Source organism: Corynebacterium sp. MSK019 (assembly GCF_030232425.1).
Lineage (GTDB): Bacteria > Actinomycetota > Actinomycetes > Mycobacteriales > Mycobacteriaceae > Corynebacterium > Corynebacterium jeikeium_D.
The window spans coordinates 1-57671 of the sequence record NZ_JASPJT010000001.1 but is presented as its reverse complement, the minus strand read 5'-3'; the positions used below and the strand labels follow the sequence as shown (position 1 = coordinate 57671).

General features: G+C 59.5%; 48 protein-coding genes, 1 tRNA gene and 1 pseudogene (1 of these 50 running past the window's edge). 33 read left to right on the top strand and 17 right to left on the bottom strand.

From position 1 onward, the window contains the following. The 4 genes from QP982_RS00250 to QP982_RS00235 all read right to left on the bottom strand — a co-directional run. On the bottom strand, nt 1-3460 hold the 5' portion of the coding sequence (locus QP982_RS00250) for a Pls/PosA family non-ribosomal peptide synthetase (RefSeq protein WP_284870040.1). The gene continues 587 nt to the left of window position 1, outside the view; the window shows 3460 of its 4047 coding nt (coding positions 1-3460); its start codon is at nt 3458-3460; its stop codon lies beyond the left edge, outside the window. Next, nucleotides 3457-4275 carry a MarR family winged helix-turn-helix transcriptional regulator gene (locus QP982_RS00245; protein ID WP_284870038.1) on the bottom strand — a complete coding sequence of 273 codons (819 nt, stop codon included), beginning with the start codon at nt 4273-4275 and terminating at the stop codon, nt 3457-3459. Before QP982_RS00245 ends, QP982_RS00250 begins: the two co-directional genes overlap by 4 nt. A gap of 157 nt (nt 4276-4432) precedes the next feature. Continuing rightward, nucleotides 4433-4729 carry a rhodanese-like domain-containing protein gene (locus QP982_RS00240; RefSeq protein ID WP_016421494.1) on the bottom strand — a complete coding sequence of 99 codons (297 nt, stop codon included), beginning with the start codon at nt 4727-4729 and terminating at the stop codon, nt 4433-4435. A 153-nt stretch (nt 4730-4882) separates the two neighbouring features. Next, the gene (locus tag QP982_RS00235; protein ID WP_005510088.1) at nt 4883-5356 is read right to left on the bottom strand and encodes an inorganic diphosphatase; all 474 of its coding nucleotides are present in this window, start codon (nt 5354-5356) and stop codon (nt 4883-4885) included. 124 nt (nt 5357-5480) lie between these two features. On the opposite strand from QP982_RS00235, the gene dacB reads away from it, so the two are divergent. The 21 genes and pseudogenes from dacB to QP982_RS00130 all read left to right on the top strand — a co-directional run bounded on the left by dacB (nt 5481) and on the right by QP982_RS00130 (nt 31094). Then, nucleotides 5481-6965 (top strand): D-alanyl-D-alanine carboxypeptidase/D-alanyl-D-alanine endopeptidase, encoded by a 1485-nt coding sequence (gene dacB / locus QP982_RS00230; protein WP_284870037.1) that lies wholly within the window; start codon nt 5481-5483, stop codon nt 6963-6965. 48 nt (nt 6966-7013) lie between these two features. Further along, on the top strand, nt 7014-8294 hold the full coding sequence (locus QP982_RS00225) for an amidase family protein (RefSeq protein ID WP_284870036.1): 1281 nt from the start codon (nt 7014-7016) through the stop codon (nt 8292-8294). Beyond that, nucleotides 8287-9360: a tRNA lysidine(34) synthetase TilS gene (gene tilS, locus QP982_RS00220; RefSeq protein ID WP_284870035.1), complete on the top strand. Its 1074-nt coding sequence runs from the start codon at nt 8287-8289 to the stop codon at nt 9358-9360. Before QP982_RS00225 ends, tilS begins: the two co-directional genes overlap by 8 nt. Before the next feature lie 121 nt (nt 9361-9481). Next, on the top strand, nt 9482-10066 hold the full coding sequence (gene hpt, locus QP982_RS00215; protein ID WP_005510094.1) for a hypoxanthine phosphoribosyltransferase: 585 nt from the start codon (nt 9482-9484) through the stop codon (nt 10064-10066). A 269-nt stretch (nt 10067-10335) separates the two neighbouring features. Next, nucleotides 10336-13014: an ATP-dependent zinc metalloprotease FtsH gene (gene ftsH / locus QP982_RS00210; protein ID WP_284870033.1), complete on the top strand. Its 2679-nt coding sequence runs from the start codon at nt 10336-10338 to the stop codon at nt 13012-13014. A gap of 9 nt (nt 13015-13023) precedes the next feature. Further along, nucleotides 13024-13599 (top strand): GTP cyclohydrolase I FolE, encoded by a 576-nt coding sequence (gene folE / locus QP982_RS00205; RefSeq protein WP_016421488.1) that lies wholly within the window; start codon nt 13024-13026, stop codon nt 13597-13599. 86 nt (nt 13600-13685) lie between these two features. Continuing rightward, the gene (gene folP, locus QP982_RS00200) at nt 13686-14627 is read left to right on the top strand and encodes a dihydropteroate synthase (protein ID WP_284870099.1); all 942 of its coding nucleotides are present in this window, start codon (nt 13686-13688) and stop codon (nt 14625-14627) included. A gap of 5 nt (nt 14628-14632) precedes the next feature. Further along, nucleotides 14633-15037, top strand: coding sequence for a dihydroneopterin aldolase (gene folB, locus QP982_RS00195; protein ID WP_005510214.1), 405 nt, complete (start codon nt 14633-14635; stop codon nt 15035-15037). Continuing rightward, nucleotides 15034-15546 carry a 2-amino-4-hydroxy-6-hydroxymethyldihydropteridine diphosphokinase gene (gene folK / locus QP982_RS00190; RefSeq protein WP_088611747.1) on the top strand — a complete coding sequence of 171 codons (513 nt, stop codon included), beginning with the start codon at nt 15034-15036 and terminating at the stop codon, nt 15544-15546. Before folB ends, folK begins: the two co-directional genes overlap by 4 nt. A 2-nt stretch (nt 15547-15548) precedes the next feature. Beyond that, nucleotides 15549-16055 (top strand): DUF3180 domain-containing protein, encoded by a 507-nt coding sequence (locus tag QP982_RS00185; protein ID WP_049190665.1) that lies wholly within the window; start codon nt 15549-15551, stop codon nt 16053-16055. Further along, entirely contained in the window at nt 16052-17323 is a 1272-nt protein-coding gene (locus tag QP982_RS00180; protein ID WP_016421483.1) for a DUF6779 domain-containing protein, read from the top strand. Before QP982_RS00185 ends, QP982_RS00180 begins: the two co-directional genes overlap by 4 nt. A 64-nt stretch (nt 17324-17387) precedes the next feature. Continuing rightward, on the top strand, nt 17388-18308 hold the full coding sequence (locus QP982_RS00175) for a Rossmann-like and DUF2520 domain-containing protein (protein WP_284870032.1): 921 nt from the start codon (nt 17388-17390) through the stop codon (nt 18306-18308). Between the two features lie 97 nt (nt 18309-18405). Next, nucleotides 18406-19347: pseudogene (gene panC / locus QP982_RS00170) on the top strand (pantoate--beta-alanine ligase); the annotation flags it as partial. A 314-nt stretch (nt 19348-19661) separates the two neighbouring features. Further along, the gene (panD, locus tag QP982_RS00165) at nt 19662-20084 is read left to right on the top strand and encodes an aspartate 1-decarboxylase (RefSeq protein WP_016421480.1); all 423 of its coding nucleotides are present in this window, start codon (nt 19662-19664) and stop codon (nt 20082-20084) included. Between the two features lie 247 nt (nt 20085-20331). Continuing rightward, a complete protein-coding gene (locus tag QP982_RS00160; RefSeq protein WP_049171890.1) occupies nt 20332-22509 on the top strand; it encodes a PhoX family protein in 2178 nt (725 codons plus the stop codon). Nucleotides 22510-22559: 50 nt separating this feature from the next. Beyond that, a complete protein-coding gene (gene lysS / locus QP982_RS00155) occupies nt 22560-24092 on the top strand; it encodes a lysine--tRNA ligase (RefSeq protein WP_016421478.1) in 1533 nt (510 codons plus the stop codon). A 71-nt stretch (nt 24093-24163) separates the two neighbouring features. Beyond that, nucleotides 24164-25657 (top strand): metallophosphoesterase family protein, encoded by a 1494-nt coding sequence (locus tag QP982_RS00150; RefSeq protein ID WP_284870029.1) that lies wholly within the window; start codon nt 24164-24166, stop codon nt 25655-25657. A gap of 122 nt (nt 25658-25779) precedes the next feature. Continuing rightward, nucleotides 25780-27186: an acyl-CoA dehydrogenase family protein gene (locus QP982_RS00145; protein WP_048731769.1), complete on the top strand. Its 1407-nt coding sequence runs from the start codon at nt 25780-25782 to the stop codon at nt 27184-27186. Between the two features lie 42 nt (nt 27187-27228). Next, nucleotides 27229-28440 (top strand): acyl-CoA dehydrogenase family protein, encoded by a 1212-nt coding sequence (locus QP982_RS00140; protein WP_016421475.1) that lies wholly within the window; start codon nt 27229-27231, stop codon nt 28438-28440. Between the two features lie 219 nt (nt 28441-28659). Beyond that, nucleotides 28660-30117 carry a purple acid phosphatase family protein gene (locus tag QP982_RS00135; RefSeq protein WP_048731772.1) on the top strand — a complete coding sequence of 486 codons (1458 nt, stop codon included), beginning with the start codon at nt 28660-28662 and terminating at the stop codon, nt 30115-30117. 149 nt (nt 30118-30266) lie between these two features. Further along, entirely contained in the window at nt 30267-31094 is an 828-nt protein-coding gene (locus QP982_RS00130; protein ID WP_038626626.1) for a hypothetical protein, read from the top strand. 111 nt (nt 31095-31205) lie between these two features. Here QP982_RS00130 and QP982_RS00125 read toward each other — a convergent pair whose 3' ends face one another. After that, nucleotides 31206-32924, bottom strand: coding sequence for an AMP-binding protein (locus QP982_RS00125; RefSeq protein ID WP_284870028.1), 1719 nt, complete (start codon nt 32922-32924; stop codon nt 31206-31208). 294 nt (nt 32925-33218) lie between these two features. Here QP982_RS00125 and QP982_RS00120 point away from each other — a divergent pair, with 294 nt between their 5' ends. Both QP982_RS00120 and QP982_RS00115 read left to right on the top strand, forming a co-directional pair. Continuing rightward, entirely contained in the window at nt 33219-33629 is a 411-nt protein-coding gene (locus QP982_RS00120) for a hypothetical protein (protein WP_284870027.1), read from the top strand. Nucleotides 33630-33788: 159 nt separating this feature from the next. Continuing rightward, the gene (locus QP982_RS00115; protein ID WP_284870026.1) at nt 33789-36506 is read left to right on the top strand and encodes an ATP-dependent Clp protease ATP-binding subunit; all 2718 of its coding nucleotides are present in this window, start codon (nt 33789-33791) and stop codon (nt 36504-36506) included. A 123-nt stretch (nt 36507-36629) separates the two neighbouring features. On the opposite strand, the gene QP982_RS00110 is transcribed toward QP982_RS00115, so the two are convergent. Both QP982_RS00110 and QP982_RS00105 read right to left on the bottom strand, forming a co-directional pair. Further along, the gene (locus tag QP982_RS00110; RefSeq protein ID WP_284870025.1) at nt 36630-37475 is read right to left on the bottom strand and encodes a hypothetical protein; all 846 of its coding nucleotides are present in this window, start codon (nt 37473-37475) and stop codon (nt 36630-36632) included. Further along, the gene (locus QP982_RS00105; RefSeq protein ID WP_187400234.1) at nt 37475-38035 is read right to left on the bottom strand and encodes a hypothetical protein; all 561 of its coding nucleotides are present in this window, start codon (nt 38033-38035) and stop codon (nt 37475-37477) included. Before QP982_RS00105 ends, QP982_RS00110 begins: the two co-directional genes overlap by 1 nt. A 133-nt stretch (nt 38036-38168) precedes the next feature. Here QP982_RS00105 and QP982_RS00100 point away from each other — a divergent pair, with 133 nt between their 5' ends. Together QP982_RS00100 and QP982_RS00095 are read left to right on the top strand one after the other, a co-directional pair. Continuing rightward, the gene (locus QP982_RS00100) at nt 38169-39002 is read left to right on the top strand and encodes a DUF1266 domain-containing protein (protein ID WP_187400235.1); all 834 of its coding nucleotides are present in this window, start codon (nt 38169-38171) and stop codon (nt 39000-39002) included. 333 nt (nt 39003-39335) lie between these two features. Then, complete coding sequence (locus QP982_RS00095) at nt 39336-39512, top strand: hypothetical protein (protein ID WP_005510144.1); 177 nt, start codon at nt 39336-39338, stop codon at nt 39510-39512. A 39-nt stretch (nt 39513-39551) separates the two neighbouring features. Here the strand turns inward: QP982_RS00095 and QP982_RS00090 are convergent, their stop codons facing one another. Together QP982_RS00090 and QP982_RS00085 are read right to left on the bottom strand one after the other, a co-directional pair. Then, nucleotides 39552-40739 (bottom strand): lipase family protein, encoded by a 1188-nt coding sequence (locus tag QP982_RS00090; protein WP_284870024.1) that lies wholly within the window; start codon nt 40737-40739, stop codon nt 39552-39554. A 137-nt stretch (nt 40740-40876) separates the two neighbouring features. Further along, nucleotides 40877-41809, bottom strand: a complete 933-nt coding sequence (locus QP982_RS00085; RefSeq protein ID WP_070601108.1) for an HhH-GPD family protein — start codon at nt 41807-41809, stop codon at nt 40877-40879. Between the two features lie 29 nt (nt 41810-41838). On the opposite strand from QP982_RS00085, the gene QP982_RS00080 reads away from it, so the two are divergent. Further along, entirely contained in the window at nt 41839-42471 is a 633-nt protein-coding gene (locus QP982_RS00080; RefSeq protein WP_042388218.1) for a carbonic anhydrase, read from the top strand. Between the two features lie 4 nt (nt 42472-42475). Continuing rightward, a complete protein-coding gene (locus QP982_RS00075) occupies nt 42476-43186 on the top strand; it encodes a hypothetical protein (protein ID WP_016421452.1) in 711 nt (236 codons plus the stop codon). Here the strand turns inward: QP982_RS00075 and radA are convergent. Both radA and QP982_RS00065 read right to left on the bottom strand, forming a co-directional pair. Further along, the gene (radA, locus tag QP982_RS00070; protein WP_284870023.1) at nt 43183-44742 is read right to left on the bottom strand and encodes a DNA repair protein RadA; all 1560 of its coding nucleotides are present in this window, start codon (nt 44740-44742) and stop codon (nt 43183-43185) included. The two genes, QP982_RS00075 and radA, sit on opposite strands and share 4 nt — an antisense overlap. 289 nt (nt 44743-45031) lie before the next feature. Then, nucleotides 45032-45718 (bottom strand): hypothetical protein, encoded by a 687-nt coding sequence (locus QP982_RS00065; RefSeq protein ID WP_049171870.1) that lies wholly within the window; start codon nt 45716-45718, stop codon nt 45032-45034. A 154-nt stretch (nt 45719-45872) separates the two neighbouring features. Between QP982_RS00065 and QP982_RS00060 the strand changes: the two genes are divergently transcribed. The 3 genes from QP982_RS00060 to rlmB all read left to right on the top strand — a co-directional run bounded on the left by QP982_RS00060 (nt 45873) and on the right by rlmB (nt 48995). Next, nucleotides 45873-46448, top strand: coding sequence for a CarD family transcriptional regulator (locus QP982_RS00060; protein WP_005510159.1), 576 nt, complete (start codon nt 45873-45875; stop codon nt 46446-46448). A gap of 141 nt (nt 46449-46589) precedes the next feature. Next, entirely contained in the window at nt 46590-47993 is a 1404-nt protein-coding gene (gene cysS, locus QP982_RS00055) for a cysteine--tRNA ligase (RefSeq protein WP_049171927.1), read from the top strand. Between the two features lie 57 nt (nt 47994-48050). After that, on the top strand, nt 48051-48995 hold the full coding sequence (gene rlmB, locus QP982_RS00050; protein WP_016421447.1) for a 23S rRNA (guanosine(2251)-2'-O)-methyltransferase RlmB: 945 nt from the start codon (nt 48051-48053) through the stop codon (nt 48993-48995). Nucleotides 48996-49551: 556 nt separating this feature from the next. On the opposite strand, the gene QP982_RS00045 is transcribed toward rlmB, so the two are convergent. The 3 genes from QP982_RS00045 to QP982_RS00035 are packed head-to-tail and all read right to left on the bottom strand — an operon-like array spanning nt 49552 to nt 52141. Then, nucleotides 49552-50424 (bottom strand): metal ABC transporter permease, encoded by an 873-nt coding sequence (locus QP982_RS00045; protein ID WP_049171868.1) that lies wholly within the window; start codon nt 50422-50424, stop codon nt 49552-49554. Continuing rightward, the gene (locus QP982_RS00040) at nt 50424-51104 is read right to left on the bottom strand and encodes a metal ABC transporter ATP-binding protein (RefSeq protein ID WP_049171866.1); all 681 of its coding nucleotides are present in this window, start codon (nt 51102-51104) and stop codon (nt 50424-50426) included. The genes QP982_RS00045 and QP982_RS00040 overlap by 1 nt, the downstream gene beginning before the upstream one ends. A 2-nt stretch (nt 51105-51106) precedes the next feature. Next, entirely contained in the window at nt 51107-52141 is a 1035-nt protein-coding gene (locus tag QP982_RS00035; protein ID WP_101687894.1) for a metal ABC transporter solute-binding protein, Zn/Mn family, read from the bottom strand. 317 nt (nt 52142-52458) lie between these two features. On the opposite strand from QP982_RS00035, the gene QP982_RS00030 reads away from it, so the two are divergent. Continuing rightward, nucleotides 52459-53565, top strand: coding sequence for a LacI family DNA-binding transcriptional regulator (locus tag QP982_RS00030; RefSeq protein WP_016421443.1), 1107 nt, complete (start codon nt 52459-52461; stop codon nt 53563-53565). A 103-nt stretch (nt 53566-53668) separates the two neighbouring features. Then, the gene (locus tag QP982_RS00025) at nt 53669-54292 is read left to right on the top strand and encodes a flavin reductase family protein (RefSeq protein WP_016421442.1); all 624 of its coding nucleotides are present in this window, start codon (nt 53669-53671) and stop codon (nt 54290-54292) included. On the opposite strand, the gene QP982_RS00020 is transcribed toward QP982_RS00025, so the two are convergent. The 3 genes from QP982_RS00020 to thrE all read right to left on the bottom strand — a co-directional run bounded on the left by QP982_RS00020 (nt 54274) and on the right by thrE (nt 57048). After that, nucleotides 54274-54750 carry an META domain-containing protein gene (locus tag QP982_RS00020; RefSeq protein WP_016421441.1) on the bottom strand — a complete coding sequence of 159 codons (477 nt, stop codon included), beginning with the start codon at nt 54748-54750 and terminating at the stop codon, nt 54274-54276. The genes QP982_RS00025 and QP982_RS00020 overlap by 19 nt on opposite strands. Nucleotides 54751-54764: 14 nt before the next feature. Next, nucleotides 54765-55142 carry a hypothetical protein gene (locus tag QP982_RS00015; protein ID WP_016421440.1) on the bottom strand — a complete coding sequence of 126 codons (378 nt, stop codon included), beginning with the start codon at nt 55140-55142 and terminating at the stop codon, nt 54765-54767. Between the two features lie 277 nt (nt 55143-55419). After that, on the bottom strand, nt 55420-57048 hold the full coding sequence (gene thrE / locus QP982_RS00010; RefSeq protein WP_016421439.1) for a threonine/serine exporter ThrE: 1629 nt from the start codon (nt 57046-57048) through the stop codon (nt 55420-55422). Nucleotides 57049-57407: 359 nt separating this feature from the next. Between thrE and QP982_RS00005 the strand changes: the two genes are divergently transcribed. Continuing rightward, nucleotides 57408-57483 (top strand) — tRNA-Thr (locus tag QP982_RS00005). Nucleotides 57484-57671 lie beyond the last annotated feature (188 nt).

The following is a 57671-nucleotide window of genomic DNA, read 5'->3' as shown; positions in this document are numbered from 1 at the left end:
CACCTGCAGTGACCAACTCCGCGGTGAACATGCCAATTCCCTGCAGACTCAACAACGTGATTGTTGCCAGCATGAGAGAGACCATCGGCGCCAGGATGCGCAGCGTTTCGACAATGCCGCGGGCGACCTTCAATCCCGTAGTCGGACGGTAGGTCTGCGCTGACTCATCGCTGGAGACGGTGCCCACGCGGCGCATGCGCTCTGGCGGCGAACCCCACCAGTTGGAGCCGGACTTGGTCTTCTTCGGGGTAGAGGACAGCACGGCCACCAGCGAGTTCTTCGCCAGCTTGCGTTCCGGAAGCGTGATGCCGGAGTTGCCCAGGAAGGCGCGCTTGCCGATGCGGGAGTCGCCCACCAGCAGCCAACCACCGCCGAGCTCGTAGCTGCCGACCATGGTGTCGTCAGCCAAGAAGGACTCGTCCTTGACGTGCAAGAACTTCGGAATACCGATCGCGGTGGAGACTTCGCTGTCGTGACCAATTTGGGCGCCCAGTGCACGCAGCCACAGCGGCGTCAGCATGGAGGCGTAGATGAAAAATAGGTCGTGACGGGCAGCGTCCATCAGGCGAATTGTCGCCCAGGACTGCCAACCCACGCGCGAACGCACCGGGAACACTCCCGGCTTCAGACCGATGCTGAACAGGCGCACGAGAATCAGCGTCAGCAGGGCATACACCGCAACACCGACGAAGGTGGCGGGAATAGTCCACAGCACGGCACTGCCCAGCGTTGACCAGAGATTCGAGGTGGCTAGCTCGGTGGTGCCGTCGATAAGCCCCGTGCCCCAACCGATGACAGCAGCCATCGCGACCGCAGCGGACAGCGGCACCAATGTCAGCAAGACAGCGGTGAGACCGTAGATAGCCACCCAGTGGCGGCGAGCCGGCGGAACTTCCTCCGGGAAGCGGTGCTTGGACCGACCGACCTTGCGAGCCGGGGAACCCGACCAGCGCGCGCCAGCCTTGACCTTCTTCTCGCCGGTGACGGTGGAACCCGCCTCGATGTGAGCGTCATTGCCAATACGCGCGCCGGGCAGCAGCGTTGAACGGGCACCGATGCGGGCGTGCTTGCCAATAGTAACCTCGCCGACGTGGACGACATCGCCATCGACCCAGTATCCGGACAGGTCTACCTCCGGCTCGATCGAGCAGTAATCATCCAGTTTGACCAGACCCGTCACCGGCGGCAGCGCGTGCAGATTCACACCCTTACCAATGCGGGCACCCAGCATGCGGGCGTACCACAGCACGAACGGAGCGCCCGCCACAGAGTGGGCGCCAGAGCTCTCCGCCAGGCGTTCGGCCGCCCATAGCCGCAGGTGTACCGAACCGCCACGCGGGTAATCACCCGCGGTGATGTTGCGCGTGAGCAGGCGTGTCGTCGCCGCGTTGATGGGCATGACCCCCAGCGGGGTCAGGAACAGCACGGCCAGTACGGCCACCAACCAGCCTGGTAGCGCCAGCGGTCCGCCGATAACCCAGTTGATAATCGCAAGCCACGTTACCCAGCGCATGCCACGTGCCCACTGCAATGGCACCATGAGGCCCACCTGGGCCCAACGGGTCTTACGGGAGACAGGCGTCGGCTCGGGCACCTTTTCCAGGTGAGCGGTGGGGTCGCTGGTGTCGTCGGCAAGCATGTCGTCGCTGATGAAACCGCGCGCGACCAGCTCTTCAGCGAGATTTCCCAGGCGCGGGTGGTCGTAGAGATCGCGCACGGCGACCTGTGGGGCGCGCTGGCGAATGCGCGCAATGACGCTCGCCGCCGCCAAGGACGTGCCGCCCAGGGCGAAGAAGTCCGAGGCCGCGCCGGGCGCAGGTACGGACAGCACGTCCGCCCAGATGTCGGACAGCCACTTCTCCACAGGGCTCAGCTTGTCGACGTCGCCCTCACCCGCACGCGCAGGCAGGGGCCACGGCAACGCCGCCTTGTCGACCTTGCCGGAGGTACGAACCGGCAGCTCATCCATGATGTGCAGGCGTGGCACCATCGCGGCTGGCATGGCATCGCGGAGAGTATCCATGCACTTGTCGTAGTCCATGGCTGCGGCGTCGCCACCGGCGCCGACGTAGCCGACCAGGATGGAATCGCCAGCACCGGTCTTCTGCACCACGACAGTCGCCTGAGTAGCGCCGGGGAGGGCAGCCAGGTGCGCCTCGACCTCGCCGAGCTCAATTCGCCGACCGCCGATTTTCACCTGATCGTCGACGCGGCCGGTGAAGTACAGTCCGTCTTCGTCCATGATGACGTGGTCGCCGGTGCGGTACGCACGCTCCCAACCGAGGGCTGGCAGCGGTGCGTACTTCTCGGCGTCCTTCTCCGGATCCAGGTAGCGTGCGAGTCCCACGCCGCCGATGACCAGCTCGCCCTTGGTGCCCGGTGGGACGGGGTTGCCCTCCTCGTCGATGACGGTGAGGTCCCAGCCGTCCAGAGGAAAACCAATGGTCACGGGCTTGCCGGGCTTCAGCTCGATGCCGGAGGCCACGACGGTGGCCTCGGTGGGGCCGTAGGTGTTCCACATCTCGCGCTCTGGGGTGGACAGGCGCTCGACCAGCTCTTGCGGGCAGGCCTCGCCGCCGACGATGAGCAGGCGCACGCTGTCGAGCGCCTCGGCGGGCCACAGGCCGGCCAGTGTCGGAACTGTGGAAACAGCGGTGATGTGGCGGGAAATCAGCCATGGGCCCAGGTCCACGCCGGAGCGCACCAGCGAACGCGGGGCCGGCACCAGGCAGGCACCATTTCGCCAGGCCAGCCACATTTCCTCACAGGAGGCGTCGAAGGCGACGGATAAGCCGGCGAGAACGCGGTCATCCGGGCCGAGCGGTCCTTCCGGGTGGTTGGCCAAGAACCAGCGGGCCTCCGCATCGACAAAAGCGGCGGCGCTGCGGTGGGTGACCGCCACGCCCTTGGGCTTGCCGGTGGAGCCAGAGGTGAAAATAATCCAGCAGTCGTCGTCAGGAGTGGGCTCCTGCGAGATGATCTCGCGTGCGCTCGGCGGTGTCGGTTCCGTCTCTTCCTCGTCGGAGTCGGCATCGGAGTCCAGCGGACGGGGGCGATTACGTGCCGTGGAGCCAGCCAAATGCAGGCCTTCAGCATCGAAGTAACCGGCGATACCGGCCTCGCCGAAGACCATTTCTGCACGCTCGTCGGGGTCGTCCGCATCCACCGGAACGTAGGCGGCACCGGCTGCCATGATGGACAAAATTGCCAGGTAGAGCTCGCGGCTTCCCGACGGCATCCGCACACCAATGCGGTCGCCGCGACGGATGCCCTGTTCGTAGAGCCACGTAGCTGTGGAATCAATCTCGTTAATCAACTCCGCATACGTGACGACAACCTCGCCGTCATCGATGGCCTCAGCCTCGGGGAACCTTCGCGCGGTCGCCCGGACAATGTCAATGAGTGTGCGCTCAAGCGGCTGTTCCGTAGCGCGTAGGAACTTCGCTTCAGTGGTTGTCACTTAGAAGACCCCTTCTTATTCTTCTTCTTGCGCTTTTTCTTCTTCGATTTCTTACGTTTAGGACGCGGGGCATCGCTTGACGACGTCGCCTGCGTCTTATTCTCCGCCATGTCCTTGGTGTCTGTCTCAGTGGCCGTGACCTCTGGGGTAGCGGTCTCGGGGTTCTTCGCGCCGGCATCGGTTTCGGGGCTTGCAGCGGAGTCGTCGGCAAGCGATGCGAGCAACGCGCGTACCTCGGGTGCGCATTCGGCGACGGCGGCGCGCTCGGCTCTGCGGAGTGAGCGTCGCAGAGATGCGCGGGTGGTGTTGCCCGTTTCCGTCAGCGCGATGAGCTGGCGGCGACGATCCTTGGAGTCTCGGGTGCGCTCGACTAGATTTGCCGACTCCAGAGAGTCAATCAGGCGAACCATGTCAGAGCGGTCCATGCCGAGCAGCGCGCTCAGCTCGGTTTGAGCCATGTCGCCGCCATCGGCGATGACCTCCAGAACCCAATAACCGCGGATGGAAATCGACTCAATCTGAGTGCGGCCAAGAGCCGCGTTGACGCTGGCGCGGACAGCCGCATCGAGCTGTGCCAGGCACCAGGACGCGGATTTGCGCAGGGCGGCCGGTGCGACGGCGGGTTCGCTTGCGGAGCCGGGCTTGCACTTGGACTTAGCGCTGGCCTTGGTTTTGGCTTTCGCTCCCTTGCGGGCCTTCTTCGCCTTGGTGCTGCTCTGTGCGTCGACAGCAGGCACCTTCGCGTCTACGTCGGGTGCCACACCACCGCTGGTGTCGGCTGAGTCCGCCGAGGAAAGTACGGATGAATCAGACATACTTCCCATACTAGACAATCTGGGGAACCATCAATAATGGGACATGGCCAACTAATAATGCCCATGTTTGCCTGCGGATTGTTAGAAGGTCGGTGCTTTGGGGTGGGTAAATAAATGAAAAACTGCCCTGCAGGTAGGCAGGGCAGTTGTAGTTGATTTAGTTGGCCTTCTCCATTGGGCGGCCGAAGTGCTCCCAGTCGATCATGCCGCCGGTGATGACGATGGTGTCGATACCGTTCTTCTCCAACCAGGAAGAAACCTGAGCGGCGCGTCCACCGGAGCGGCACATCAGGTAAATGTCGGAATCCAAATCCAGCTCGCCGTAGCGGGACGGAATCTCTTCCATAGGGATGTGAACGGCGCCGGTGGCGTGGCCGTCATCCCACTCCATCTGTGAGCGGACGTCAATGATCTGTGCGTCTTCGGGTACTTCGGATACGTTTACGGTTTCCATAGTGCGCACTATACGCAATCTGGCCTTATCGCCGGAAGCACAAAGGCCGCCGGAGGAAAATTCCGACGGCCGTAGCGCTGAATCACAGGAATTGCGTCAAAGGTGTGAGCCCCAGGAAGGGGGATTGGCTAGCGCAATTCTTACTTGTGGCTCTTACTTGTGGCGCTCGATAGCCTCAGCCAGGATGCGCTCAGCCTCAGCCTTGTCGCCCCAGCCCGAACCGGAAACTTCCTTGCCCGGCTCCAGGTCCTTGTAGTGGACGAAGAAGTGCTCAATCTCGTCCTTGGTGAACTGGGAAACATCGTCGATGTCCTGGTAGTGGTCGAAGCGGACATCATCCAGGACGCACAGCAGCTTGTCGTCGCCGCCGGCCTCGTCGGTCATCTTGAAAACGCCGAGCGGACGAGCCTTGACAATAACGCCCGGGAAAACCGGCTCCGGCAGGATCACGAGAGCGTCCAACGGGTCGCCATCCTCGCCGAGGGTCTCATCGATGAAGCCGTAGTCGGCCGGGTAGGCCATTGGGGTGAACAGGTAGCGGTCGAGGTAGACCTTGCCGGTCTCGTGGTCGACTTCGTACTTGTTGCGCTGACCCTTCGGGATCTCAATAGTGACCTCAACGCTCACGGCGATGACTCCTTATAATCGGTGTACACTTCTCTGACGGCTATCTTATGCGAAACCCGCTCAAAACCGTTTATTTGTGCACCTTAAGTGAGGTTTTGTTTCCAGGAAGAAGGTGTTTGTGACCGTGGGCAGTACCGACTCTGACAGCTCCAAAACCGCCGCTAAGGGCACGGAAAAATCGCCCAGTTCCGTAAAATCCGGCAAATCCAAGAAGTCGCGCGGACTGAAAATCGGCGGTGCCATCGCCGGTGTTGTCGTTATCGCAGCGGGCAGCGGCGCAGCGGTTGTCGTCAATAACAATCGTCAGATTGTTGTCGATGCACCGCCCGCGGTCAGTCATGTCTCTGCTCCTGTGACGGCGGCGCAGTCTTCGCTTGACGACGGCGCTCTGGCCCAAAAAGTCAGCGCCATCATGGACGCTGCTGCGGCCGATCCAGCCTTCGGTGAGCTGCATGGAATTGTCAGCGATGCTTCGACCGGCCAGAAGCTGTGGGGGGTCAATGACACCGCGGTGGCCATGCCGGCGTCCAGCATGAAGATTCTCACTGCGGCTGCCGCACTGTTGGACTTAGGTGAAGATCATCGGGTTTCCACCCGCGTCTCCCGGGTTACGGGGACTAACGACATCGTTTTGCACGGCGGGGGTGACCCCACCTTAAGCAAGGACGGGGAAGGGTTCTTCCAGGACTCGGCTTCAATCGCTGAGTTGGCGAAAAAGATTTCCGTGGTCATTCCGGAGGGGGTCGGCAAGGTTTATCTCGACAACTCTCTATTCACCGAGAGTTTCCACGAGACCTGGGAGCGTGCGGGGCTGGAGGACGGCTACATCGCACCGGTGGAGTCGGTGATGATGGACGCCGGTCGTATCGATTCGACGAATGAAGAATCGCAGCGCAGCGCCACGCCCGCCGCGGATGCCGCTGATGCACTGGCCAAGGCGCTTGGTGCGGAAAACGGAGGCAGCCTGAGGGATGCGGCCAAGGATGGTCAGTCACTGCCTCTGGATCCAGACCCCGTCGCGCTCGTGCAGTCGGCACCGCTGGTTACCCGTGTGCACGAGATGATGAACTATAGCGACAACGTGCTTGCCGAGTCCATTGCCCGTGAGGTGGCTATCTCTCGCGGTCTGCCGCCGACCTTTGAGGGGGCCGCACGTGCCGTGCGTGACACTCTCTCGGAGCACGGTTTTCCTCTCGATCGCGCGGTGCTGTCGGACTCCAGCGGCCTGAGCACGGATAACCGTATTTCTCCGCAGCATCTCTCCGAGGTGCTTAATTCGGCCGCGGGTCCGGTGGAATCGGCCGAGCAGGGGGGACTGGCGGAGTCGCAGGAGTCGTCGGAAAGCACTGCGTTGCGGTTGCGCCCACTGTTGGACAGCCTGCCGGTGGCGGCAGTGTCCGGCACTCTGGCGACGCGCTTTGCTGGTCAGTCCGGGGCGGGCATCGTCCGTGCGAAGACAGGCACGCTGAATAAAGCCTCGGCGTTGGCGGGATATGTGGTGACGAAGTCGGGGCAGGTGCTGACGTTCGCACTGATTTCCAACGAGGCGAGCCTGTTGCCGGCAAGAGCTGCGTCCGATAAGGCAGCGAGCGCCCTTGCGGATATCTAAACTGAGATTCATTTGCCACTGAAAATAATTTGAGGAGATGAATCCGCAATGGCCTCTCACACTTCCGCGATTAGGAATTTGCCAACCGTTCGCGAGATTGCCGCACAGGTCCGCGAGGGAAAGCTAAGCCCCGTGGACAGCGTGCAGCGCAGTCTCGACGCTATCGCCAGACTGGATGGAGGGATTCATGCCTTCCGCGAAGTGTGGGCGGATAGGGCTCTGCAGGCTGCGCGGGAACTCGAGCAAAGCGAGAAACTCTCGGAGTTGCCGCTTGCAGGTGTGCCATTTGCGCTGAAGGAAAACACCGCTCTAGAGAACCCGTTTGTCCAGCAGTTGACTAGCGCCGGTGCAATCGCGGTGGGAACTACGGTGAATCCGCAGTTCTGTACGTGGGGGACGACGACGCTGCCGGGGCTGGCAGTCGATAATCCGATTCTGCCGGGGCACACTCCGGGTGGGTCCTCCGGTGGATCCGCAGCGGCTGTCGCCGCTGGGATGGTTCCGTTTGCGCAGGGCAACGACGGCATGGGGTCACTTCGTATCCCTGCAGCGTGCTGCGGGCTTTCGACTCTGAAGGCGACCCCGGGAACAATGCCGGGGCGCGTGGGCGGCAATGACTGGTACGGAATGTCTGTCCAAGGGGTGCTCACAGTCAATAACGATGACTTGCGCCTGATCACCAAGATCCTCACAAATGGCATGGTGGATGCGGAGGACCCGGCGAAGACCCTGCCTGAAAACTTCGCAGTCAGCGTGGACACCACTGCGCCCGTATTCGGTTTGAAGGCTGCACCGGAGTACGTCGATGCGGCACAACAGGCGGCGAGAGTATTCGCGGACAAGGGCTTTGCCGTCTCGGAAAAGAACATGCCGTACCCGCTGAACCCACTGCCGATGCTCGCGCGCTGGACTGCGGGGGTGGCGGATCAGCTTCGCGACGAGCCGCGCCCTGATCACCTGGAGTGGCGCAATCGAGTCCACGCCGGCATTGGTCGCTTGCTGCGTTTCACAATCAATGGCCGCCAAGTGGCACGCGATGGCGCTCGCATCGAGCGTGAGCTACCGGGTGACACCATCTTGATTACCCCGGCTCTGGCCAAGAACCCACCGCGAATCCGCGCGTGGCATCGCATGCCCTGGATTGTGAACCTGCTGTCCAATCTGCGTTTCACTCCCTACGTCTCGACGTGGAATTACCTGGGATTCCCGGCTGGCATCGTTGTGGAACCGACCTCTGGGTTGCCGGTGCAACTGATTGCGCGCCCGTCCCAGGAGCGAATTCTGCTTACCGCGATGGAAACCATCGCAAGTGGTGGGCGCGTTGGCTAGACCTTTTTGGCCGGACCGCAGCCCTCATTTCCTCATCATTCGGCACGCTGTCCGCGCGATAGTGCAGCAGGTGGGGCAGGAATTGGGCAGCGGTGTCGTCATTGGGCTTTCCGGTGGTGCGGATTCGCTGGCCCTGACCGCCGGGGCCTGTGCGGAAGCTCTCGGGCCCAAGGGTGCGCTGGCCGGCCGCAAAGTCCACGCCGTCGTAGTTAATCATCAGCTTCAGCAGGGCTCTGCAAAAGTTGCCGAGCGCGCCGCCCACATTGCTCGGGGGATGGGGGCTACGGCCGAGGTTATCGCGGTCGATATCAACAACAATTCCGACCGTGGTCCCGAATATGAGGCGCGTTTGGCACGACACGCAGTGCTACGGGAGGTCGCCCAATCTCGAGGTGCGGCGCTGATGCTCGCCCACACCTTGGACGACCAGGCGGAAACAGTTTTGCTGCGGCTGGCCAGGGGAGGCGGTCCGCAAGCGCTGTCCGCCATCCGCGACAACCTCACGTGGTCTGACGGGACTCGGATTCTGCGCCCGCTGCTCGGTGTGCGACGCTCAGATACTCAGCTCTGCTGCGAAGAGCTGGGCTTGAAGGTGTGGCACGACCCGCACAACCATGACGACCATTACGCCCGCGTCCGGGTTCGAAAGACGATTTTGCCGCTGCTGGAGCAGGAGCTGGGTCCGGGAGTTGCGGAAAATCTCGCTAAGACTGCGGCGATTGCAGCAGTCGACAATGACTTTTTGGACGCTCACGCCGATTCGGCTCTGCATGCGCTGCTGGGGGAGGAAGAGGCGTCGGCAAGCGGGAGCCTGTCTGTGCGAGGGGTGGCTGAGCTTGACGACGCCATCGCGGTGCGTGTCCTCGCACGTTGGTTGCGGCAGGCGGGTGCGGAGCCCAGCAGTAAACAGATCGACATGGTGATGGCGCTCGTGCACCGCTATCACGGCCAGGGCGAAGTGCCGGTGACCCGCGGTCGCGATGGTGCTGACAGAAATGCCAGGTTGGTCGTTGAGCGAAAAGATGGCACTCTACAATTGGTAATGAATCGTCCCGCGGTGCCTTAAGAAGGGTGCCGCAATCCAACTTCCGGCGGCTGAGAACAATCGGTTGCCATAACCCTGAACTTGCACTGGGGCAGTTACGCTCCATCGACACGCCGCCATAGAAGTGCGGAAAGGAAATGCGATGCATGATGTGAAGGATTTCAACGTCCCCGCAAACCCCTACGGCGATGAGGTAGAGGCAGTTCTCATTGGCGAAGAGGAGCTGCATGCTCGCATTGCCGAGATGGCGCATCGTGTGAATGAGAAGTACAAGGATGCCGACAGCGATCTGATTCTGGTCGCAGTGCTCAAGGGTGCGGTGTTCTTCCTGACTGACTTCGCTCGTCAGCTCAGCATTCCCAGCCAGATGGAGTTCATGGCGGTTTCCAGTTACGGAAACTCCACCTCGTCGTCAGGCGTGGTGCGTATTTTGAAGGACCTGGATCGCGATATTGAGGGACGCGATGTCGTGATTGTCGAGGACATCATTGACTCCGGCCTGACCCTGTCCTGGTTGATGAAGAACCTGCGCAACCGTAATCCGCGCTCCCTGGAGGTCATTACGCTGTTGCGTAAGCCAGAGGCTGTGCGCACCAGCCTGGATGTTGCGGATGTTGGCTTCGACATTCCGAACGAGTTCGTCATCGGTTACGGCCTGGATTACGCCGAGCGCTACCGCGATTTGCCGTACGTCGGCACGCTTCACCCGCGCGTTTACCAGGGCTAGGTCTGTCTTCGGCGCTTATTGCACAGTGCCGATGCTTGACGACGGGCATTGCGCGCTTACCCTCCCGCAGTTCTAGCTGTCTTCTAGCTGTGAAAAGTAGGAGTTGGAAACTTTTTTCGGTTGCGATGCGTTATGCCTACTGTGGGGTCAGGTGCCATGAGCCCTGGCCCCACGTTGTGTCATTGATGTGTCTTCGAGAAGAACTCGTTGATGCGTACAATTAATAAAAGCAACTAATAGATGTAGAGAGCGAAAAGCGAACCCACTGTATGGACAAGAAAAAGGTGTTCCGGTTTGCCACCGTTGCCGGCATCATCCTGATTATCCTCTTTGCTATTACTCAGCTGGCGGATGATTCCCGGGAATACCGCGAGGTGGATACGTCCGTTGCCCTGACCCAGTTGGATAAGGGCAATGTCACGGAAGCTCAGATTGACGATCGTGAACAGCGAATTCGCCTCACCCTGAAGAAGGGCGTGGAGGTCGAAGGTACTGAGGACGTCACGAAGGTGATGACCAAGTACCCAGCGCGTGCGACCGACCAAGTCTTTGACAAGGTCACCGCCGCCAAGGGTATGGAGAAGTTCGATACCAAGGTCACGCAGGATTCCTTCCTGATGTCCACCTTGGGCTTCCTGCTGCCGATGGTGATCTTCTTCTTCGTCATCATGTACTTCTTCAGCCGCATGCAAGGCGGCAAGAACGGCATGTTCGGCTTTGGTGGCAACCGCGCCAAGCTGCTGAACAAGGAGACCCCGACCAATACGTTCGAGGATGTTGCTGGTGCCGATGAGGCCGTCCAGGAGCTCGACGAGATTAGGGATTTCCTGCAGCACCCAGCTCGCTACGAAGAGCTCGGCGCGAAGATTCCGCGTGGTGTTCTGCTCTACGGTCCTCCCGGTACCGGTAAGACCTTGCTGGCCCGCGCCGTCGCTGGTGAGGCAGGAGTGCCTTTCTACACCATCTCGGGTTCGGACTTCGTTGAAATGTTCGTCGGTGTCGGTGCCTCTCGTGTCCGTGACCTGTTTAATCAGGCCAAGGAAAACAGCCCGTGCATTATCTTCATCGACGAGATTGACGCCGTCGGTCGCCAGCGTGGTGCCGGTATGGGCGGCGGCCATGATGAGCGTGAGCAAACCCTGAACCAGCTGCTGGTGGAGATGGATGGTTTTGGTGATCGTCAGGGTGTGATCATCATGGCTGCGACCAACCGTCCGGATATTCTCGACCCGGCGCTGCTGCGTCCGGGCCGTTTTGACCGACAGATTCCGGTGGGCGCACCAGACCTGAAGGGCCGCGAGGCAATTCTGAAGGTCCACGCCCGGAACAAGCCGCTTGGACCGGATGCGGATCTGACGTCGCTGGCGAAGCGCACCGCCGGTATGAGCGGTGCTGATCTGCAGAACGTGCTGAATGAAGCTGCGCTGCTGACCGCTCGCGTCAACGGCAACATCATTACTGCGGATGCGCTGGAAGAGGCAGTCGACCGAGTTATCGGCGGTCCGCGCCGTACCTCCAAGGTGATTTCCGAGCAGGAGAAGAAGGTCACCGCCTACCACGAGGGTGGCCACACCCTGGCTGCGTGGGCGCTGAAGGACATTGAGCGTGTTTACAAGGTCACCATCTTGGCTCGCGGTCGCACTGGTGGACATGCGCTGACCGTCCCCGAGGACGACAAGGGCATGTATAACCTGCCAGAGCTCTTTGCCCGTCTGGTCTTCGCCATGGGTGGTCGCGCTGCCGAGGAGCTGGTTTTCGGACTGCCGACTACCGGTGCTTCTGCCGATATTGAGCAGGCCACCAAGATTGCTCGCGCCATGGTGACCGAGTACGGCATGTCGCCGGAGCTCGGCCCGGTGAAGTACGGGGAGGAGCAGGGCGACCCGTTCGTTGGCCGCGGTGGCAGCGGCTCTCTGGACTACTCTCCGGAGGTGGCAGCAACCATTGATCAGCAGGTTCGTTTGCTGATCAATAAGGCTCATGACGAGGCCTACGCCATCTTGAAGGAAAACCGCGACACTCTCGATGTTCTGGCTGAGAAACTGCTGGAGAAGGAGACTCTGCGTCGTCCGGATCTGGAAGTTATCTTCACCGATGTCGTTCCCCGTGAGCGCCTGAACTTCTTCGATAGCGACACTAAGCACCCGGCCGATGGCCGCGAGCCGGTGAAGACACCGGTGGAGTTGGCAATCGAGCGCGGCGAGGAACCGCCGAAGCGTGTCAACATCTTCGCGCCGGTGCGCCGCCGCGAACCAGAGAACCAGGACGCGGGCAACAACGGCAATGGTCAGGGGCCGGCAGGCTCCGCTGGTGCCGGTAATGCTAGTGTCCCGGGTCTGCCGGGCGCCCAGCAGGACCGACCGAATGTTCCGGTTTACGGTGGCACCCCACCGCCGGCTGGTTGGACCGCTCCAGGTTGGCCGCCGAAGGATACCGGCAGCACGCACGGTTCGGCTCCCGCACCGGCACCGGCGCCTGCGCCGACTCCTCGCCCGGAGGGGCAGAACCAGCCGGGTTCGCAGGAAGGCCAGGGCAACGCGCGTGGCCAGCACCCGGGCACTGCTAACTACCCGGCAGGTGCGCCGGACTTCGGCTCGAAGGCAACCGGTACTGGTAGCAGCGGTGGCAACGGCCCCGCGAATATCCCTGCCCCTCCGAAGATGCCGTGGGACAGGCAGGGCGGACGTCACCGCCAGGACAACTCTGGCAGCGATGCCACCCCGACTACGGTGATGCCGTCGGCAGGACAACAGCAGGAGCTGCGCGGATTCCGCCTGCCGGATAACGAGCAGCCGGAACACACAGAACGTCCGGAAAACCCGAAGAACGCCGACAACTCCGATGACAAGGGGGCACAGATGCACGATTCGGATAAGGACGGCGTCGTCAAGCGAAACGAAGACAACAGCGCCTGGCAGGACAAGCCGGACACCAACGAGGAGCGATAAGTACACATCATGGAGCGCGAATTCGATCAGGGGCGGGCCGAGGCTGCGGTTCGTGAACTGTTGATTGCCGTCGGTGAGGATCCCGACAGGGAAGGCCTGAAGGAGACACCGGCGCGAGTGGCGCGAGCCTACCGTGAGGTTTTCGCGGGCCTGTTTGAAGATCCGTCTGAGGTGCTGGCAAAGACCTTCAACGAGGATCATCAAGAACTCGTTTTGGTGAAGGACATCCCGATTTACTCCACCTGTGAGCACCATTTGGTGCCGTTCTTCGGCGTTGCCCACATTGGTTACATCCCGGGCAAGGACGGTCGTGTGACGGGCTTGTCCAAGCTCGCTCGTCTGGTCGATGGCTATGCGAAGCGCCCGCAGGTGCAGGAGCGTCTGACCAGTCAGGTTGCGGATGCCTTGGTGGAGCGGCTGGATCCGGCCTCGGCGATCGTCGTCATTGAAGCGGAGCATCTCTGCATGGCCATGCGCGGTATCCGCAAACCGGGTGCGCGCACGGTGACCTCAGCCGTCCGCGGTGGCTTCAAGACGGATGCCCGTTCGCGCGCAGAGGCAATGGCGCTCATCCGCAAGAGCTAACGCAACAGTTAAATGGTCGATTGGAAAGGCTGGACAACAAGGTGACTGAATCCCCCTTGCAAGCGCAGGCAGGACAGCAGGCGGAGATGGGTGTCGAGAATCAGCTCTGCAAGGTGATGGGCATTGTCAACGTCACCGAGGACAGCTTTTCCGATGGCGGCCTGTACAAGACCTTCGACGCGGCGATTGCCCATGCGCACGAGCTGCTCGCTGAAGGCGCACATATTCTCGACATCGGTGGCGAGTCCACTCGCCCTGGCGCACACCGCGTTTCCGAGGATGAGGAAATTGCCCGGGTCGTGCCGGTGGTCCGCGAACTCGCGGCAGACGGGCACCTGATCAGCGTCGATACAATGCGCGCAAGTGTCGCAGAGGCAGCAATCGCCGAGGGTGCAGTATTCATCAACGATGTCTCCGGCGGTCTCGCAGACCCCAACATGTACGCAGTCTGCGCCGATGCCGATGTGCCCATCTGTCTGATGCACTGGAAGACCGATCGCTTTGGCTCCGCTTCTGGGCGCGCCGAAACTCACCCGGACGGCATTGTCGCCGATGTCCGTGAGCACCTGCTTCAGCTTGTCGACGGTGCCATGGGCGCCGGAATCGTCGAGGAAAATATTGTCCTCGACCCAGGCTTGGGCTTTGCCAAAAACGCCGATGACAATTGGGCGCTCCTCCACGACCTGCCGGAGCTTATTGACCTCGGTTTCCCCGTGTTGGTCGGTGCTTCCCGCAAGCGTTTCGTCGCCGCCGTTGGCAGTGAGGCACGCGCACCAAAGCAGGCTGATGCCGCGACTACCGCAATTTCCGCGCTGTCCGCAGCGGCGGGCGCATGGGCGGTTCGAGTTCACAATGTGGCCGACAACCTCGACGCAGTGCGTGTGGCGCAGGCATGGAACCTTGGACGTTCACTGACCGGTTACACAGCGGCCGGCGACTATCCGGAAGGTGGGGCTAACCGCGCTGCGCAGCACGACGAGTCGGCTGCGGAATCGCCAGCCGAGTCGACTCTGGAAGGAGACGCGTAAACACAGTGGCTGATCGCATTGAACTCAAAGGTCTGAAAGCCCACGGCTACCACGGTTGTCTCGACTTCGAGCGCCGGGATGGCCAGGACTTCATCTGTGATGTCACCCTGTGGCTGGATTTCTCCGGTGCTGCTGCGAGCGATGAGCTGGACGACACCGTCAACTACGCCGACATTGCAGCCACAGCGCACGGGATTTTGACCGGCACTCCTCGCAACCTCATCGAAACAGTCGCGACCGAGATCGCCGAAGCAGTGCTTGCCGACGACGACGCCCGCGCCGAACGCGGATTGTCCCCACTGTTGCATGCGGTGGAAGTGACCATTCACAAACCACATGCGCCCATTCCGCTCGACTTCGATGACGCTGCGGTGACAGCCCGCCGTTCGCGGAAGAAGCGGTTGGCATGATTCGCGCAGTTCTTTCTATCGGCGCGAACATGGATCGCGCGCGAGAAAACCTAACAGGTGTGCAGGACTTCTTCGCCGATGAATTGGTCGCAGCCTCAAAAATTTATGCCACCCCGCCTTGGGGTGGGGTAGAGCAGGGCGACTTCCTCAACGCCGTACTCATTGTCGATACGTCCCGGACACCAATGGAGCTACTGGAAGCTGGTTGGAAACTGGAAAATGATGCTGGTCGAGTACGTGAAATTCACTGGGGACCACGGGCGCTCGACGTGGACATTGTGCAGGTCATTGACAAGAACTCCGGCGAGGAGATCATCTCTGACGATTCGACTCTGACCCTGCCGCATCCGTGGGCAACCGAGCGTGCCTTTGTACTGGTGCCGTGGCTCGATGCCGACCCGGATGCCGAATTGGGGGGAGTTCGGGTCGCAGCACTCGTCGATAAGCTGGCACCTGAAGACGTAAACGCAGTGCGTCTAGCAGACAGCGCGGATGGAGAAGAGGCCTAGAGATGAAACCGACCTCACCGATTACGTTGGCTGCATCTGCGCTGGTTCTCGCGCTGGCGTCATGGATGATCGTGGCACAGTTTTTCGGTGCGCTCGGGCCACGAAGTTGGTGGGACCTGGGGTTTCCCTGGTTGCTCACAGCTGTCTGTGTGGCGGCAGCGCGGTGGATTAAGTCGGTGCTGAAAGAGGGGAAGGTCGGGCAGGATCGCAGCCAGGTGCAGCCGTTAACGTTGTCGCGATGGCTGGTGGTCGGTACGGCATCCGCATGGTTGGGGGCGATTCTCGGAGGTTTGTACGCCGGTGGCGTGCTGTGGGCTTTGCCGAAGTGGACGGAGCTTGCGGCTGCACAGGCCGACGGGCCGATCATGATTGTCGGCACAGTATCCGGCATTTTGCTCGCTGCGGCGGGGCTGTGGCTGGAAAAAGTTTGCCAATTGCCAACTGATGGCGAAAATTCTTCGCCTCCTAGCGGGGAAATGGGAACTAACTCGGTAGGGTGGGAGTTATGACTGACCTCTCCAACGCCGGTAATGACCCGAAGCGCTCGGGTGATGCCGCATATTTTCAGGGCGACGCGGCAGCTACTTCGTCGGATATGGCCGAGTCTCCGTCTCCGTCGCCTTCTTCGGCTTTCGAAAGCTACTCCGCTGGGGCTAACTCCGGGGCTGATGCGGCATATGCAGATGAGCAGAGCAATGATGTGACGAAATTCAGTTCTACCGATGGTATGACGGAGAAAACCGCCGTCATTCTCATGGTTGTGCTGCTGGTGCTCGCGGTGATTGCCAGTATCGTCATGCTCTTTGCCTCCTCTGCCGGGTGGATGAAGGTTGCCGTGCTGCTGGCGTTGTGGTCGGCAGTTATCGGGGCTGTGCTGGTGACTCGATACCGCAAGACCATTGCGCTGGAGCGCAAGCGGTTGGAGACAATCGAGGAACTGCACAAGGTGGAGCTTGACCGCGAGCTGGCTACTCACCGTGAGCAGGAGCTGATTCTCGAGCAGAACTACCTGGACTCGCTTGAGGGTAACAACGATGACAACATTGCGGCGCTGCGCGCTGAGGTCTTTGCACTGCGTGCCCAGCTTGCTGAGTTCATGGGGGAGGATTTCGACGACGAGCAGGTTGCTCTTCGCGCCCAGGCCGAGCGTCTGCGTGAGCTCGACTCGCCACAGCAGGCCTCGCCGATGAAGGATCCGACCGGTCACGACCGGCCGACACCACGCGCGACTTCCCACCGCGCTGAGATGACCGCTAACGGCACTGTTGGCGTTCATACCCAGCACGGCGGCACGGGCTCCGCTTCCTCCGCTTCGCCGGTTGAAGACGCCGAGGCCACCGACATGCGCCGTACATTCTCGCCGTCTGGCCAGCCGGTTGACGTCCACGAAGTCGCCGATTCCAAGGATGACGAAGCCGTTTCCAAGGAGAAGTTCTCCACTAACTCTTTCCGCGCCATCAACTGGCAGGAAACCCCGGCCGAGGACGCCGCAGAGGATGATTCTCAGGGCGGTGCTCACGAGGCACACGGTGCACGGCACCCATTCGCTGCGCCGGAATCGGACGATGCCTCGGACTCTCCGACTCGCCAGCTGCAGGCCATTCGCGATGAGGACCTCGCAGAAGAGCCAGCTCAGAAACCGGCTCAGGCTCCTGAGCAGGAGCCTGCAAGCCACGGTCGGCGCCGTGCTGAGGACAACAAGGGCAGCCTGACGGTTGCCGAGCTGATGGCGCAGATGCGCAAGAAGAGGGAGCAGCGCGAGGACGAAGAGGCCTAGTCGCTTACCGAGTATGCGCGGCCTACTCACTGCACATAGCTGGTTTGGTCTAACCTAGTCAGTCATGACGCAAAGCCAGCATGATTCCCATCCCCATCGGACAACCGCTCCGCGGTTGGCGGTGGGGATTATTTCTGCCGGAAAAGTCGGGGTCGCGCTCGGCCAGGCGTTAGAGCACTGTGGGCATCGTGTCACTCACGTGGTCGCGCGCTCACCAGAATCTGTCACACGAGCGCATCTACGTCTCCCGAACGCACAGGTTAGTAGCATTGCCGACACAGCTTCCACCTGCGAGCTCATCGTCATCGCCGTGCCGGATCGCGCCATCGCAGAGGTCGCGGAGGAAGTCGCCCGCCATGTCGGCCCCGGACGCATCGTCATGCATACTTCTGGTTCCCTCGGGCGTGCCGTGCTCAATCCGGTCGCACTCACCGGCGCGCTGACCATCGCCGCCCATCCCGCAATGACATTCGCAGGGCTTGACGACGACTCCGAGCTCCTGACCGGCTGTCCATGGGGCATCACTGTTGGGGATGAGCTCGCGAAAACAGTCAGTGAACTGCTCATTGGTGAACTCGGCGGTCGTCCGGTGTTCATCAACGAACGTCACCGCGGTCTCTATCACGCGGCTATGGCCCATGGCTCAAACGGTCTGGGCGCAGTTGTGGTCGATGCAGTAGAAATGCTGGCAACCACTATCGGCGGAGATACAGCAGCCGAAGACACCGACCTAGCTGAGCTGCGTCGAGGCCAGGCCGCCGAGCTGCTCCGCCCACTGCTGGAAGCTTCATTGGACAATGCCTTGAGGTGGGGTTCCCGGGGGCTGACTGGCCCGGTGACGCGGGACGACCTTGGGACCGTCGTCAAGCACGAACGTGAAATTGAAGCGGTGGCACCGGAAATGGGAACCGCCTACCTGGCCCTTGCCGAGCGCATCGCCGAGCTGCGCGGCGCCAACGAGGTTTTGCGGTACCTACGCCGATGAGCTGAGCGGACTGGCTGTTCTGGTCATCCGGGATGTGGCGTAAGGTATTGCCGTCGGGCGAAAAGTTTGGTCCGGTAGATCTGAACGCGGAGGAAACATGACGGGTTATACCGCCGGAGAGACAACTGTTCACAAGACTATTGCGGGAATCGCGCAGGTCACCCGTGCGTTGCGGAAGACCGGGCGGCCGGTGGTGCTCGTACCTACGATGGGTGCGCTACACCAGGGGCACCTTGAACTAGTACAGGCCGCGAAGACGCTGCCGCGCGCTGTTGTGGTGGTGTCGATTTTCGTCAATCCTCTGCAGTTCGGTGAGGGGGAGGACTTTGACGCCTACCCGCGGACTCTGGAGGAAGACGTTGAGAAGCTCCGCGCTGTCGGTGCTGAGCTGGTCTTTGCGCCGAACGCGAAGGAGATGTACCCCAACGGTTTCCGCACGACGGTGCAGCCGGGGCCGCTGGCTTCGGAGCTCGAAGGTGCTACTCGCCCGGGGCACTTTGCCGGTGCGTTGACGGTGGTCAACAAGCTTTTCAACATCACCAACTGCACTGATGCCGTTTTTGGTGAGAAGGACTACCAGCAGCTGTGCCTGATGCAGCAGATGGTCACTGACCTGAATATGCCGGTGCAGTTGCACGGTGTACCGGTGATTCGCGAGGCCGACGGGTTGGCTATGAGCTCCCGCAACCGCTATCTGTCCGAGGAGCAGCGCAATCTCGCAGTAACCCTGTCCGCCGCGCTGACTGCTGGTGCTTTTGTCGCGGACCGTGGTGCGGATGCTGTGCTGGAAACCGCGCGTGGTGTGCTCGCCAGCCAGCCTGAAGTCGAGTTGGATTACTTGGAGCTGCGTGACGCTGCGCTCGCCCCGCTTTCCGACGAGGCGTTGCGCGGCGACGGCCAGGAGACTGAAGCTCGCCTGCTGGTTGCTGCGAAGGTCGGCACTACTCGTCTCATTGATAATGTTGGCTTGATTCTGGGTGCGCCGCGCCCGGATTCGGCAAACGGTTTCGGGCAGCTCGGGCAGAAGGACGCCGAAATTGCGTCAGCGGCCCTGTCGGCTGCGGGGCTGGACGGCGAGCTGACTGAGCAAGAGGCTGCTGAGTTGGCTGAGCTGCAGGAAAAGGTCCGCGCTGCTCGGGATGCCCGCCTGAAAGATGAGTCCAGCAAAGAAAACCTGAAGAACGCCGGCTTTGGCGTTGAGCAGGACAGCGAGTAGGACGGCTTTTCGAAGTAGTTTTTCGTGGCTGGGAAGTTGTCGTATTATAGTGTGCCGACTAACAACCTGCCACGCTAAGGGGTGCCGCGGTAGGCAAGCATCCAGGGGACGAATCCAGGAAGGGACCTACCTTTTTCATGTTTCGCACTATGTTGAAGTCCAAGATTCACCGTGCCACGGTGACTCAGGCTGATCTTCACTACGTTGGATCGTGCACGATTGACGCTGATTTGATGGAAGCGGCCGACCTGCTTGAAGGTGAAGCCGTCGACATCGTCGATATCAATAATGGCAACCGGCTTACTACTTACTGCATTACCGGAGAGCGCGGCTCGGGCATCATTTCTATCAATGGTGCCGCCGCTCGTCTGATATCGCCGGGTGATCTGGTTATTATCATCGGCTACGGAATGATGGATGACGCTGAGGCGCGTACGTACAAGCCGAATGTCATCTTCGTCGATGAGGACAACAAGATTCTGGAAAGTGGCAATGACCCGGCGGATGTGCCGGAGGGTTCTGATTTGAAGAATCCGCGTAGCCCGGAGAACCAGGGCTAGTCCACGTAGCCCGCAGAGCTGGGGCTCGACTGCGTAGTTGGAGAGAAGAGTCGAGCCGGAGAACCGCAACACCAGGGTGTTCACTTTGCGTTAAAGCGCAAGTCATTAGACCGTCAGCTAAAGCTCATTGGCGAGTTGATTTTTAGAAACCGAAAGGTAACGCAACGTCCTTAGCTTCTTAGAGGATCTAAAAGTTTTAGTTTTCCATTTCCTCACCTAGTCGAAGCTATACAAAGGCGGTCTCCCCGTGGTTCGTATTGGCAAGAATCTGCTGACAAATCCTTTTGCTACCTCTCGCAGCTCTCTGACCTGCACTTACAAGTGTGGTAATGCCTGTGCTGACGATGCTCCGAACGAGTTCTCGGACAACCAGTACTTCGGTGATGTTGCGAAGGAGGCGTTCTCCCAGCGCGCATTCTCCCGTCGCGCGGCACTGAAGGTCACTGGTGCTAGTGCTCTTGCGGTCGGCGGTGGCGCCGTGCTGGCCGCTTGCTCCTCTGATGATTCGGGCAGCGCCGCAGGTGGCTCCGACGCCTCCGGTACCGCTGCTGCCGGTGACGGTAGCAAGGACGAATCGCCGGAGGGTATGCGTTTCGAAGCCGTCAAGCCGAACACGGAAGACGCAGTCGTTATCCCGGACGGCTACGAGCAGAATGTTCTGATTCGCTGGGGCGACCCAATCCACGAGGGTGGCCCGGAGTTCGACTTTGACAAGCAGACTCCGGAAAACCAGCTGAAGCAGTTCGGCTTCAACAATGACTTCGCTGGCCTGATTAAGGCTGAAGACGGCACACTGCTGTACGTTTGCTCGCACGAGTACACCACCGAGCCGATGATGTTCCGTGCCTACAAGAAAGAAGATGCCACTAAGGAGCAGGTCGACATCGGACTGGCTGCCCACGGCCAGACCATCCTTGCTGTGGAAGAGGATGACAAGGGATTCCTGAAGCCAATTCTCAGCGACAAGCGTAACCGTCGCATCACTGGCTTCACCGAATTCACAGTTGACGGCCCGGCTGCTGGTCACGATCTGCTGAAGACCAAGGCTGACCCGACCGGTATGAAGGTCGAGGGAACTTTGAACAACTGCTCCGGTGGTGTTACTCCGTGGGGTACCTACCTGTCCGGTGAGGAGAACGTTGACCAGTACTTCGGCAACGTTGGCAAGCTCAAGGACGAGGACGCAGTTAAGAAGCTCAAGCGCTACTCGGTCAAGAATGAAGAGCTGTCCGACCGCGCGTGGGAGAAGTACTACGACCGCTTCGATGTCTCCAAGGAGCCGAACGAGCCGAACCGCTTCTTCTGGCTGGTAGAGATTGACCCATCTGACCCGAACTCCACCCCGGTCAAGCACACCGCAGTGGGCCGTTTCAAGCATGAAGCCGGTCAGATTTACGTCACCGACGACGGCACGGTCGTGTGCTACTCCGGCGACGACGAGCGTTTCGAATACATCTACAAGTTCGTCTCCTCCCGCAAGATTAAGGAGGGGGACCTCAAGCACAACATGGGCATTCTGTCCGAGGGCACTCTCTACGTCGGTAAGTTCAACGGTAATTCCGAGTCCGAGATTGACGGCTCCGGTGAGCTGCCGAAGGACGGCCGTTTCGACGGTGACATTGAGTGGCTTCCGCTGATGACCGCCAAGGCAGACGGCAAGCACGAGTCCCACGTTGATGGCATGACCGCCGAAGAGGTCTGCATCTACACCCGCATCGCCGGTGACAAGGTCGGTGCGACCCGTATGGACCGCCCGGAGGATATCGAGCCGTCTCCGAAGACCGGTAAGGTCTACGCGGCGCTGACCAACAACAAGTACCGCGGTAAGGCGGGCGCGAAGGACGACAAGGGCAAGGAACGCAAGGATGGTGCAGGGCGCCCGCTTGCCGACGCCGTCGAGGTCGCACCAATCACCGAGAACAAGAATGGCCTTGTTCTGGAGATGGAAGATGACCACGCCGGTACCAAGGGCAAGTGGAACCTCCTGCTGGTCTGTGGTGACCCGAACGAGGCTTACACCTACTTCGGTGGCTTCGACAAGGAATCGGTCTCGCCAATTTCCTGCCCGGACAACGTCGCCTTTGACGAGTACGGCAACCTGTGGGTTTCCACCGACGGCAACGCGCTGGACTCCAACGACGGCCTTTTCGCCGTTGCCGTCGAAGGCGAGCGTCGTGGTGAGACCAAGTGCTTCCTGACTGTTCCGGTTGCTGCAGAGACCTGTGGTCCGCAGATCTTCTCCAACCGCGTGATGGTCAACGTCCAGCACCCGGGCGAAATCGAGACGGATCAGGGTCATCCAGTCGGCGACAACCCGGACCCGACCACCAACCCGACCTCGCACTGGCCGGACGGCGGCAAGGAGCAGCCACGCCCGGCCGTCGTTCAGGTTGTACGCACTGATGGCAAGAAGATTGGCGTCTAAAGGGCACTCAACTAGCAGGTCGGCGGTGTAGTCGGCTAACCTTTATAGCCGTGACTGACGCGAAGAAGACCCCTGAAAACACCGCCACCGTTCCTGAGCAGCTGCGCATTCGCCGCGAGAAGCGTGACCGCCTGCTCGAGGCTGGAATTCAGCCGTACCCGGTTGAGGTTCCCCGTACTCACTCTCTCAAGGATGTCCGTGAAGAGTGGGGCCACCTCGAGGCTGGCGAGGAGACTCAGGATGTCGTGACCGTCATTGGTCGTGTCATGTTTATTCGTAACACCGGCAAGCTCTGCTTTGCCGCTCTGCAGGAGGGTGACGGCACGACCCTGCAGGCCATGCTTTCCAAGGCTGAGGTCGGCGAGGACGCCCTGGCTGCTTGGAAGTCGGACGTAGATATGGGCGACTTCGTCCTCATTACTGGCCGCGTAATTTCTTCGCGCCGCGGCGAGTTGTCTGTGATGGCTACCGAGTGGCAGATGGCCTCGAAGGCTCTGCGTCCGCTGCCGGTGTCGTTCGCTGATCTGTCCGAGGACAGCCGCGTGCGTCACCGCTACACGGACCTGATTATGCGTGAGCAGGCTCGTACTAACGCACTGACTCGCATCAAGGTCATCCGCGAGCTGCGCCACGCACTTGAGCGTCGCGGTTTCCTCGAGGTCGAAACCCCGATGCTGCAGACTCTGCACGGCGGTGCAGCTGCACGTCCGTTCGTGACTCATTCCAACGCTTTGGACATCGATCTCTACCTGCGTATCGCGCCGGAGCTTTTCCTCAAGCGCTGCGTCGTCGGCGGTATGGAGCGAGTCTTTGAGATCAACCGTAACTTCCGCAACGAGGGTATCGACTCCTCGCACAGCCCGGAGTTCGCGATGCTGGAGTACTACGAGGCATTCGGCACCTACGATGACTCCGCCCGCACCGTCCGCGAGGTCATTCAGGAAATCTGCGTCGCGGTCTTCGGTTCGACGACTGTTACGCTTGCCGACGGTACGGAGTTCGACTTTGGCGGCGAGTGGAAGCAGATTGAGATGTACCCGTCGCTGAACGAGGCACTTGCTCGCAAGTTCCCTGGTCAGCCGGAAGTCACTATTGACTCGACCGTCGAGGAGCTCAAGGCAATCGCCGATGTGATTGGCCTTGAGGTTCCGGAGAAGGGCGGCTGGGGCCACGGCAAGCTGGTTGAGGAAATCTGGGAGCTGCTCTGTGAAGACCAGCTCGACGGTCCTATCTTTGTCCGCGACTTCCCGGTCGAGACCTCTCCGCTGACTCGTCAGCACCGCTCCAAGCCTGGCGTGACCGAGAAGTGGGATCTTTACGTCCGTGGCTTCGAGCTGGCTACCGGCTACTCCGAGCTGGTTGACCCGGTTGTCCAGCGTGAGCGCTTTGAGGATCAGGCGCGACTGGCCGCTGGCGGCGACGACGAGGCCATGGTTCTGGATGAGGACTTCCTGCACGCAATGGAGCAGGGCATGCCGCCGACGACCGGTGTGGGCATGGGCATTGACCGCCTGCTGATGGCCCTGACCGGCCTTGGCATTCGCGAAACCGTGCTGTTCCCGATCGTGAAGCCGGAAGCGTAAGCGACTGAATTCATGTGTAGTTATCCCGGTGTTATCACCGGGATTATTTTTATCCCGTAATTTCTTCACCCGTGAATTCGGTAAATGGGAATAAGAAAATTGATCGGCGATCCGTATTGCGCTTGGGAGCAGTAGCGGGTGCGGGGGCTGTAGCGGTTGCCGTCAATAGCGTCGGGACGCGAGCAGTTGCATCGGCGGCCCCGAACCAGTCGCCGTTTCCATTCACCGGGTTGACCAGCGGCCTTGTTGTGACGGACCTGGAAGTCGTGACCGTGACCGATACGTCGGTGACATTTTCGTGGGCGACGTATGCAGGCCCACATCCAGCGTGGGGGAAGCTGGCTCCACTGGCGCCGGCCGACACTGAAGTTGCGCTAGTGCCAGTCGATGCCGATGAGGGCGGCGAGCTACCCGTGGTACATAAGGACGAGACGCAGGTTGGCTACCACTTTGTGACCGTCGATAAGCTGCGCCCTGGAACCACGTACCGTTTCGAATGTCGATCGAATGGACTGGTCGCCGAGCCGGGATTAATTACCCGAAACCTCCCCAATGCACCCGAGCAAACTGGACAGTTCACGACGTTGGTCGCTCCGGAAGGGGAGTACCTGACCACGATTGCCATCCTTAATGACGCGCATATTGGCGAAAATGGGCACGGTATTATCACCGGCGATTTCCCCGCTCCTGTCTTTTCTGAACCGGGTGCCGCGCCGTATCCCGAGGTCATGCTGACGGCTGCGCTCGCCGAGCTGCGGGGGATGGGGATTGAAAAGGTTTTCGTCAACGGTGATGCCACGTCGGAAGCACGTCCGGCGGAGGTGCGTCGATTTGCCGAGATTATGAATACTTTTGGTGCTCAGGAGCGGCAGTGGTTTGTCACCCGCGGCAATCATGATCGTCCGCATAAGCCGGATGCCGATCCATCTGCTGGCTACGACGAATTCCCGGTTTTGGAGGGTACCGAGAATCATCGCGATCCCTTCGGTGTTCTCCTGGGGCGTCCGCGGCAGGAACTGTGGGTCACTCAGCAGGGGCCGGTCCGTGTCATAGGGCTGGATTCATCGAAGTTGGATGAGTCCGGCGGCGAAATTAGCCCGGAACAGTTCGATGCACTGGAGCGGGAATTGCAGCGTGACCCAAGTAAGCCGACAGTTGTGCTGGCTCATCACCCAATTACCTCCGAGGCTGGTTGGACACATGCTGCCGGGCCCACCTTCATTCTCAACAGCGCTGATGCACGACGCTTGCAGCAGATGCTTAACGACGCTCCGGGTGTATTCTTTGCGGGGGCAGGTCACACCCACCGTGCAAAGCGTACTCGCGGTGATGTTGGGGCCGGCGTTGATTATTTGGAGACCGGCGCGTGCAAAGCATACCCCGGTGGCTACACACTGCTGCATGTCTACTCCGGTGGCTACCAGGTTAACTTTCACCGTTTGAGCAGCGAAGATGCGCTTGCGTGGACTGCGCGTGCCCGTTGGGCGATGTACGGTTTCGAGCCCGAGGCTCTGCTTGGTGAGCTCTCTGATCGCAACTACGTTGTTAACCGCGTTATCGCCTGACAAGTTAGAAGCCTGAAAGTTTTCTGTTACTTGGCAATGTTTTTTCAATTCTTGTGACAACGGTCACGTGATTGTTTTATTGTTATGCCAGTAATAGTTCTGACTCGAAAGGCCATGATCACATGAGCGAGAAGAAGAACCGCGAAGATTCGACTGTCGGCCGCAATAACCCTGGTCGCGACGCTATCGGAGCGGCAATGCGGTTCATCACGTCGATTACTGGTTCGGACTTCGCCCAGAAGTACGACCTTCAGCCAAAGATCGACCGCGTGGTGTACCAGTCCACCAAGTCCGGTTTTAAGACCCTTGGTGCCGCGAACCGTCAGTTTAAGAAGATTTCCGGTTCCGGTAAGCCGGAGCGTCCGGCTGAGGAAGCCCAGGCTGCACAGGAGGCCGCAGCCGAGGAGAAGGCAAAGAAGCTCTTCGACCTCACCCCGACCGAGGATCAGCAGATGATCGTCGAGACGGTTAAGGAGTTTGCTGAGTCGCGCTTGCGCGAGGCTGCTTACAAGTCCGACCACGAGGCAACTCCCCCGGAGAATCTCGTCTCTGAGGCTTCTGAGCTGGGCGTCACTATGATCAACGTCCCGGAGGCTTTCGAGGGCATCGCTACCGGCGAGGACGTCACCACCAACGCGCTGGTCGCGGAGGCTCTGTCCTACGGTGACATGGGTCTGGCTCTGGCAGTGCTGGCTCCGGCCGGTGTCGCTGCCACCCTGACCGCTCACGGCTCCGACTCGCAGCAGAAGACCTACCTGCCGGCATTCGCTGGCGAGAACGTCCCGGCCGCCGCTGTTGTTCTCGCAGAGCCGCGCCCGCTTTTCGACGCACGCAAGCCTGAAACCACCGCAAAGCGCGAGGGCGATTCGCTGGTCCTCAACGGTGTTAAGTCCTTCGTTCCGAACGCCGGCGCAGCTGAGCTGTTCATCATCGGTGTTGAGCTCGAGGGTAAGCCGGCTCTGGTTATCGTTGAGTCCGACACTGAAGGTCTCCACGTTGAGGCTGACCCGTCCATGGGTCTGCGCGGTGCCGCAATGGGTCGCGTCATCCTGAAGGATGTCAAGGTTCCGGCCGAGAACATTCTCGGCGGCGCTAGCACCTCGGCTGCAGACCGTGAAGAGGCATACCTCGACATTCTGCGTCGTTCCCGCCTCGGCTGGGCAGCTCTTGCAATGGGTACTTCTCAGGCAGTTCTCGACTACGTCATTCCTTACGTCAATGAGCGTCAGGCATTCGGCGAGCCGATTTCCCACCGCCAGGCAGTGGCCTTCATGGTCGCCGACATCAAGATTGAGCTCGATGGTCTCCGCATGATTACTCTCCGCGGTGCTTCCCGCGCTGACCAGGGTCGCGGCTTCGCTCGCGAGGCAGCTCTGGCTAAGACCTTCGCCACTGAAAAGGGTATGAAGATTGGTTCCGACGGTGTGCAGCTGCTCGGTGGCCACGGCTTCACCAAGGAGCACCCGGTTGAGCGTTGGTACCGTGACCTCCGCGCAATTGGTGTCGCCGAAGGCATCGTCGTTCTGTAAACCGCTAGATACTTCAGCCGAAAAGAATTAAGAGGAAAGAAAATGATTAACCTCGAACTGCCGAAGTTCCTCAAGGCGGGCGCGTCCCAGTCGCATCAGGCCGCCGCTGAGATCTTCCGACCGATTTCCCGTAAGTACGATCTCGCTGAGCACGAGTACCCGAAGGAACTCGACACCCTTGCCTCCATGATGGACGGCATGGCAGATGGTGGCCGTGGCTTCTCCGGTGCTTCCGGTGGACGTGGTGACGATAAGAAGCCGAAGCGCACCGGTGTAAAAAACGGTGGCAACATGGCTTCGCTGCTCAACGTTATTGAGACCTGCTGGGGTGACGTGGGTCTGACCCTGTCCCTGCCGTACCAGGGTCTAGGTAACGCAGCTATCGCAGCTGTTGCTACCGATGAGCAGCTGGAGGCTTTCGGTAAGACCTGGGCTTCCATGGCAATTACCGAGCCGTCCTTCGGTTCTGACTCCTCCGCAGTTTCCACCACCGCCAAGCTCGATGGTGATGAGTACGTCATCAACGGTGAGAAGATCTTCGTCACTGCTGGTGAGCGTTCCGACTCCGTCGTTGTGTGGGCGACCCTGGACAAGTCCAAGGGCCGTGCTGCCATCAAGTCCTTCCTGGTGAAGAAGGGCACTCCGGGCTTCACCGTTGAGCGCCTGGAGGAGAAGCTGGGTATTCGTTCCTCGGATACCGCAGTGCTCCGCCTGGACAATGTCCGCGTTCCGAAGGAGAACCTGCTGGGTTCCCCGGACATTGATGTTAAGAAGTCCTTCGCCGGCGCAATGGCGACCTTCGACAACACTCGTCCGCTGGTTGCGGGTATGGCCATCGGCGTCTCCCGTGCTTCGCTGGAAGAGCTGCGTCGCATCCTGGAAGAGGCTGGCATCGAGATTGACTACGATGCACCGGCACACACCCAGAGCGCTGCTGCAGCTGAGTACCTGAAGCTGGAGTCCGATTGGGAGGCTGCATACCTCCTGGCTCTGCGCGCTGCGTGGATGGCTGACAACAAGCAGCCGAACACTCTGGAAGCTTCCGAGTGTAAGGCCAAGGCCGGCCGTGCAGGCACCGAGATTTGCCTCCGTGCCGTTCAGCTGGCAGGTACCTTCGGTTACTCTGAGCGTAATCTGCTGGAGAAGTGGTCCCGCGACGTCAAGATCCTGGACATCTTCGAAGGTACCCAGCAGATTCAGCAGCTGGTCGTTGCTCGCCGCACCCTGGGCCTGTCCTCCAAGGAACTGAAGTAGTTACAGTTTCAGAGCAATCTACATACTGGTGAGCCGGTAAAAGCTCACAAAGATGCTCAAGCCACATTTTCCTAAAACACCGTCCTGCCATGACTTGGTAGGCGGTGTTTTATTTTGCGCTGTTTTGGCCGTGTGTCTCTTGTCGTTGCGTTCCTATTTTTCTGAGATTAGAGGGAGAGTTCATCTAGTTTTCATCTTTAGGTTCTAGGCTTATTTGCCATGAGCATTTCCCGCCGGGCCTACCTCTCTGTTGCAACTCTTGCTGCAAGTTCAATGGCCGTCGCGAAAACCTCGGGAGCGTACGGCCTTGAGTACGTCACGTCGGGTCTGGGGCTTACCCAGTCGGATTCCAAGTCGTGGCAGGTACTGGCTAGCGACTTGGAGGTCATCACTGTCACAGACACGTCAGTGGCATTTACATGGGCAACATATGCTCCGGGAGTGCAGACAGCGTATGGCTTCATTAAGCCGACCGTTCCTTCGGATGAGCGGGTGCTGCTTGGTCCTGCGGATTCAACGCAGTTAGAGCTCGTGCACGAGGGGTACTCAGAGTCGGGCTACCACCATGTGGTCATTGACGGGTTGGAGCCGGGACGGGAGTACCGCTTTGAGTGCTGGTCACACAACTGTCGCGCGGTTCCGTCGCTGAATATCACCATGAGCAAAACGGCACCGGAGAAGACAGGCGTCGTAAGCACTCTGCCAGCGCTGGAGGGTGCACATTTGGCGACGTTCGCGCTGACGAATGACACACACATTGGTAAGCCCAATCATGACGGCATTCGCATTGGCAACCTCGGTCTTTCCTCCGGTCCGGGAGAGCAGCCTTTTGCCTCTATGCAATTGCAGGGTCTGGTGGACACGGTAAAGGCTGCCGGGTTAGACACTCTCGTCATCAATGGCGATTGCACGGATAGCAACCGCCCTGAGGAGTATGACGAACTCATCAGGGTTTTGGATACTTTCGGTGAGTTTGGGAAAAACTGGTTTGTCACCCGTGGTAATCACGATGTGCACCCGCCCGGGCTACCCAATATCAATGGTTTCCGGGGACGCGGAATCCGCAAAGGCAAGACCGCGGTTCCGGATTACTTCAGCCAGCGTCTTGTGCCGACGCAGCAGCACTGGTCGACTCGCGTCGGCGAAGTGCGCCTCATCGGTGTTGATACCGCCGAGTTTGGTTATGCAGGTGGACGTATTAATGAGCGGCAGATGCGTGCATTGCGTGCCGAACTCGCAGACGATCCAGAGCGTCCGACAATTTTGTTTGCGCATCACCCGTTTACTCAGGATGCGGTGCGTTCGCATTTCGGTGGTGAGGCATTCATGGTCGAGGCGCAGCAGGCCAAGATTTTTCAGGAGATTCTGGCCGCCACGCCGGGTGCCAAAGGCGTGTTCGCTGGTCATACGCACCGCAGCCGCCGTGGTATCGCTGACTACGGGGATACGGACTTCTGTGAGCGGGGTGCGGCACTCGGCTATCCGGGTGGATACACACAGATTCGAGTTCACACTGACGGTTACCAAATTAGCTACCACCGCACTACGACACCTCAGTCTCTGTCCTGGTCAACGAAGACTCGTTGGTCGATGTTCGGGTTGGAGCCAGAGTTTATGCTGGGAAAGATCTCCGATCGGAACTACGTCAATTTCTTCAAGAACAAAGTGCCACTCTGAGCTAGTGCTAGCTTCTAGCAGGGTACGCTGGGCAACGCATAGTGTTAATGGAAAATACGTAGTGGCAAGTTCCGCTGTGGGCGAAGTCGCAAGCCACCACGTTATTGGCCGAGCACAAGTGTGGCTCTGAAGTAATAAGGAATTTAGCGATGACCGACCAGTACAACCCGCGTTCGTCCTCCCCGCAGGATTGGGAGCAGGACGGTTATGCAACATCTGCCTGGGAGCAGCCGCAGGGTGGGGCTCAAGACGAGTACCAGCCTCAGTACCAGTACCAGTCGCAGGGGCCGAACCAGGGAGGTTCACCCCAGCAGTATCCGGCTTATCAGCAGGCTCCGGTACCTGAGCAGAAGAGCAACAACGGTCTGTACGTGGTTTTGGGCATCGTCGGTGTCGCACTTGCAGCGGTCGCCGGTATCGGTGGCGCGTACTACCTGAATAATTCCTCCGATAATTCCCCGCAGTCTCCCGATACGGTTGCGGCAGGGGACTCGTCGTCAAGCACTGCGTCCCCGGCGCCGGTGGAGACGTACACGGAAACCTATACCCAGACCGTCGAGCCGGAAACGACGAAGCAGCCGGAGAGCAGCGCTCCTACCACTACGCAGCGGGGAAATTTTGGTCTTCGCGCGTTCGGTATGAATCGCGATGATATCGATGCCAAAGGTTGGGTTGGCAGTACCGCTCGCTGCTCGGGTGGGTATTACGCGCGTGTGTTGGCGGAGACTTCTTCGGGTAAGGCCGTGATTTGTGAGAATTCCAATAACCGCCAGCAGCGCCATTACATTGGTGACTTCGGTGAGATTTCGGATACCCCGGATGCGTACACAGTAGATAGTTTCTCCGGGAACCGTGCTGTCGCGAAAAATGGTGGCTACACGTATACCGTCACTCCGAATGCGGTAACCGTGACTCAGGACGGCGAAGAGATTTTCCGTGAGCCCGTCACGGACTACGGTGTTTTGAACGCTGGCTAATCACTCTAGTTCTTCCTAGGGCACGCAAAAAGGACGCGGTAACTTCCACAATGGAAGTTTTTACCGCGTCCTTTTCGTGTCTGCCGTTCGCTTTACGACGGTCCCTGCGCCCTAAGCCACCTTCTCCTCGGCGACATTCTCCCACGGTTTCGGCAGGTGGCGAGGAACCACCTTGCCGACTGCATTGCGTGGCAGTTCATCGAGGAACACGGTCTCGCGCGGCACGGCGAATCGGCTGAGGTGCTGCTTGACATATGTGCGAATCTGCTCATTAGTCAGGGCACGGCCCTCAGGGGAGTCGTCGCGGACAACCCAGGCGACCAGGGCCTGACCGAAGCGCTCATCCGGAACACCTGCGACTGCGCACTCGCGGACACCCTCGAGCTGGCTGAGTGCATCTTCGGTCTGACGTGGGAAGACGTTCTCGCCACCGGAGACAATCATGTCGTCCTCGCGACCGGAGATGTAGAGCAGGCCATTTTCCATGCGACCCAGGTCACCGGTACAGACCATGCCGTCAATGACCTGCTTGTCCGCGCCGGGGCGGGTGTAGCCCTCGTACAACATGTTGTTGCCCACGAAGATTCGACCGGTCTCGCCGTCGGCAACGCGGTTGCCGTCTTCGTCGAGAATCTGGACACGAGTGCCCAGCGGTGCGCGACCTGCCGTGGTCGGGTTTGCCTTGAGCTCATCCGGGGTAGCAATAGTTGCCCAGCTGACCTCGGTGGAGCCGTACTGGTTGTAGAGAACCGGCCCGAAACGCTCGAGGGTCTTAGTGACAATTCCCTCCGGAATGGCCGAGCCACAGGATGCGATGACCTTCAGCGATGTCGCGCCGATATCGTAGTTCTCCGGGAGAATCTCAATCATGCGCTGCAGCATGGTCGGCACCAGGAAGATGGTGTGCGGAGAGTGCTGCTCGATAATGCGGAGACTGTCGGCCGGATCGAACTTGCGGCGCATGATCATGGTGGAACGCAGTGCGATGCACAGCTGTGCAGTTGCGAATCCCCAGGTGTGGAACAGCGGAGCCGCAAGGTAAGCCGGGCGACGCTGGCGCAGCGGAATGCGGCTCATGATGGACGATGCCGGCATCCAGCTGCGCGGCTCCGGACGCTTGGCACCCTTTGGCGTGCCGGTGGTTCCGGAAGTCAGAATAATAACGCGGCCACGGCGTGGACGGCTTGGCAGCTCGGCGGTTGGCCACTTTGCCGGCGGTGCCGTCTTCAGCATCTCCTGCATGGAGGTCCAGCCCTCGCGAACACAGGAGGTGTCACCGTAGTTTTCGAACCACGACACTGCGACCGGGCACTCATCGAAGTCCTCCGGCAACATGTGAGTGAATTCCTCATCAATGAACAGGAAGTCAATCTTCTGCTCACGAATCACGGCCAGAGTCTGCTCGGCAGAGGCGCCGGTGTTGAGCAGTACCAGGTCGGTGCCGAGGCGACCGTGGGCACACAGCGCCATAATGAAACCGCGGTGGTTGCGAGACAGCACGCCGATGCGGTCGCGCTGCTGAATATCACCGTGGCGGAGTGCTCGAGCCAGGGCAGTGGAGCGCTCGTGCAGTTCTTCGTAGGTCAGCGAGCCGCCGTCATCAATAATCGCGGTGTGGTGCGGGTCGCGGCCGGCTGCAATGCCGAGGAGACCAGCTGGCAGGAAGTCCCAACGGTAGATGGAATTCAATGCCTTTCCAGCAGCGCCAGGTCCCATCGAGCCGAGGACGCCAGCCTGCGTCACCGGTGCGAGTCCGAGAACGAGGTCCGAGGTAGCTCGCGAAGCTTTGCGCACCTTATTGAAAATCGAGGTCTGTGGATTAGATGTCATAGTCACTCATCTTCCGTGGTTCATGTCCTGCGGTCTTCGGAGAGGCCTAATCAGGCGAAACCTCATCGGTAGGACCGCCGATTTAGTTTCTTTTACAGTAAGAATAAGTGTCCTAGGTCACTTTTGTGTAGCTTTTTGCAAAATTTTTTTATCAGAAACGAATAGTTGTGAAGACCTGAGGCGTGACCAGGGAGTACGTTCAAAAGTGCGGGGCTTTTTCTGTCTCGAGAAATGTTGTCGCCGCACTTAGGGTCTCCGTTTTGAGGTAATTTCTCTAGGAAAAGTTCTTGAAAGATGTTCCAATCCAACTGCGCTCTCGTCGCAGTAGTGGAGGGTGAGGCCATCCGATATGACTTAGGGGAACCCATGAAGTCCAGTCTCAAGCATCAAACTTTCCTACGTATTTCGGCGACCCGAGTCGCCGTAGTCGGAGCAGTCGCAACCGGTGCGGCCTTCGGTCTTGCAGCTTGTGGCGATAGCGATGACGTCGATCCGGCACCTGTCGAGACCACTCCGGTGACGCCGACTGAGGAGCTGGACGATGATCGCGATGATCGCGATGATGACGACCGGGATGATGACGACCGGGGTGATGATCGTGACGTCCACGATGACGACGATGATGACGACGAATGGGATGACAATCGTGACAATCGCGATGATGGCGACCGGGATGATGGCCACGACGATTGCGTGAACAACTAGGCGTCCGTTCCAGGATGAAACTGCCGTTGTACCTCTCTCGACCAGGCTGTTCGCTACTGGCGTACGGCTATAGGGATTAATCTGTGTCGCGTCGCGTTTAAGCTAGGTGAAACAACCTTTATTGAATTACGGCAAAAATAGACACTTGAAAGGGCAGTGATGTTCGAGAGGTTTACGGACCGAGCACGTCGCGTTGTCGTCCTGGCACAGGATGAGGCACGCGAGCTCAATCACAATTACATCGGCACGGAGCACATCCTGCTCGGCCTGATTAGTGAAGGCGACGGTGTGGCTGCCAAGGCGCTGGAGTCCATGGGTATTTCCCTGGACGCTGTGCGCTCTGAGGTGGTCGACATTATTGGTCGTGGCTCCCAGCCGCCGAGCGGTCACGTGCCGTTTACCCCGCGTGCAAAGAAGGTGCTGGAGTACTCTCTGCGCGAGGCTCTGCAGCTGGGTCACAAGTACATCGGTACGGAGCACCTGCTGCTCGGCCTGATTCGTGAGGGCGAAGGTGTTGCTGCTCAGGTCCTGGTTAAGCTCGGCGCTGACCTGCCGCGCGTACGTCAGCAGGTTATTCAGCTGCTCAGCGGTTTCCAGGGCGATGAGTCCGATGGTTCTCCGGAGCAGCGCCCGGTCGGCGCCACCTCCGGCGCTCGTGTGCAGGAAGGCAACCACCAGTCCGGTTCGCTGGTGCTCGATCAGTTCGGTCGTAACCTGACCGTGGCTGCACGCGAGGGCAAGCTGGATCCGGTTATTGGCCGTGAGAAGGAAATCGAGCGCATTATGCAGGTCCTTTCTCGCCGTACCAAGAACAACCCTGTTCTGATTGGTGAGCCGGGCGTCGGTAAGACCGCCGTTGTGGAGGGTCTCGCTCTGGACATTGTCAACGGCCGCGTGCCGGAAACGCTGAAGGATAAGCAGCTTTACTCCCTCGACCTGGGCTCGCTGGTTGCGGGCTCCCGTTACCGCGGTGACTTCGAGGAGCGTCTGAAGAAGGTGCTCAAGGAGATTAACCAGCGCGGTGACATCATCCTGTTTATTGACGAGATTCACACGCTGGTCGGTGCCGGTGCTGCAGAGGGCGCAATTGACGCGGCCTCGATTCTGAAGCCGAAGCTGGCTCGCGGTGAGCTGCAGACCATCGGTGCTACCACTTTGGATGAGTACCGTAAGCACATCGAGAAGGACGCCGCTCTTGAGCGTCGTTTCCAGCCGGTGAACGTGCCGGAGCCGAGCGTGGATCTCACTATCGATATTCTGCGCGGTGTCCGAGATAAGTACGAGGCTCACCACCGTGTCTCCATCTCGGATAAGGCACTGGTTGCCGCAGCTACCCTCTCGGATCGCTACATCAACGACCGCTTCCTTCCGGATAAGGCTGTTGACCTGATCGATGAGGCCGGTGCTCGTATGCGCATCAAGCGCATGACTGCCCCGGCTGACCTGCAGGAGATTGACTCCAAGATTGCCGATGTGCGTCGCCAGAAGGAAGCCGCCATCGACGAGCAGGACTTCGAGAAGGCAGCTGGTCTGCGCGACAAGGAGCGCAAGCTGGGCGAAGAGCGCCGCGAGCGCGAGAAGAAGTGGCGTGCGGGCGAGTCCGATACCATCGCTGAGATTGGTGAGGAGCAGATTGCGGAGGTCCTGGCTTCGTGGACTGGCATTCCGGTGTTCAAGCTCACCGAGGAAGAGTCCTCACGTCTGCTGCGCATGGAGGATGAGCTGCACAAGCGCATCATCGGTCAGGAAGAGGCCGTCAGTGCTGTCTCCCGCGCTATTCGTCGTACCCGCGCTGGTCTGAAGGACCCGAAGCGTCCGTCCGGTTCGTTTATCTTCGCCGGCCCGTCCGGTGTTGGTAAGACCGAGTTGTCGAAGGCCCTGGCCGAGTTCCTCTTTGGCGAGGAAGACGCACTCATTCAGATCGACATGGGTGAGTTCCACGACCGCTTCACCGCTTCGCGCCTCTTCGGTGCTCCTCCCGGATACGTCGGCTACGAAGAGGGCGGCCAGCTCACCGAGAAGGTGCGCCGCAAGCCGTTCTCCGTCGTGCTTTTCGACGAGATTGAGAAGGCTCACAAGGAGATTTACAACACCTTGCTGCAGGTCCTGGAAGACGGTCGTCTGACTGACTCTCAGGGGCGAGTGGTGGACTTTAAGAACACGGTTCTGATCTTCACCTCGAACCTGGGCACCAGCGACATTTCCAAGGCTGTTGGTATGGGCTTCTCGGGCGTCGGCGAGGCCGATGAAGACGGCAAGTACGAGCGGATGAAGGACAAGGTCCACGACGAGCTGAAGAAGCACTTCCGTCCGGAGTTCCTGAACCGTATTGATGAGATTGTGGTCTTCAAGCAGCTGAGCCAGGCCGAGATTGTTCAGATGGTCGACCTCATGCTGGCCCGCGTCAGCGACCAGCTCGGCGAGAAGCGCATCACCATGGAGATTTCCGACCGCGCCAAGAACCTGCTGGCTAAGCGCGGCTTCGATCCGGTGCTCGGTGCCCGTCCGCTGCGTCGTACCATCCAGCGCGAGATTGAGGATCAGCTCTCCGAGAAGATTCTCTACGGTGAGGTTGGTCTCGGCGAGACCGTCTTCATCGATGTCGAAGGCTGGGATGGCGAGTCCAAGGACGTCGACAAGGCGAAGTTCACCTTCACCAACAAGGGCAAGGCCGGTAACGTTGATGCCGACGGCGGTGCTCTGGCTGACTCCGAGGAAGACAAGGACGTTCTCGGAAATGCTGACGGCACCCTGAGCGTTGAAGCCGACGACATCGAAGGTGCTGCTGACCAAGCCGCTGCCGAGGCAGAGGTCGACTCCGATGACGACGGCCACAACCCGCCACCGGCTGGTGCGGGTGCTGGCCAGCCGCTCTAAGAGGTTTAGCCGCTAGCAGTACCAACGAACACTGCCGCCCCAGTTCCGACTCCATTATGGGAGGAACTGGGGCGGCAGTGTGTCTATATGCGGTCTTTCCTAAAAGCGCGGAGAGTTGTAGATCTACTTGGCCACGCCGAGGTCGACCAATGCTTTCTTTGCTACTTCAGGGTCATCATTTTTGATCATGTACTCAACGATTCCCTGGTCCTCTGGGAGGATTTCCGCAACTGTGATGAGGGACTCCACTCGCTGCGCCTTGAATGTGGAACCGCGCGTTGATTCTGCCGGAATCTCAACGGCATCCAAGACGGGCTTGCCGTCACGAACGGCGGCGGTGGCGGCAGGGTCATCGGTGAAGACTACGTAACCAACGTCGGGTGCCTTCGTAGTATCCACGGAACAGTTGGTACCCATTGCCTGTGGGGCGGGGGCATTATCCGCACCATAGTAGCTAAACACCACTTCATAGTCTGTGCAGGCCCGCACGAAACTAGCAATCGGTTCGGGTGCGTGGTCGGCAGGGGTGAGGCCGCCAGCGGTATCCCCACCAGTGGCACCGGTAGCGCCACCGTTGGAAGCGCCGGGATCGGCAGGTGCTTCAGCGGCGGACTGTGCGGGAGCAGCGGACTCGTCTGACTTGTCACTAAAGAGCGCGTCTTTAGCTGCAACGTAGGCAATCGCTAGCACCACGATGCCCGCTATCACTAAGGGAAGGAGTAATAGCTGCTTCTTTACACTGAGACCTTTCGATGCGCCGCTGGCCTGAGCACCTGTCGTGCCCGCACTGGAGTTTGACCTGGAGATAGCAGTCGTATTTGCCGGAGATGCTCCAGTTTCTAGTAACGAGCCATGCTTGATGTAATGGCGATAGCCATTTTCCGCAATAGCCAGGTTTTGCTCGATGTGTGATGTGTCTTCTGCCCCATTAAATCGGTCGGGCGAACCCGGGTATGCAAGTCGAATCATTATTCAGTCCACCACCGTGAATCAATGTCGGAATACAGGGAGCGCATCGACTCTGCAAGCTCTTCCAAACTATTGCGATTGAGACGGTGCTTGTTTTCTTTCCATCGCTCAAAAAGCTCCGTCGACGACACTGCACGCGAGGCCTCCGTTCGTGCCTCTCGGCCTGCGGTCAGGGCCCACTGGGCGGCAAATTGCACACGTTTCGCAGCTTTTTCTGTGAAACCGCTCCACACTTTATATGTGTTGTAGAGCTGGGCCACGACGGCCCAGCCGCCCTTGTAAGGCAGAACTGTGACGTTGCCCAGGTTGTCAAGTTCAAGGAACTCAAAATGGGATGGATCCTTCTTATCGGCGGTCACGAGGATCCTGCGGTTGGTGACAAACGCGGCACCGTCCACCCCGCTAGCTTTCGTGGCGGCGGCTTCCAGCACAATCTCGTCGACACCAAGGCCTTCTATAACGGCTTCGGCGGCAGCGTGCACAATCTCGGAATCGCCAGCACGCTTAAGCGCAGCACCGAGATCTGGCCGGTCTGTCAATGCAATTTGGGATCCTGTCATGCACACGAGACTAACAACACATCAAAAACTGTGACTGGGTGTGCTGAATTATGGCGTAGATCATTCCCCAGCATAGGGGTGATGGATGGGGCACCGCGGAACCGCGCCAGAAACCTCGGTACGTTGTGTGGATATGAGCTCAACGTTCACGCCAGCAAAGTTTGATGATACTTGGATTTACCGCCTTACAAAGTTCCCATGGCCGGAACCGGCGCCGAGCAAAGATGAGGTGCGCCGCCACTCTTGGGCAATGGTGTACAAGAGCAATAAGGCGTTTGCGACCCCGCTAGGGGTTGAGGCCATCAACGCAAGGGCGGCCAAGTACTACAAAACTTCTCTCGAGCAAAACTGGGGGGTCACTGGTGCACAGGAAGCGTATCAGGTTATTGATGCTCTGCTCGAAGGTGGCCAGCACGTGGAAGATGACCTGGTTTTACCCCTCGCATACGCCGTGAAGGACGTCCCCGAGCGCGAGCTAGATGTGGAAGTGGAGGAAAAGGTCGAGTTCCTCAAAGACTTCTTTATTGCCCAAGGCGCGGATCCGCGTCGTGGAGAACGTAAGTTCCGCTACCTCGTAAGGATGTTGCGCTCGGAGGGCTTTGCCAAAGCAGCGGCCCCGGCACTGCCCGCCACTACTCGCGCATGGGACATAATCCGTGTTCACAACGTTGGTGGCCCGGCAACGGAGCTGGGGTGGATCTCTCCAGAAGAGTTCCTTCAGATTTCAGACAAGGCCGTGGCGGCGCTGCAGCGCTACTTCGTGTCGTGGGCTGACGTAGCCGCAAGTTTCTGGTGGGGTCGAATGATTTGGGCGAGTGATGGTGAGCCCGACGTCACCGCTGCGATGAAGGATCAATCGCAACGGCTCACCGAGCTGCTCGCACACAGTGATTCGCCTTGGGTGCGCGTGCCCTTGCACGACATCCAGGCCGAGGAGCCATTCGCATCCTTGGGTGGTTTGCACTAACTAGCTGTCGTCATTGTTCGGCACGCTGTGGCGGTGGCCGGTTTCATGAGCTCACTAGGGGCGGTCACAAATAACGGATTGAGGCATCTATGGCGCAGGGACGGCGAGTTCAATGACATCTGCAAGGCGAAGTTATCTTCACCAATATGAGGCAAGGTCGGTAACGTTGATGCCGATGAGCGGTGCCTTGGCCGATTCTGAGGAAGATGACGGGCGTTCTCGGCAGTGCTGACGGTATCCTGAGCGTTTGTATCTGGCGACATCAAAGGTACTGCCAATCAAGATACTGCCGAGGCAGAGACCGAATCTGATAACTCCGAGGGAGAGAACTAAATGGGGATTCAATTTCGCAAGAAGCAGAACCTGGACAAGGACACGTGGCTGAACTACTCGGGTTCGGGAGTCTCTGGTTCTAAGCGTATCGGTCCAGTGACCATTAACAGCCGTGGCGGTTACACCGTCCGACTGGGCAAAGGCTTGACCTTCCGTGGTCGCTGGAAGAAAAAGTAGCTGTATTTGCTAGATGGAGGAAAGTGGCGAATGTCGCCGCTAGTACCCCATTTTCTGATTCACCCACGCAAGCATCTCTTCGTGGGTGAGCACGTAGGCAAGGCCGTGCGTCCCATCACCGAGGTCAGTGTCGACCTCCATGTAGGTGATGTCGGCGCCGGCCTTTTGCCACTTCTGCACAAGCTCGCGTGCCGACGTCACTGGTAACACATCATCCAATGCGTTATGGGTAACGAACACGGGCATACTGGGAGTCTTTGTGCCCAGAGCCTGCTCGTCCACGTGGCGTCGAACGACGGGGGAGAGCTCCGGCGAGCGCAGATTTTCCGCTATCCCCAAGTCGTTGGCCGTAAATGCCTTGGTGTCATTGCGAGGCCAACGTTCGACAGTGGCGCCAATGCATTCATCGGCGGTGAGCTTCAGGAAGTCCTGCCCCAGCGGGCTCAGCATGCGCTCGATTGGTTCTTTGGTCTCTGGGTACTCTGCAATCAAGCCGTTCATGAAGTAACCGACGAGTCCCGCCAGCGCCGAGCCGCGAATATGTAGCGCAGTGTCGGTGAGATCGGCCGGAATAGCCCCGGCGTAGACAGCGCGGATGTTCAGCTCCGAGGCGTACTCATCGGCTAGCTCGGCGGCTGCAGCGGTGGCACCTCCGCCTTGTGAGTAGCCGAAGAGCGCAATGGGAGTATCTGCAGGTAGTTGTAAAGCTTCAATAGTCGCTCGTGCCATATCGAGCGTGTTATTCCCGGCAACCTCACGGTTGAGGTACGGATGTACCCCGGGCGTGCCGAGCCCCTGGTAATCCACGATGGCAACATTCCATCCCTGTGCCAGCAGCTGAGGTGCCGGAGGCGTCGGAGGTGCTTCGTAGCGCAGCGCAACCGAACTGGCACAGTTGTCAGCCATCCCGAGAGTCCCCGGCGCAATCACCGCCAGCGGCCGTGGGGACTTCTCCGACCAGCGGGCATAGGGCTGCAATACGGTACCAGACACCGCTGTTTGGCGGTGGTCGCGTGCACCTGTGGAGGAAAACACGACCCGCTGTGCGCGTGCGGGCGCATTGACCGGGAATGGCGTCTGCGTAATTACCTGCCCCGGAGGCAATCGCTTCACCGTAGAAGAGTCAGAATCTGGGGAGCCGAAGTCAATCGAACCTAGCCCATCGACCGCTGAGCAACCAGCGAGCACACCCGCGCTAGTGCCAATCAGAGAAATTCCGAGCACCATGCTCAGTGCAATTCTGCGCTTACTAGCCCCAAAGAGACAGCGTTGGCGCTGAGATCGATGGAGCGAGGTGTTCATGTTCCTAATTCTAGGCAACGCACTTGTCCGAATCTGGTCTTTACCGGAGCATTGCCTCGGCTTTAACGGGGCAACTGGAAGCGGCCATCGGGAGTTTGCTCCGCAAGTCCGTCGTCAAGCAGGGAAAACAGTGCGCGGGAACGCTGATGTGCATCATCCCAGACCGCATCGAGAGCGGCCTGTTCGACGGGGGAGTCGGCGGCGCGGAGCACGTCGAGAAGCAAGCCCCGGACTTGGCGGTCGGTGCCTTCGAACTTCTGCACACGGCGTTTAGCAGCGGCGATTTCGTGGTCTTCGGGCTCGGGGCGACCCGCGGCAATCCAGGCGCAACTGGTGGCGATGGGGCATACCTCGCACTCGGGTGTCGTTCGACAGACGGTAGCGCCGAGTTCCATGAGTGCGACGGAAGTCTCGGCCGCAGTCGTGGGGTCGAGTGGTAGGAACTCTTCGACGAGCGCCATGTCGGCGCGTTTGGCGATGCCGGGTAGGTACGTGCCCTGACGGTGTCGCCGGAGTACGCGGCGCACGTTGATGTCCACCACCGGCGTGCGCGCGCCAAAAGCAAACGCCGCTACCGCCCGAGCGGTGTAGTCCCCTACCCCCGGAAGGGCTAACAGTGTGTCCACGTCGCTCGGCACTTCGCCGTCGTGCTTTTCGACGATCTTTTCTGCGCATTCACGCAGCCGGAGTGCACGTCGGGGATAGCCGAGTTTTCCCCACATACGCAGGACTTCATCCTTGGGCGCGACTGCCAAATCGGCTGGGGTGGGCCATTTTTCCAGCCAGGCGCGCCACGAGGGGATCACCCGGGCGACGGGAGTCTGTTGACTCATCACTTCGCTGACGAGCACAGCCCATGGTGAAGTGCCTTCTTCGCGCCAGGGAAGTGGCCGCATGTTGGTGCGATACCAATCACGTAAGGCGGCATCGACGTGTTCGTCGAAGTCGTCGGATTGGTTAATTGCAGAGGTCAATCTACATTCTCGCTTTCCCATAAACAGCGGAGTCGTTGCACAATATAGCTATGAGCAATTCTGAGAGGACTCCTGAGAGTGTATGGCAATCGATGGTGCGCGGAAACCTCCGCTTCTGTGAGAGCAAGACTGCGCATCCCCGTCAGGACTTGGTTCGTCGTAAGCAGCTGACGCAGGGGCAGAAGCCGAAGGCCGTTGTGCTGGCTTGCTCGGATTCCCGTGCACCGGTGGAGATTATCTTCGATCAGGGCCTGGGCGATGTATTCGTAATTCGTACTGCCGGTGAAATCACCGACCTGTCGGTGCTGGCTTCGCTGGAATTCGCAGTTGATGGTCTGGGAGTTCCGCTGGTGATTGTACTCGGCCACGAGTCCTGCGGCGCTGTGGCTGCGGCGAAGAATGCACTGGACGGTGGCGAACTGCCGGGTGGTTTCCAGCGTGTGCTGATTGAGAAAGTCACCCCGTCGCTGTTGGCGGCTCGCAAAGATGGCGAGACGGAAATCGACGAATTTGAGCGGCGCCACGTGCGCGAGATTGTTAATCACATTATTGATCGCTCGCCAGAGATTTCATCGCGCTTGGTGACCGGCGAGGTGGGCGTTGTCGGTATGCGGTACCGCTTGGAGGACGGACGCGCTGAGACCGTCGTTACCCATGGAGTCAGCGAGAACCCGCTAACCTAAATGTGTGACCAATAAGCTGCCTCCAGAAATCTACCGGCGTCGGCGTATCGCCGCGGCGGTGTTGCTCGTTATCATCCTCGTTCTCCTGGGCTGGGGTATTTCCGCACTGGTAAACCGGGACAGCGAGGATTCTGAACCGGTGAATGTCACCAGGGATGACGGGAAAGAGGTGACCCCTCCGGAACAGCCCAAGGAACCTTACGCGCCTAAGTCTGACAAGGACTCGACGAAGGACAAGTCTGACAAGGATGCCAAGACGGACGCTAAGGAAGGCGAAGATTCCGCGAAGGATGACGCTCAGGCGGCGCTTGCGAACAAAAAGGACTGTAGCCTTGCAGACCTGCAGGTGACAGCCACCTCGGATCAGCCGAACTACGGCGATGAGCAGCCGACTCTGGCAATTACCGTCCACAATCCCACCGGCGGTGAATGCCGCGTGAACCTCGATGAGCAGCAGTTGCGCTTCGAGGTGTACGACCTGGCAACGTACGAGCGCGTCTGGTCGGATGTGGACTGCAATGACTCCGAAGGCCACGGTGAACTGGTATTGGCACCGGGCGAGGAAGTCAACTATGCCGCCACCTGGTCGCGTCTGACCTCGGCGCCGAACAAGTGCTCCGAAGAAGACCGCGTCCCAGCGCCCTCCGGGTCGTACATCTTCTACGGCGTGATTGGTGACAACAACTCTGACGCCTACACGTTCAACATGCGCTAGCGCTTAGTTCCCAACCCAAGTTCAATGGCCTCGGCAACGGTGCCTGCTTCCAGCAGTCGCATCCCTGCCGGGCCTTTTGCGCCTCTGGGCACAATTGCCGTGTCGAAGCCCATTCGATGAGCTTCCTTAAGCCGCCACTCCAAATCGGTCACTCTGCGCACTTCGCCGGCCAACCCCAGTTCGCCGAGTGCAATGGTTTTGTCCTGGAAGGTCCGCTTAGTCATGGATGAGGCCAGTGCCAGCGCAATCGCCAGGTCCGCGGCAGGCTCCGACAGCGTCATTCCGCCGACGGTGGACACGTACATCTCCATGCGGGCCAACTGCTTGAAGTTACCGTGTTCAGTCAGCACGGCCGCGACCATCGGCACGCGCCTCGGGTCGAGACCAGAGACATTGCGTCGTGGATTATGTGCCTCGGTGTTGATTACCAGGCCCTGCACCTCCGCCAGCAGCGGTCTGCGGCCATCCATGGCCACGGTAATTGCAGTTCCCGAGGTCGGCGTTCGGTGATGCAAAAACAGCCCCGAGGGATCCTCAACTTCCGCAATGCCGCCCGCCGTCTGCTCGAAGCAGCCCACCTCATCGGTGCTTCCGAAACGGTTTTTCAGGCCGCGTAAGAAGCGTAGCCCCGAATGCCTATCGCCCTCGAAATTGAGCACCACATCAACCAGGTGTTCCATTGTGCGCGGGCCGGCCACATTGCCGTCCTTGGTCACGTGCCCTACCAAGAAAATCGCAGTCCCGGTCTCCTTTGCCAACGCCGCCAGGGCAGAGGTTACGGCGCGGGCCTGAGCAACGCCACCGCGAGCACCATCGACGTCGGCACGCATCGTCTGCACGGAGTCCACAATGAGCAGACCGGGGGAGAGCTCTAGTGTCAGATCGATGACGTCCTCGATATTCGACACCGCCGACAGGTACAGCGAGTCCGACAGCGCGCCAGTGCGCTCAGCACGCAGTCGCACCTGACCGACCGACTCCTCACCTGTGACGTAAAGTGTCGGCCCCAAATCGCCGTCCGCGCAGCGATAGGCCACTTCAAGCAGCAACGTCGACTTACCAACCCCCGGCTCGCCGGCCAAGAGCACCAACGAACCCGGCACAATACCCGAACCGAGCACCCGATCCAGCTCATCGATGCCCGTGCGCACCGCGTGCGCAGCTTTGGCGGAAATCCCGGTAATGGCTGTCAGTTCAGAAGAAGAAGTGGGGATTCGATCTGTTGCGGATGTCTCGGCGAGGAAACGTTCCTCCGCCTCGTCGTCAAGCGCGCGCTGTGCTAAACGCTGGCTCTCAGCCGCGACGGAAGTGGAAGATGCTTTACGACGACCGCCCCGCGTGCCGGGCTCCGTTGCGGCAGCACTCCGGCGACGTTGCTTGGCTGCCCGGGCGGCGATTTTGTCCTCAAGGGTGGAGCCGGACTTCCCGCTGCTGGAGCGGATAGTGACCTTCTCCAGCGTGCCCCACTCTTTGCAGTTGGGACATTGGCCGACCCATTTTGACACCTGCCAACCGCATGCCGAGCATTCGTAGGCTTCGTCTTTGGTCTTGGCCACGGTGCAACCACCTTTGCTTCAAACGAGGGGGCGACAGACCCGACAACGTTTGGTGCGGGATGTGCGGGAAATGTCGCTAAAAAATTGCCCCAGATACGCGAGAACGGGCCAGGGCAGAGTCAATGACATGTGTCAAGGACTGACTGTACCGCCGTGGCCCGTATCAAGCGACCAATCGCCCATGCCCGCTCGATGAAGCTCCTCGCGTTATTTGCGGGACAGGACTGCGCTGTACCAGCGCTGATAGTGCGCTGCGCACGAACAGCGCAGGGAACGCGCTGTACTGCGCTTACTTGGTTTCAATCATGCCGTCAGCACCGCGGTTCGGTGCGCCAGCTTCCAGAATGTCAGCGGAGACGGTGATGTCCAGGTCGTAGGTGTTGGTGTTGCCCTGCGGGTCAGTGAACTCGAAGGTGGCCTCGCGGTTCTGGCCAGCAGCGCTGCTCTTGTCGCCAACCAGGGTGGCCGGGTCCAGCTCATTGGTGTAGTACGCGATGCAGCCGGTGTTGTCCTTAGCGGTCTTAGCCAGCGGATCGATGACGGACTTCGGGCCGGCAACAATCTGGCACTCGCGCGGCAAGGAGTTCTCGCCCTTGGCAGCCTTAGCGAAGGAAGGAGTCTCAGCGACCTTCTTCAGCTCAACCTCGCCGATACCTTCAACGGTGACGGACTTCAGCGTGTAGACCGACTCGGTAGCGCGCTGCTGGTTGCTGGCGGAGAACTTCAGACCAGCGGTACCAGCCTCCGGGTCAACCAGGATGTGAGCGTCGCGGATGTTGACGAAGCCAAGAGCCGAGTTGGTGTTCTCAGCACCCTTGCCGGCAGCATCTTCGCCGCCGTTCATCGCACCGTCGACAGCCGGGTGCTGATTTGCGGTCTGCGAAATCTGACCGGCGCCACAGGCAGCAAGTGCAACTGCAGATGCTGCGGAGACGGTGATGAGAGCGCTGCGGCGAAGTACGGACTTGAAGGCCATGACTAGATTTCCTCCAGTAGCTTGAGGATGGGCGATAGGATTTTCAGTATTTAAAGAACACCTTAGTGTCTTCCTAAGATGTTCTCATACTACCCGTAAAATCATGGGGGGACATGATAGGGTGGAAGGCCGTTGGAAAGGGCGTGTGCATTACATGGAATTCAGCATTGGCGATACCGTAGTTTATCCGCACCACGGAGCTGCGAAAATCGAAAACATCATTGAACGAGAGCTTAACGGTGAGACCGTTCAGTACCTTGTACTGCAGATTCTGCAGAGTGATCTGAATATCCAGGTGCCCGCCAAGAATGCCGAGCTGGTCGGTGTCCGCGATGTTGTTGGTGAAGAGGGACTGCTGAAGGTCTTCTCCGTGCTACGTGAGACCGACGTGGAAGAGGCCGGCAACTGGTCTCGTCGCTACAAGGCCAACCAGGAGCGCCTGGGTTCGGGCGACATTAACAAGGTCGCTGAGGTGGTTCGTGACCTGTGGCGCCGCGATCAGGACCGCGGTCTGTCCGCCGGCGAAAAGCGTATGTTGAGCAAGGCTCGCCAGGTTCTCGTCGGTGAGCTCGCGCTTGCCGACGGCGTTGATGAGGCCAAGGTCGAGGAAGTTTTTGCCCGCGTCGATGCCACTATCGAGCGTCACCGCGCGCTGGCACAGGAAGGTGCCGCTGGTGAGAAGAAGGATGAAGCCGACGATAAGCCGGTGGACCTGGACGCAGACGCATAAGTCGAGCCCCCTTATCGGTTTTCCACCCAGTAGGGATTTTCTGCACTTTTCCGGATAACGGCTAGCGCACACACATTGCCCGTGTGCGCTAGCCGTTTTCTCTTTTTCACCCGTATCTATTTCCCCGCTATGCTCGGGGCTGTGACATTTCAAATCTTCGATACCGCAACCCGCCAACTGAAGGATTTTGAGCCTCTCCGCGAGGGGCATGCCTCCATTTACCTGTGCGGTGCGACTCCGCAGGCTCAGCCGCACATTGGCCATGTTCGCTCTGGCGTGGCCTTTGATATCTTGCGCCGTTGGCTGATCGCCAAGGGGTATGACGTCGCGTTTGTGCGTAACGTCACCGATATCGATGACAAGATCTTGAATAAGGCCGCCGAGCACGGCCGCCCTTGGTGGGAGTGGGTCTCCCGCTTTGAGCGCGAATTTACCTGGGCCTACAACCAGCTCGGTGTTCTTCCGCCGAGCGTTGAGCCGCGTGCCACCGGACATGTCACTCAGATGGTGGAGTACATGCAGCGTCTGATGGATAACGGCTTCGCCTACGCCGTCGACGGCAGCGTCTATTTCGACGTGGATGCCTGGTCCAAGGCTGAAGGCAGCGACTACGGCAGCCTGTCCGGCAACCGCGTCGACGAGATGGAGCAGGGCGAGACCAATACTCCGGGCAAGCGCGGTGCGCACGATTTCGCACTGTGGAAGGCGGCTAAGCCGGGCGAGCCCTCGTGGCCGACGCCGTGGGGCAATGGCCGGCCGGGCTGGCACCTGGAGTGCTCCGCCATGGCCACCTACTACTTGGGCTCGGAGTTTGACATCCACTGTGGCGGCCTCGACCTGCAGTTCCCGCATCATGAAAACGAGATTGCGCAGTCGCACGCAGCCGGCGACGGCTTTGCTCGCTACTGGATGCACAATCACTGGGTCACCATGTCCGGTGAAAAGATGTCGAAGTCGCTCGGCAACGTTTTGTCTGTGCCGCACATTTTGACCATGGTTCGTCCGGTTGAGCTGCGTTACTACCTCGGCAGTGCGCACTACCGCTCCGTGCTGGAGTACTCCGAGGAGGCTCTGCAGGAAGCGGCAGCGGGCTACCGTCGTATCGAGGCGTTTATGCACCGTGCCGTCGATAAGCTCGGCGATATCGAAATCGGTGAGTGGACGCCGGCGTTCGAAGCAGCGCTCGACGACGACCTCGCTGTCCCGCGCGCGCTCGCAGAAATCCACAACGCTGTTCGTGGAGGCAATCAGGCGCTTGCCGACGGCGACGAGACCAAGGCCAAGGAGATTGCCGGTGCTGTCCGCGCTATGGCCGCAGTCCTTGGATTCGATCCGCTGAATGAGCAGTGGGCAACCTCCGATTCCGGTTCTGATGCAGCAATGCATGCGCTCGGTGTGCTGGTTGAGCACCAGTTGGAGGAACGCACCCGGGCTCGTGCAGAGAAGGACTGGGCTACGGCTGATGCTGTGCGCGACCGCCTGAAGGAAGCGGGTATCGAGGTAACTGATACCGCGGATGGTCCAGCATGGTCTGTCGCTGACTAGGGCTGAAAAGCTGGCTTTAGGCTAAAGAAAACTATTAACAACAGGAAGCAGGTAGCTATGGCAGGCAACGGTCGTCGTGGTGCAGTGCGCAAGGCAAGCAAGAAGAACGTTGGCGGCTCCGGTGGCCAAAAGCGTGGCTTGCGTGGCAAGGGGCCGACCCCGAAAGCAGAGGACCGCGTTTATCACGCAGCTCATAAGCGGGCGAAAGAGAAGCGCCGCCGTGACTCGGGGCGTCATGAGCGCAAGGGGGATGGCACCGAGCTGGTAGTTGGCCGTAACCCGGTCGTGGAGTGCCTGCATGCAAAGGTGCCAGCGGCCGCGCTGATTGTGGCGCTGGGTACCGACAATGACGAGCGCCTGCAGGAGTCAGTGCGTATTGCTAACTCCCGTGGTATCCCGATTCGCGAGGTACCCCGCCACGAGTTGGACACCATGACCGGCAACACCATGCACCAGGGTATCGGCCTGCAGATTCCGCCGTACAAGTACGCATCTGTCGAAGATCTGATTGATTCTGTGGCCCAGACCGGTGAGCCGGGCCTTATCGTCTGCCTGGATAACATCACTGATCCGCGTAACCTGGGTGCGGTCATTCGCTCGGTGGCGGCCTTTGGTGGTCACGGTGTGGTGATTCCGGAGCGTCGCTCGGCTGCCATTACGGGCGTCGCCTGGCGTACCTCTGCTGGTACTGCTGCGCGTCTGCCGGTTGCGCGGGCGACCAACATGGTGCGCTCGCTCAAGCAGTTCCAGAAGGCTGGTTACCAGGTCGTTGGACTGGATGCCGGTGGCGATCACACTCTGGACACTTACGACGGCACCACCCCGGTGGTTATGGTCGTCGGCTCCGAGGGCAAGGGACTTTCGCGCCTGGTGCGCGATACCTGTGACACCATCATGTCCATTCCGATGACCGGTTGGGTTGAGTCGCTCAACGCTTCCGTTGCTGCCGGCGTGACTCTGAGTGAGTTTGCCCGCCAGCGCCGGGCAAAGAGTAGCCAGTAGCGCATTTGATACCCCCGTAGGCACCATTACCAATTCGTCATAGTAATGGCGTTTACGTGGGGTATTTTGCGTTCTAAATGGCGGCCGGTACTTATGGCTACCCCCAGTAGTTCAGCGCTTTAAAGATAATTCTATTTCCGGCGTGCGCTGCAGAAATGACGGCGTTATTATCACTTCCAACAGAAAATTATCCGTAGTTTCCTGAAGGGGAGGGCGGGCAAATCATGCTCCTAGAAATGGGGGCGTAATTGGCCGTAATTTAGGGATGCTCACGGACCTAGCGGTGGCTTGTACAGCTAGCTTTTGGGTCACTGAGATGTCAGACCACGACATCCTCAGCGTTAGTTTTTCTGTCTGCCGGGTCACCCCATTTCGGCAGCCTCGCAGTCTTAAAAAGAGCGGGGGTATTGGAGTCTGCTTTTAGAGAATCCAGTAAAAATACGGGCAGCCCCTCGGTGGCGAGAGGGGAGGTGGACGCACCTTCTCCGCAATCGTCACTCGAGGAGCTGCCCGATGTTTTTGTTGTTTTAAAAGCCACTCCGAAAAGCGTATGTGTCTATTTGCTCCACTTGGCAGCCTGAACGTCGTCACGCGTTGCCTTACGCGACTGCACCGTTCCGATGGCGTAGCAAATCAGGTAGAGGACAAACGCGATTGTCGTCACTAGAACGCTGACCGGGATGCCCGGTGCGAGCGAGAGGACGATGCCGCCGACAGCCGCGACCTCGGCGAAGATGGTCGACAGGATGATGGCCTTCACCGGCGAGGCAGTGACGAATGCGGCCGCGGCACCCGGGGTGATAATCAGGGCGATGACGAGCAGGGAGCCGACAATTTGCACGCCCTGGGCGGCGACGAGACCGGTGAGAATCGCGAAGTAGATCGATAGCGCCTTGACGTTGACACCACAGGCGGCGGCCATGATGGGGTCAGCGGAGGCGAATAGCAGCGGCCGCCATTTCCAGGCAACGCCGCCGACGACGATGACCGCGACGATGGCCATCGTCCATAGAGAAGTGTCAGTCAGACCAATGATCTGGCCGGTGAGAAGTGAAAACGCGGTACTTGTCCGGCCAGGGTAGAGGTGGATAAACAGCACCGATAAGCCCATGCCGAAGCTCAAAACCACGCCCACAACCGCATCTTGGCGCCCTCGAAGCGACAGTGCTGCCAGGACTATTGCGATGAGCACCGAGCCGATAATGGCGCCGCTGCTGACACTGACACCCAGTAATAGAGCCGCGGATGCGCCCATGAGTGCCAGCTCACTGGTGCCGTGGACCGTGAAGCTCATCTGCCGCATGACAATCAGGGGCGAGATGATGCCGGAAATCAGCCCAAGCAGTGCCGCTGCAATGAGGGCATTGTGGACGAAGCCGACCTGGAGTAGAGCGGCGGTGTCGGAGAAATACTGAGCCAGTAGGGTCATTAGGCGATAACCAACTTTCCCTCGACACGGGCAACCACAATTTTGGTTTGGTAGAGCTCCGAGAGCGTCTCTGAGGTGATAATTTCCTCGACCGATCCGACCGCATGTCCATGCGGCGTCAGGTAGAGCACCCGGTCACAGACGCCCAGGATGGGGTTGATGTCGTGGGTGACAAAGACGACTGCCGTGTCATTTTCCCGGCGATGCCGGTCCAGGCGCTCGACCGTGGTCCGTTGTGCCGCAGGGTCGAGGGAGAGCAGAGGCTCGTCGCAAAGCAAAAAATCCGGTGCCGAAACGAGCGCCTGCGCCTGGCGCACAAGCTGTTGCTGACCGCCAGAGAGCGTGCCGACACGACGGTCCGCAATACCCGTTGCGCCGACAAAGTCCAGCATCTGGTCGGTGGCGGAGCGGTTCTTGCCGGCCGCCAGCTCGACGAGGTCGCGAACCCGAATGGGCAGCGAGGGCTCGAACATCCGCTGCTGCGGAATGTAGCCCAGGTTTCCGTCGACTTTTACTGAACCGTGAGTCAGCCGTCGCATGCCAAGGGCGGTGGTCAGCAGCGTGGATTTGCCGACGCCGTTCGGACCCAGGATGGCCAAGAACTCGCCGGGCTCGATATCCAAATTCAGACCGGACCACAGCGGTTCGACGGCTGCGTCAGTAAAAGTCAGTGAGGGCAAAGTTATGCGGACTCCATATCGGAAAGGGTTTGCTTGTAGAGGTCAAAGAACGACTGGTCAGTGCTGGGTGACTCAAAAACATCGACGATTTTAACGCCCTTTGCTTTGGCTGCCTCGACGAGTCGCTGCGAGACCTGGTCGTGGGTCTGTGGCGAGTCGATGAGGTAGTCCAGCTCGCCGGACTCGATCAGCTTGAGCATTTCATTGACATCGCTTGCCGACGGCTCGGACTCATTCAGCGTGGACTGACGGTAGCCCTTCGGGGTGATGTCCTTGATCTTCGTGTCCTTCAGGATGTCATCGGCCAGCGGGTGAACCTGAGCAACCTTAGCGGCCTCGAGCTTGCTCTTGGCCTCTTCGATGTCCTTGATTTCCTTGTCGACAGCCTTGGTGTCGGCCTTGGCGCCCATCTTGGTCAGAGCTTCGGCGAGCTGCTCTGCAGTTTCTTCAACCGCATCGGTGTCGTACCAGACGTGTTCGTTGGCTTCGCCGTCATGGTGGTGGTGCTCGTGGCCTTCGTGGTCGTCGTGACCTTCGCCATCATGCTCGTGGCCTTCATGGTCGTGCTCGTGGCCCTCGTGATCATGGTCGTGACCTTCGTGGTCGTGGTCGTGGTCGTGGCCCTCGTGATCATGGTCATGTTCGTGGTCATGGCCTTCTTCCTGCGGCAGCGCAGAGATAATGACCTTGTCCTTTGCGTCACGCAGAGAGGAGGTCAGCCATGCGTCGTAATGCCCGCCACCTGCGACGAGAATATCGGCGTCCCCTACCTTTGCCATGTCGGCTGCGGCCGGTTCGTAGGAGTGAGGGTCGATGTCGTTGGACGCGATAATCGGGTCGATGGAGACCTTCTCGTCGTCGGTGACTGCGTCGGCGACGTCTGCCCAGACCTTGGTGGAGGTGACCACCTTAATGGTGTCTTCGGACTTGCCCGCGGACGTAGCGCTGTCATCATTGCTGGAGCATGCGCCGAGACCTGCGACGAGGCCGGCGCTGGCGACTAGCGCCGCGATGCGCGTGGAAAAGCGTGCCTTCATATATGTATCCAATCCTGTTGCGGGCTGAATTATTCCTTTTATTCAGCTCCTGAGCATTAACCGCTATTGAAAACAGTTGTCTTTTAGTTCAAATAACATAGTAGGGGCTGCGGAGACCCAGTCACAAGGCGGGCCTCTGCCGGAGTGGCCGAAATGACAGTCGCGCACATTCGTTGGGTAAAGTTGTCCGCGATTAGATGCGTGTGATGCTCGTTGTAGTTCTTTTCCATAAAATCGAGGTTTTCTACCTGAGGTAGCTGGACGAAGATATCTGAGCGGGCAGTCGCTGTTGGTTTTTCAAGAAGGGTCGGTATTCCGTGCAAAGTCGGCGTCGTCGTGGCACCTTGGCTTCCATCGCTGCAGAACTTGGGGTCTCGCGCACGACTGTGTCTAATGCTTACAACCGTCCTGACCAGCTCTCGGAGAAGTTGCGGGAGCACATCTTGGAAACTGCGGAGCGGCTTGGCTATCCCGGGCCGGACCCAATGGCTCGCGGTCTGCGCATGCGCCGGGTTGGCGCCATCGGCGTGCTGTTCACCGAGCACCTCCCGTTCGCTTTTGAAGACCCTGCGTCGGTGGATTTTCTCGCCGGCCTCGCAGAGGAGCTCGGCGAAATGGGCGACTCCATGTTGGTCATTCCAGCTTCCTCCGAGGAGGGCGGGGACGTAGATCTCAATCTGATTCGGCAAGCGGTGGTCGACGGTTTCGTGGTCTACTCCGTCGCGGACAACGACCCGTTCCTCGCTGCCGTGCGCGCCCGTGGCTTGCCGACGGTCGTGTGCGACCAGCCTGCAGATGCGGTGGCTCTACCGTTTGTGGGTATCGATGACCGTGAGGCCATCAAGCCCGCGGTGCGACACCTGACTGAACTGGGACATCGCAAGGTGGGAATCTTGTCAGTGCGATTGTCGCGTACCCCGAACTCGGGATATGTCACGGAGAAGCGGCTGGCAGAAGCTCATCACCAGGTGCAGAAGAACCGCGTCGAAGGTGCGCTGGAAGCGCTTGCCGAGGCTGGTATTCAGCAGGTGGATGTGCCTATCATCGAGCGCCACCTCAATGACCGCGAGAATAACCGCGATGCGGCTCGCCAGCTGCTGACCGACAACCCGGATCTCACGGCGGTGGTCTGTACCACGGATACTCAGGCAATTGCGGTCTTGGAATATGCCAAGGAGAACGGAATTCGTGTTCCGGAGGACCTGTCCATCACAGGCTTTGACGGAATCGAGCGCGCCCTCTTCCACAAGCTGACCACTGTAATTCAGCCGAATAGGCAGAAGGGCATTGCCGTCGGCCGCGCGCTGGCCGAGGAGCTTGAGGCCGCACGCGAGGACAGCGGTCGCGCTCCTCGCGTCTTGTTGGAGACTGAGTTTGTCGTTGGATCGACAACCGCAGCGCCGTCGGCACCGTCAGCCGGGTAGCGGGCCGACGAGGGTAACAACATCGTGGCGCTATCGGGGGCTCTTGGGGTGGTAAACCCCACCTCGTCTTTACTGTGTTCGGATTCAGATTAAGGTCTATTACATGACAGATTCAACAAATTCGAGCACCGACCGATCAGCTGCGGCTCTCAATAGTCCGGAAGCTACCCGCGACGACCATGTCGAACTTGGCGGCCCCGTCGAATTGGATGAAATGTCTATCCGTGGCGCGATGAGTGAGTTCACCACTGGCGTGACCATTATCGCCACCGAGGATGAAGGCGAAGCGTACGGTTTCGCCTGCCAGTCTTTTTCCTCGCTGAGTCTCACTCCACCGATGGTTCTGTTTACTGTCATGAAGACCTCGCGGTCCTGGCCGCATATACGGAACGCTGGACGCTTCTCCGTCAATGTGTTGGCCGAGGATCAGGAGGATATCTCGGCAGCCTTCGGCCGCAGTAATGGCGAAAAGTTCAAGACGGGGAAGTGGACCCGCTCTGAGCTGGGCAACCCTTTATTGCACGGCTGCTCCGTGTGGATTGATTGCACCGTCGTCGATGTTTACGAAGGCGGCGATCACTGGATTGTGACGGCGGATATTGTGGCTATCGGCAAGCGTGAAGAAATCAATCCGCTCATTTACCACCGCGGTTCTTACGCACGGGTTTCTCACCCCGGCACCGATGCGCCTGTCGATCAGAAGTGGCGTCAGCGCCCCTCGGTGTAACCCGAAGTTGTCGCAGTCCAGCCACGGCGATCCTCGCCTGGCTTGGGGTCTTTCATCTCTCGCATGCGCAGACCATTGTTGTCCTGCGTGTAGACGAATTCGCCCGCCACAATCTTGTGGAAACGCTCCGAATAGGTCTGCGCCTGGTCTGAGCAGTCCAAACTGCGAGTCTGCTCCGGGGTACCGAATTCGACCGCCTCGCCCTTCCACTGCAGCGAACCAGAGCCGTTGCCACAGGAATCAGCGAAGGTATATGTTGTCTGCCCCAACGTAATAGTCGGCGCCTGAGTTCCGTCCGGCACACCGTGGGGCAGGTTTGGGTCATCAAAGATCGCGGTTATCTGCCATTGCTTGCCGACGATCTCCGCTGCCGGCTTTGCCTGGCATGCGGTAGCCGTCATGGACACTGCCGCAACGACAGCTACTGCGGCAACCGCTTTTTTCCCGCTCCGACCCATGCTGCGTGACCCCGTTAGTTAGCTGCCTTCTTGGTGGTCTTCTTAGCAGCCTTCTTCGTCGTCTTCTTAGCGGCCTTCTTGGCAGCCTTCTTCGCCGTCTTACGAGTGGTCTTCTTTGCGGCCTTCTTGGTCGACTTCTTCGCAGTCTTCTTAGTGGACTTGCGTGTGCGCTTTGCGGTCTTCGGAGCGTTTTCCTTCTCGTATTCCTCGTGAACCTTCTTGAAGCTCAGGCCTTCCTTCTCCACTCCGAGCATGCACATCAGAGTGACGGCATCGTAGAAATCCTCGGCGAAGGTAGCAACAATTCGCCGTGCGCCAGCAGCGGTCTTTTCTTCGACCTTGTGAAGAGCCTCGTTCTGAGCAGTGCGAGTGTCTGTGACCTTCGGTGGCACGAATCCTCCTGGCAAGCATGGCCTTAATTGCGCCCCATACACCTACTTCTGCCAGCCATCTCGCCACATGCTCCCGGCACTGAGCTCAACCGAGTTCAGTGAAGAAGGAATGGGATTGTGATGACGCAGTTTCAGCTTTAAGCGCTACTTACAATTCAAAAACCTTATTCTACCACGTTGTTGATAGGTCGCGCGGTGTGGATAATGCTCCCATGGATACGGCTAGTCCACGCAGCGGCTGTCCCGCGGATTGAGCAGTGGCTGCCCCGCGGAATGGCTAGTCCACACGCGGGTTCATACCGCCCTTGAAGCGGTAGTTGCGTGGACGGCGAGGCTTGTTCCGCGGATTCACAGGACGGATGCGACGCATACCGGCCCGGATTGGACGGGTCAGGCCACTGTCTTCGCGCAGTGCGCGAGGGCGACGGAGCCTGCGCGCCATCCATTCACCGAGGACAATACCCGCAGCTAGTGCCGTCGCAATGCCTAGCGCTGAGGCTAGCGCCGTAAACCCCTTGGTCGGGTGGTCGTGCAGCAGTGCGTGCATACCGCGGTAGATCGTCATACCCGGAAGCAGCGGGGTTACGCCTGCCACTGCCGTAATCAGCGGCGGGATGGACCAACGTCGTGCCAGCAGGCCACCGATGAGACCAATCAGCGTTGCTGCCGCGCCTGCGCTGGTCACCGGATGAACTCCCAGTGGAGTCAACACGTAGTAGTAGGTCATCGACCCCAGCAGAGCGACCGTTCCGGACACTGACAACGCGGTGAACCCAGCATTCGAGGCCAACGCAAATGCGATTGAGGCGGTAGTTCCCGCTATCACCCTCACTGTCGCCTGTGCCAGGTTGAGGTCAGAACCCGCGATGACGTCGGGAAGCGGAATGCCCAGCATTCCGGAAAACTCGATGCCCATTGCGATGCCAGCGACGATTCCGCCGGTCAACAACATGGTGTCGAAGAAGCGCGCGGAGCCAGTCACAGGTGCGCCGGTGATGCCGTCTTGCAGTGCTTGCACGAGGGTTAGGCCGGCGAGCATCACGATAATTCCCGAGGCGATCAGCCTGGATGGCTGCATCTCAAAGGGGAGATACGCCTGCGCCGCATTGAGCACAGCAGCGGAGAGCGTGGCAATGAGACCGCCGACTGCATTCTGAAAGAATGTGGGCAACTCGCGGGCAGCGAGTTCACCAATCACGATGACGATGGCCAGTGTGACCGCAGCCGCGATAAGGGCGACCTCGAAACTCGAGCCGAGCAGCACTGTCACAGATGAAGCCAGCAATGCCCAGCCAGTGTAGATGACGCGGAGGCGGTATTTTGCGGGCTCACGCTCGACCTTGTCGATAGCCTCAATAGCCTCCTCCAAGCTCAGGTGGCCCGCGCGAATTCGGCGGATGACACGGTCGGTGTGACGCAAGCGCTCGAAGTCGGGCACTGGTGCGGTGACAACGCGCATCGCGGTAATAGGGGTACGGCGCGCGCCGATGAGGTGGTAGACCGTCACGGAGGTCAACGTGATATCGACTTGGATTTGGGTGAGGCCATAGGCTGAGGTCACGGCCTTAATTTGTAGCTCGGTATCGCGGTTGCCCGAGCCACATGCCAGCAATAGCCCGCCGATGCGAGCAGCGAGATCGAGTACGGCCGTGACCTGACTCGGGTCGGAATAATCGATCGGTGCCAGCGGCAGCGGGGTAGTAGTCGAGTGCACTAGGTCGACAGTTGCCGTTGGGCCGGAAACGAAATCAATCACGCGCTGCTTGAAGGTGGACTGACCTTCGATTGCAGGAAACTGGGTCTGCGGAGTGTCGTCGTAAGAGACAGTGGCTTCAGCGTCGTAGAGATCATTCTTCGCAGCGGAGTTTTCTCCGGCGTTGGAATTGCTGTCACCAGCGAATGACATGTCGACACTTCCTTTCCCCGATACTGCCTGGGGTGCATTGCAGTGATGCTGCAAAGACGCGATGCGGAGACGTTGCAGAAACATAGCCCCAGTGATTTAGCGATAGTCACACTACCCCGTCAGTGACCGAGAATCTTAATTCGTTTTTGAGGCGGTGAATTTGCCTATCTGAGCGGGGCTTTTAGCGTGTGGAAAAGTGTTCAAGAAGTGCGGTTGCAGTTTTCCTGTGGTGTCGTTTTTAACTTCTGCTTGCCAACCTGTACAATCGCCTGTCAGCGGCACAGCTGAGTTCGATTCTCAGGTTGACTCTGATTCTTTCGAGCCAGCGACGGCTAACGCCAAAAGGTCGCTTTAAAGTTGCCGGGATGGCGCAATTGGTAGCGCAACTGATTTGTAATCAGTAGGTTACGGGTTCGAGTCCCGTTTCCGGCTCCAAAACCCCAGGTCAGGAAGTTTTCCGGCCTGGGGTTCTTTGGTTTAAAGGGTGCTCGCGTCCTTTTTGGGTCCTTTTTCGTCGCTCCAATGCAAAAACCCCCGCGCCAAGAGGGGTTAAGTAAAGAAAAGTGTGTCTTTTCCGGGCGTGTTGCGGTTATTTGATCCAGCCTTTTTGGATGCCGAGGTTG

Excerpts from the sequence above, each read along its gene's own strand:
- QP982_RS00180 (WP_016421483.1), top strand. The coding sequence starts at position 16,052 with ATGACTGACCTCTCCAACGCCGGTAATGACCCGAAGCGCTCGGGTGAT.
- QP982_RS00035 (WP_101687894.1), bottom strand. The coding sequence starts at position 52,141 with ATGAAGGCACGCTTTTCCACGCGCATCGCGGCGCTAGTCGCCAGCGCC.
- QP982_RS00095 (WP_005510144.1), top strand. The coding sequence starts at position 39,336 with ATGGGGATTCAATTTCGCAAGAAGCAGAACCTGGACAAGGACACGTGG.
- hpt (WP_005510094.1), top strand. The coding sequence starts at position 9,482 with ATGCATGATGTGAAGGATTTCAACGTCCCCGCAAACCCCTACGGCGAT.
- QP982_RS00125 (WP_284870028.1), bottom strand. The coding sequence starts at position 32,924 with ATGACATCTAATCCACAGACCTCGATTTTCAATAAGGTGCGCAAAGCT.
- thrE (WP_016421439.1), bottom strand. The coding sequence starts at position 57,048 with ATGTCATTCGCTGGTGACAGCAATTCCAACGCCGGAGAAAACTCCGCT.
- QP982_RS00100 (WP_187400235.1), top strand. The coding sequence starts at position 38,169 with ATGAGCTCAACGTTCACGCCAGCAAAGTTTGATGATACTTGGATTTAC.
- QP982_RS00090 (WP_284870024.1), bottom strand. The coding sequence starts at position 40,739 with ATGGTGCTCGGAATTTCTCTGATTGGCACTAGCGCGGGTGTGCTCGCT.
- folP (WP_284870099.1), top strand. The coding sequence starts at position 13,686 with ATGGGTGTCGAGAATCAGCTCTGCAAGGTGATGGGCATTGTCAACGTC.
- QP982_RS00045 (WP_049171868.1), bottom strand. The coding sequence starts at position 50,424 with ATGACCCTACTGGCTCAGTATTTCTCCGACACCGCCGCTCTACTCCAG.
- QP982_RS00120 (WP_284870027.1), top strand. The coding sequence starts at position 33,219 with ATGTTCCAATCCAACTGCGCTCTCGTCGCAGTAGTGGAGGGTGAGGCC.
- QP982_RS00080 (WP_042388218.1), top strand. The coding sequence starts at position 41,839 with ATGAGCAATTCTGAGAGGACTCCTGAGAGTGTATGGCAATCGATGGTG.
- QP982_RS00185 (WP_049190665.1), top strand. The coding sequence starts at position 15,549 with ATGAAACCGACCTCACCGATTACGTTGGCTGCATCTGCGCTGGTTCTC.
- folE (WP_016421488.1), top strand. The coding sequence starts at position 13,024 with ATGGAGCGCGAATTCGATCAGGGGCGGGCCGAGGCTGCGGTTCGTGAA.
- ftsH (WP_284870033.1), top strand. The coding sequence starts at position 10,336 with ATGGACAAGAAAAAGGTGTTCCGGTTTGCCACCGTTGCCGGCATCATC.
- QP982_RS00135 (WP_048731772.1), top strand. The coding sequence starts at position 28,660 with ATGAGCATTTCCCGCCGGGCCTACCTCTCTGTTGCAACTCTTGCTGCA.
- folK (WP_088611747.1), top strand. The coding sequence starts at position 15,034 with ATGATTCGCGCAGTTCTTTCTATCGGCGCGAACATGGATCGCGCGCGA.
- QP982_RS00115 (WP_284870026.1), top strand. The coding sequence starts at position 33,789 with ATGTTCGAGAGGTTTACGGACCGAGCACGTCGCGTTGTCGTCCTGGCA.
- QP982_RS00060 (WP_005510159.1), top strand. The coding sequence starts at position 45,873 with ATGGAATTCAGCATTGGCGATACCGTAGTTTATCCGCACCACGGAGCT.
- QP982_RS00065 (WP_049171870.1), bottom strand. The coding sequence starts at position 45,718 with ATGGCCTTCAAGTCCGTACTTCGCCGCAGCGCTCTCATCACCGTCTCC.
- QP982_RS00175 (WP_284870032.1), top strand. The coding sequence starts at position 17,388 with ATGACGCAAAGCCAGCATGATTCCCATCCCCATCGGACAACCGCTCCG.
- QP982_RS00140 (WP_016421475.1), top strand. The coding sequence starts at position 27,229 with ATGATTAACCTCGAACTGCCGAAGTTCCTCAAGGCGGGCGCGTCCCAG.
- QP982_RS00110 (WP_284870025.1), bottom strand. The coding sequence starts at position 37,475 with ATGATTCGACTTGCATACCCGGGTTCGCCCGACCGATTTAATGGGGCA.
- QP982_RS00240 (WP_016421494.1), bottom strand. The coding sequence starts at position 4,729 with ATGGAAACCGTAAACGTATCCGAAGTACCCGAAGACGCACAGATCATT.
- QP982_RS00085 (WP_070601108.1), bottom strand. The coding sequence starts at position 41,809 with ATGGGAAAGCGAGAATGTAGATTGACCTCTGCAATTAACCAATCCGAC.
- panD (WP_016421480.1), top strand. The coding sequence starts at position 19,662 with ATGTTTCGCACTATGTTGAAGTCCAAGATTCACCGTGCCACGGTGACT.
- QP982_RS00020 (WP_016421441.1), bottom strand. The coding sequence starts at position 54,750 with ATGGGTCGGAGCGGGAAAAAAGCGGTTGCCGCAGTAGCTGTCGTTGCG.
- QP982_RS00145 (WP_048731769.1), top strand. The coding sequence starts at position 25,780 with ATGAGCGAGAAGAAGAACCGCGAAGATTCGACTGTCGGCCGCAATAAC.
- QP982_RS00245 (WP_284870038.1), bottom strand. The coding sequence starts at position 4,275 with ATGTCTGATTCATCCGTACTTTCCTCGGCGGACTCAGCCGACACCAGC.
- QP982_RS00225 (WP_284870036.1), top strand. The coding sequence starts at position 7,014 with ATGGCCTCTCACACTTCCGCGATTAGGAATTTGCCAACCGTTCGCGAG.
- QP982_RS00105 (WP_187400234.1), bottom strand. The coding sequence starts at position 38,035 with ATGACAGGATCCCAAATTGCATTGACAGACCGGCCAGATCTCGGTGCT.
- QP982_RS00025 (WP_016421442.1), top strand. The coding sequence starts at position 53,669 with ATGACAGATTCAACAAATTCGAGCACCGACCGATCAGCTGCGGCTCTC.
- QP982_RS00130 (WP_038626626.1), top strand. The coding sequence starts at position 30,267 with ATGACCGACCAGTACAACCCGCGTTCGTCCTCCCCGCAGGATTGGGAG.
- rlmB (WP_016421447.1), top strand. The coding sequence starts at position 48,051 with ATGGCAGGCAACGGTCGTCGTGGTGCAGTGCGCAAGGCAAGCAAGAAG.